This is a genomic window from Natronosalvus amylolyticus, assembly GCF_024298845.1.
GTDB classification, from domain to species: Archaea; Halobacteriota; Halobacteria; order Halobacteriales; family Natrialbaceae; genus Natronosalvus; species Natronosalvus amylolyticus.
This window is the reverse complement of sequence record NZ_CP101156.1, coordinates 1-57,026: the sequence shown is the minus strand read 5'-3', so window position 1 is coordinate 57,026 and position 57,026 is coordinate 1. Positions and strand designations below refer to the sequence as shown.

The window sequence follows — 57,026 nt, the reverse complement described above, 5'->3', positions numbered from 1 at the left end:
TGGCAGGGTTCTTCGTCGGTACCGATGAACGCCGACGATACTCCCTCTCAGGTTGAGGAAGCCACTAGACCACTATTCGACATCGCTCGTCGTACTCGAGGGCAGTAGCCGAGTCCACCGAATCGGAGCCACAAACCGGACAATCCGGGTCTACTTCGAGGGGCGTTCGAGTGAACGTAACGTCGGTCGCGTCGTATCGCAACAGTTCATCATCGAGAACCTCGTCGAGGTCCAGAACGTGTTTGAGCGCCTCCATCGCCTGGAGGCACCCGATCGTGAGCGGAACCGGTGGAAAGATACCCATCGGCTCGCCGGAAGGGATTGCCCCGGGGTCGGGCAGTTCCGGTAGCAAGCACCGATAGCAGGGGCCACCCGGCCGGAACGCCATCATCTGCCCTTCGAAGCCGTACACAGCCCCGTGAACGAACGGAATACCGGCGAGTCGTGCGACATCGTTCCCGACAAACCGTGCTCGGAAGTTATCCAGCGCGTCGATGACCACGTCGTAAGGTTCGACCAGCGCCGCTGCCCCCTCGAGTTGCAGGCGCTCAAGATGCGTTTCTACCGTGACCTCCGGGTTGAGCGCCTCGACGTATCGAGCGGCGCTCTCGACTTTCGGCTTCCCGATATCGTCGACGGTGTGAATGACCTGTCGCTGGAGGTTCGAGCGTTTGACTTCGCCATCGTCAACGATACCGATAGTGCCGACGCCGGCCGCAGCCAGCGACTGGATCACTGCTGATCCGAGCCCGCCAGCCCCCGCGACGAGGACACGACTCGACAGCAGCGTTCGTTGTTCCGGTTCCCCAACGGAATCGATCAGTAGCTGTCGAGAGTATCGTTCCCGTTGGCGAGGGGAGAGCGAATCATCCATACGATGGGTCCACCACGCAAACGGATTAAGCTTCACCAGCACAGCCCAGAGAGATGACCGGACTAGATCGCTGTTTATCCGTCGTCGGGATGGGCGACCTCGAGTTCGAAATCGTCGTCGGGATAGGCAACACACGTCAGCACCCACCCGGCCTCGATTTCGTTTTCCTCGAGATACTCGTTCCCATCGTGAGTAACCACTGTACCGGCGTCACCATCGTACTTCGCGGTACACTGCCCACACCGCCCCACCTCACAAGAGTAGGGGATATCGACGCCAGCGTCCAGTGCAGCCGCCAGAATATCCTGGTCCGAATCGACCGATACGGTCTGGTCCTGGTCGAGGAACACGATCTCGTAGGTGTCGACGACTTCGTCTTCGTCATCGTTCATTCCGAGACACCCCGCGAGCACGACGGCCCCGGAACCGCCGAGCGCGACTAACAATCGGCGTCGCTCGGTGAGCAGTGTGTCTCGAGAAGGCCCGAGTGAATCGTCTGACGGGGCCGTCAGATCATTGCGTTCGTCGTTGGAGTAGTCAGCCATGGGGTTCCCCACATCGGTCCCCATGTTAAACGTTGCCAGCCATGAACCGGCGTCTTCTTCTCACTTGTGCCCCCGTCGGTTCGGATCCTTCGGCTACAGTAAGGGGCCGACCATATCGACCCGAACAGGTGTCGACGCGCGCGCGGGAGGAGACCGACGCGATTGCTCCGTTCACGGCTGGGCCACGACGGCGCGCAATCAGCCGGATAGCACTATAGCGTTTGGTATGGTAGGGCCCACGAGGTGTCGAACCCAATGGTAGATCACGTCCTCGACCCGATCGACGGTTCGGACGAGGCATTCACCGCACTGGCGTACAGTTTCGTGACCTTTCCGGACGCGACCCACATCACGCTGCACGTCATCAACCCGACAAAAAAGCGATACGAGGGGCCGGGCTACGACGAAGGCTGGTTGTCGAACGCCAAAGACGAAGCCGTCGAAATACACGACACGGCACGGGAGATGGCCGAGCGTCGGGGGATAACGCTCGAAGAGACGGCAACGAGACGCGGAAGACCGGCCGAGGAAATCCTCAAATTTGTCGGCGAGAACGATGTCGATCAGATTTCAGTCGGAAGCAAAGGTCGCTCGAGTCTCGACACCGTGTTCGTCGGGAGCGTCGCGAAAACCGTCACCCGTCGTTCACCGACGACCGTCACGGTAGTGCGGAGCGTCGATGATGACGACCCCACGCAGCCAGAGCAGGTGCTCGTGGCAGTCGACGGGTCCGAACGCGCCTACGAAGCCCTCGAGTTCGCCCTCCAAGAATTTTCGACTGCTACGATCACCGCATTGTACGTCATCGATCCGTCCGAGGTTTTCGGGACGACTGCTGACGCCGATTCTACCCTCGAAACCGTGCGACAGCGCGCGGATACCCTCGGTTCGACGATCCAAACCGAATCCGAACGCGGCGATCCGGCCCGAACGATCGCCGAATACGCCGTCGACGGGGGGTTCAATCACCTCGTCGTCGGTCGGTCCGGCCGCTCCGGATGGCCGCGACTCCTCCTTGGCAGCGTGGCCGAGTCCCTCGTCCTTCGAGCGCCGGTACCGGTCACCGTCGTCAGCTAACCACTGGCGCTCGCCGGCGGGACAGCTGTGGTTCCCGTCGATCGCCCCGACCGGGATCGGGAGCGCTGTGAAGGCAACGTCGCCCCTACGTCAGGTTCTGAGCGAACCAGTCGGCCGCCACGTCGGCGACTTCCTCGAGTTCACCCTCGCCCTCGAAGAGGTGTCCGGCCCCCTCGACGACGTGCAGGTCCCGCTCGCAGGTGAGTTGGTCGAGGGCTTCGCGATTGAGCTCGAGTACCTGGGTGTCGTTCCCACCGACGACGAACAGGGTAGGCGCCCGGACCTCGTCGAGCACTTCAGTGGCCATGTCCACGCGGCCGCCGCGTGAGACGACGGCGTCGACGTCGTCCTTCAGGTGCGACGCGGCCCGGAGCGCCGACGCGGCGCCGGTGCTGGAGCCGAAGTACCCGGTGTTCACGTCGGGGACGTCCTCGCGCGCCCACAGCCACTCGGTGACCGCGGCGAGTCGATCGGTTAACAGCGGGATGTCGAATCTGTTCTCACGGTACTGATCCTCCTCCTCGGTGAGCAAGTCGAACAGAAGGGTCCCGAGGCCCCGATCCCGAATGGTTTCCGCGACGAAGTTATTGCGCGGGCTCTTCCGACTGGATCCGCTCCCGTGGGCGAAGACGACCACACCGGGTGCCTCGGCCGGGAGTTCGAGCATGCCCTCGAGTTCGACGTCGTCGACCGGAATGGACACGAGCGACTCCGAGTGGTGTGCCATGTTCGCTCCGACACCGCCGACGCTCTTTATTCGGTGGGGGTGATTCGGACCATCGAGCCCGACGGCACCACCATGCGTATCACGTATCCCGTCACGTTCGTTGCCCAGAAAACAATGGGGACAGTTTATCGATTCACCGGCAGGGGAATGACCTGAGAGCCACTCGCGGAGGCACTCTCAGAACGGGAGATCGGCGCTCCTGGCAATCCGGAGTGTGCTATCGGCGCCCTCGAGCGCGTCGCGGGCCGCGTCGGGACTCACGGCGTACGATTCGAGTCGATCGGGCGCGATCTCCGCGACCGGGATGACCATCTCGTTCGGGTCGGCTACTCGTCCAATTCCTCGTCCCCGACGACGGTGACGGGGACCGGCACTCGTCGAACGACGGTCTCCGCGATGCTACCGAGGAGGAGTCGATCGAGTCCGTTACGGCCGCGACTGCCCATCACGACCTGATCGACGTCGTGATCGGTGACGTACCGCACGATCACGTGTTGCGGGCGGCCGTACTCCCAGTCAGTCTCGACGGATCGATCGTACTCGGCGGCGACGGCCGCCGCCTCTTCGAAGGCCGTTTCCGCGTACTCGCGGGCGGTATCCTGCCACCGGCGGACGTTCTCGACGCCGGCGTCGGTGTGTTCGGCGAACGGTTCGACGACGTGAAAGACCACGATTGTCGCGTCGGGGTGCGTCTCGAACGCAAATCGAAGTGCGGCTTCGGCGTGATCGCTTCCGTCGTAGGGGACCAGGACGCGTTCACTCATACGTCGTAGGACGAGCGACAGCCGGATATAAAACTTGTCTGACTACGGCCCGTGAACCGATTCCAGTCGCGGGAGCGTCGCCGAAACGGTTCTCTGCCACAGACGCGAGTTATAGTAGCCATTGAAAATCATTGCACACCCTATCGCAAAACGCCGTCGTGATAGGTGTGTAAATCGTTCCAAAGGCTACTATACGACGTTCATCGGCGGTCGAGGCGGATACCCCGAGGCTTGACCTCGGGGAGGAAGCCGACACTTGGGAATACAACCACGCTTCACAGCACGACTAACGCCCTACGTTGCCATCATTAATATTAAATAGTATTAGTCGTTTAATGAAGTATGGCAGAGGTAGTCAGGAATATCCGAGTCAAACTCAACATCCCCGAGTCAGGACACTCGGCTGTTGACCAGACCTTCGAAGAGTTCCGTCAAGCCGCCCAACACGTCGCAGACTACGGGTGGAGCGACGACCCTGACCACCTCGTCAAAGCCAAAAACAAACTCCACGACGCCACGTACACCGAAGTCCGCGAACAAACCACCCTCCAATCCAGCCTCGTTCAATCAGCGAGAAACCTCGCTGCGACCGCTCTCGGCAATTGTAAGGACTTGCTCGATGACGACAAACAGACGAGCAAGCCAGAGTTCCGAGGAAGCGTTATCGTGTACAACGGACGCACCATCACGTACAACGACGACCACGTGACGCTCGCCACCACTGGTGAGCGCGTGACCGCCGAGTACGTCCTTCCACACGACAATGAAGGAACGCCGTTTGAAGAGTACTGGAACGAGGATGTATGGGAGAAACGAGAAGCTACGCTCCACAAGCGTAACGGTGAGTACTACCTCCACGTTGCCGTTGAGAAAGACGTTGAATCTATTACTGATGAGCAGACCGAGAACGGGGTGGTTCTCGGCGTAGACCTCAACGTGGACGGCTACCTCGCCGTCACCAGCACTGGAGCGTTCCTCGGCAACGCGGAAGAATTGAATCACAAGCGCGACGAGTACGAACGTCGTCGTGGACACTTGCAACAGACGGGGACGCGCTCGGCGCACCTCACTATCCAGTCAATCGGTGATAGGTTTGCCGAGTGGAGCTGCCACCGCTTGCACGCCGTGTCGAACGGTATCGTCCGAGAAGCCCTTGAGAACGACTGTACGCATATCGCGTTCGAGCGGTTGACGTGGATTTGGACTCGCATCTCGAACGCGTCTAAGTTCCAGCAGTGGGCGTTCAGGGAAATCAAACGGCAAGTCGAGTACAAGGCCGAAGCACACGGTATCGAGGTCGATACCGTCGCTCCACAGTACACGTCTCAGCGGTGCAGTCACGGTGAGTGTGGGTTTACTCACGAGGATAATCGTGATGGTGATGAGTTCGAGTGTCTGAAGTGTGGGAAGGAACTGCACGCGGATTACAACGCTGCGCGGAACGTGGCGTGGCGTCTTGTCCAGAACTGGCTCAAGTCTGGGTCTGGACGGGCTACCAGTCAACTGGCCCTGAAGTCAGGAACGGTGAATGCGAACGGCGATTTCAACGCCTCCGCTGTCTAGCGGCAGAGCGGGAGTTCACTGACAAGCCCCGACCCTTGCGGTCGGGGTTGTTGACATCGTTCGGTGCTATGCACCGCCCGATTGAAGCGCGGGCGGGAGCCCCTGGTGTTTGATCCCGGTTCGGTCGTCGATCCGAAACTCGTAGATCTTGACCGACCCGGAGAGGGAGGCCTCCTCGAACAGGCTCGGTCGCAAGGCACGGTTCTGAGAGGCCTCGAGGTCGCCCCACTCCGATCGGGGATGGCGTCGATCGTGCCCGAGAGAAGGACACTCTCCCAGTTGTACACCGTATCGACTTTGTACACGAGGAAGCTGGCGGCGTCGGCGTCCTCGCTCAGCGTTTCTTTCCGGCTCGGGGTAATCGGGTCGGCGGTGCTCCACGGGGAGTTTCCGGCGTTCCGTCCGAGCGACCTCCTGATCCCGTCGAGGTCCGGGAGGTCGGACGTCCGACCACGTCCTCGACGATCGTGACCGATTGCTCGGTCCCGGGGAGCCCCTCGCTCGGCAGACCGAGGACGTGGCCGCTGTACGCTCTTCGCACCGGGGCAGGTCACCTTTCCCCTCGAGCGTTTCATCGTGGGCCGCACCTCGCCGTCGCGTTCGACCCTTGTACCCCTGACGGTGTCGAAGGTGGCGATCAGGAGGACGTCTTCGTCTGCGGCCGGACGATCCGGACCTCCTCGATCCGCGTGTCGGCGACGGATTCGACGACGATAGCGACGTCGCCGACGGCGATGCGCTCGCCTTCCTCGGGGAGTCGACCCACCCGATGGAGTACGAGGCCGGCCACGGTGTCGGATCTCGGTGGCGTCGGGAGGTCGATTTCCATCGCCTCGTTGGCTGCCGTCACGGCCACGTCGCCGCGGACGATCGCGGCTCGGTCGTCGACGATCCGAATCGGGACCGACTCGCGGGGCTGGAGAATCTCCCCGACGATCACCTCGGTCGGGTCCTCCGTGGTGACGATCCCTTCGGTCGTGCCGTACTCGTCGATGACGACGCCGAGGTGGACCTGGGCACGCTGCAGTTCCGCGATCACGTCGTCAGCTGGCATGCTCTCGGGGACGTGTACCGTCGGCCGCATGACGTCCCACAGGTCGACCTCGTCAGATCCGCGCTCGCCGTAATCGCGCTCCCGGAGCAGGTCGCAGACGTGAACGGTTCCGATCACGGTGTCGAGACTTCCCTCGTACACCGGGAGGTGGGTAAATTCGCTGTAGACGCTGATCTGGAGCGCGTCCTCGAGCGACGCCGACGCTGGGACAGCCACAATGTCTGGCCGCGGTACCATGATCTCGCTTGCCGGGGTCTCGTCGAACCGGAACGTTCGGCGCAATCGATCGCGCTCGTCGGTTTCGATCGCGCCGGCGCGCTCGCCCGCTACGATGAGTTCCTGCAGTTCGCTCCGCGTGATATAGGCGGATTCGATCGCCGTCTCGGCACCGACGAGGCCGTTGACTGCCCGGGTCAGTTTGTCGAAGACGACGACGAATGGATACAGCAGATACTCCGAGAAGCGTATCGGACGGGCGACCCGGAGCGCCCACGACTCCGTGTTCTCGATGGCGTAAGACTTTGGCGCGCTCTCGCTGAATAGTAAGACGAGCGACGTGATTCCAATCGTCGTCAGCAGGACTGCCTGTATCCCTGAAACGTAGAACCCGAGAAGGGCGGTCGCGACGCTCGACATGGCGACGTTCGCGACGTTGTTCCCCACCAAGATAGTGACGAGGAGTCGGTGTGGATCGCCACGGAGTTCCTCGACAACGGTCGCGTTCGTCGCCTCGCTCTCGACGAGGGCGTCCAGACGGTGTTTTGGCAGCGCGAACATTGCGATCTCTGACGATGAAAAGAACCCTGAGATCGCCATCAGGAGCGCAATCGCCAGCACGCCACCGGCCGTGAGTAACCACAGCGGTAGTTCCGGCACGGGGATCGACGGCCAGACAGTGGCCACGGTTGCGGTCCACCCGACCGGGACCGCCCCGACGACCGACACAGTGTACTCGATGGGGCCTGCGGGTTCCAGGAGCATTGAAATCACTACGGCGAGGAGGTTCAAAAACCGCCGTGAGCGGGTGCGTACTCTCGTGGTTCGGGATGGTCGACCTCGTCAGGGGAACAGTCGCCGCAGACGCGACGGTACAGGATCGTGGCGCTTCGCCAGGATTACCGTCCCGGCGGCGTGTCTACCGACGCTTTCCGAGATCGTCCCGAGTAGTGCTCGCCGGAGCAGCCCGCCGCGCGAGACACCCAGCACCGTGACCTCGTGTTCGGTCGTCCAGTCGGTGATTGTGCCCCCCACGTCGTCGTCCTCGATCACGGCGCGATCGACGGATCGGACTTCCTCGAAGCTGTCGGCCCTTTCGTCGAGCAGCGCCGCCGCCTCGCCCCGCGACAGTTCCGGCTCCGCCGATTCGAGCACGTGGAGCAGGGTGACCGAAGCGTCGTTATTCCGCGCGATCGAGGCGGCCGTCTCCGCGGCGAACGCGTCGTGTGGGCCGCCGGCTACCGGGACCAAGACCGAGTCGACGTTCTCGGGTCGTGGCGTCTTGATTCGCTGAACGAGCACGTCGCAGGAGGCGTCACTGAGAATCTTGTCGACGTGACTTCCGAGGATAACGTCCTGACGTGGCGGCCGACCACGCCATCCTAGCAGAATCGTGTCGACATCGTGCTTGTCGATGGCCCCGACGATCCCTGTTGCGACGCCACGAGCCATTCGAATCCGCTGGTCGGCGGGGATTCCGCGAGATTCCACACGCTCTACGGCGTCGGCGAGGAGTTCCTCCTGTTCGTCCTCGAGCAGGTACCGCCGGCCGTCGACGAGCGACAGTTGTGGCGGAACTTCGAGGACGAAGATGACGAGAATTCGGCATGACCGATCGGCCGCGATGTCGATCGCGGTATCGAGCTGTCGATCTGCCGTCTCGGGATTCGCGATCGGGACCAGTAGCGTGTCGTCTGCATCCGCGGTGTTCTTGCTCATCTCGACGGTTGGTTGTACGTTCTGGAGCGTTATTACGTTCAGTTCCGGTCCGCTGTGACGGTTTGTAGCTGGCTGCTGAAGGGGATACAGTCGGTGGTAAGCGTGTGCAGGGTACACAGGTCGAAGACGAGGGCAAGAACGAACGCGAGGAAAGCGAACGGGCCATCGAATCGACACTGGAAGAACTAACCGACGAAGTCACAACCGAAACCGAACTCGTCCCCGGTGAGCCGGCACGAACGATCCTCCAGTATGCAGACGACACGTGGTCGACGTTTGGGAGGGTACTAGTGAGTATAGGAGAGTGGCGGAAAGGGGGCCCGCGCAGTCCCGGCCGATGGGAGCCATCCCCGTCCTACTTTTTGCTGCGTGGAGAAGGGCCTAGTGGCGGATCGTATCGATCGTCCGCCTGGAGATTCCAATGAAATACAAGGAGTTCGTCGGACAGGTACAGCACAGACTCGAGTTCGCGGAAATGGGGCCCGCGGTTCGGGCGACCAGGGCGGTTCTGACGACGCTCGGCGAGCGACTCCACGAAGGTGAAGCGACTGATCTCGCCAGCCCGCTTTCGATGGAGATCGATCGGTACCTGACCGAGGCCGAGCACGGCCAGCGGTTCGATTACCAGGAGTTTCTCGACCGAGTCAGCGAACGGGAGGGCGAAAGTGTCGACCGTTCAGACGCGAACTACCACGCCCAGCAGGTCCTAGCCGTCGTCGCAGATGTCGTCCCGCCCGGAAACGTCACGAAGGTCCGCGACGGCCTCCCCGAGGACTACGAGAAGCTCTTCGCGCAGGTTGACGCGGTTCACCAGTGAGCGAGTCGAGTGACTCCTCTGCGGCCGACAATGGTGCGGACCACCGGTCGGCGGCCGGAGGTGATTGGGGATCCGAGACGGGCGTCGGCGACGAGTCGTCGATATCGGTTGCGGCACCGGAACCGCACTCGTTGCACTCAGCCGAGCGGTCGGGACGGACGGCCTCGCCGTCGGCATCGATCTCTCGAGAGGGATGTGTCGACGAATCTCGCGACCGCCGATCTGGACGCTGGCATCGTCGTCGAGAGTGACGCGTCGATCGCGCCGTTCCCGGACGGGACCTTCGATGCGTGCTTCGCGAGTTTCGTCCTCGACCTGTTCGACACACCGGAGATTCCGGCCGTCCTCAACGAGTGGCGACGCGTGCTTTTCCCTGAGGGGCGCCTCTGTGTCGTCTCACTGTCCCGCCGAGAAGCGGGCGTGATGACCCGATTGTACGAATCGATTCACGAGTTGTATCCGACGTACGTCGACTGCCGGCCACTCTATCCGCGACACACTCCTCGACGCGGGATTCGAGATCGACGCCGAACGGGTCGTCAGCGCCTGGGGGCTGCCGGTAGAAGTCGCAGTTGCTCAGAAGAGGTAGCAGCGGCGTCCCCGACCGATCTTCCACCGGTTCACGAGTCCGCTTCGAGGTGGTTCCGCGCCCGCCGAGCAGAGTCGCCTAACAGCTCGAGATCGTCGGTGAACACCTCGACGGCCACGGTTCCGCTGAATCCTCCGAGGTGGTCCGCGACGACACCGTAATCGATCTCGCCGGCACCGATCGGCAGGTGGGTATCGCCCCTCGAGCGAACGTCGTGGACGTGCAGATGCGAGACGAGATCGCCCCAGCCGGAGAGAAAACGGTCGACGCCATCGTTACCATCCTCCATGTAAGCGTGCCCGACGTCGAAACAGACTGCGGTTTCCGTCTGGCGAGCGAGGTCGCCGAGGACCGACAGTGGGAGGCCACGCGCCTGGTGCCCGACGTTTTCGACGACGAGTTCGACGCCCGCGTTGTCGCTGGCCGTGGCAATCGCCGAGAGCTGGTCGGCGAAGACGGGGCGCAGATCAGTGTCGTGGGGATCCCGGAGCGTGCCGTGGAGGACTGCTTTGTCGGCACCGAGGCCACCCGCCCAATCGAGCAGTCGAGTCATGTAGTCGACGATACCCTCGTTGATCTCAGGACTGGGCGTCGCTACGACCTGCTTGTACGGGAGGTGTACACAGAGGTCGGTATCGCTGGTCGACAGTATCGATCCGAGACGATTCTCGTCCAGATCTACAGCAGACGTTCCGTCGCCGATCGAGAGTTCGGCAAAGTCGAAGCCGTCGACGGTCGCCGCCAACCGGTCGAGCGAGTCACCAACCGTGAGTCCGACATCGGCGTCCATACCGGGTGCTCGGCCGCGACCCGTAATAGAATTTGTTGTCGTCGCCAGTGTCGGACAGCGTCGCCCACGGGTACGGTTTACGGTCACCGCTTCCCGGTGATCGCCGAACCGGTATGGAAATCACTGGTAAAAGTTACAGGAGCCGTATGAACGGAAATCAGTGGCAACGATCTGCATACAGCGTTCACTGGACGCCGGTCAGTCCGGCCGGGATTGCTAGTCGGTTGGCAACCGTCGGCGGGAAGCGTGCCCATACGCTGGTGCTCATAGTGTTTATCGTCGGCTCATCGGTACCGAGGAAGAATCGAGGCACAGCGCCGACAGCCGTCCTTCGGAACCGCCGGCTGCCTACGATAATTTCTATCAATCACCGGACAACCGTGACCGGACAGGGTGACCGACGGACGACCGTTTCGGCGACGCTCCCGAGCAGAATGCGTGAAACGCCTCCACGTCCGTGGCTACCGATGACAACGTGGTCGATATCGTGATCGGTTGCGTACGCCACGATAGTTCGGGCCGCTTTGCCGGTCTTTACGGCGGTATCGAGTTCGATCCGCTCGAGCGCGCCGTCCTCCCGGAGCCGTTCGCGAGCCTGCTCACAGAGGGTCTCGCCGCGTTCCCTGGCCCGATCGAACGCCTCGGCGTCGTAGTAGCCGCCAGCCGCTCCAGTGTAAACGCCCTCCGCCGGGTCGACGACGTGGAGGACGGTGATTCGGTCTCCGTCCGCCTTCGCCGCCGCGTGGTCGAGGGCCGCCCAGCTCGGTTTCGATCCATCGAGGGGAACCAGCACGTGTCGGTCCATGACGGAGTCGACGGAGCCGTGGTACAAAACCGTACTGCAGGGGCGGCGTTCGCGTCGACTCGAGACCGGTGAGCGTCCGCCCGACCCGCGACTAGCTTCGTTCCCGTTCGGTAGAGAGCGCGAGTTCGAGCACGAAACTCGACGACGAGACGATGTCGCCGATGCCGACAGTTCCCACAGGATCGTCGACGACGCGGTTCGGACAGGCAGCGACGGTCGGGGTGGCGATGACGCCGTCCTCGGCCGTCTCATCTATGTGATCCGCCAGCAGTTCGATCGCCTCACGCCCCATCTCTGACCGTTCGTACTCCAGCCCTGTCTCGAGAGCATCGGGCGATCTGATATCCCCCAGTGCCGCCTTCGTCGCGGCGTTGACGGCGGCGAACTCGAGGCCCCGACGAAGGGCCTCAGGCGAGTGGTACGACTCCATCACAGCGAGATGGTACTCCATGGCGTGTAACTGAATGCAATCGACGCCGAGTTCCTCGCGTAACGCGGTGAGCATCCGGTAGTGATCGAGTATCTCGTCCGGTTCGAACGGCGTCGCTTCCGACGGAGCCTCGTCCACGGCATCGAGCCCCGCGTCTTCGTGAAGCATGGTCAGTTCGTGAGTATCCGTGCCGATGACGTTCGCCTCCGGGAGGATCCACTCGTACATGCTCTCCCTGAGGTCATCGTCGTGGGTGACGGCGTACTCGACGTGCACGGCGACGTCACCTCCCGATCGGAGTCGGCGGATTACCTCGCGTGCGTGACGATGAACTTCCTCGTACCCCTCCTCGACGTGTTCAGGTGTGAGATTGTGATATCCCGCTAGAAGAGCACCCGCAACAACCTCGCCAACCTGATCGATCGCATCGTCGAGTTGCCCGGCCGTCAGGTCGAACTCCGGGGGCCTCGAGGCGGCGATAAACCGGGTATCTCCGACGGCACGAACGCCGAACAGTTCGTCGCCCTCCCTAAACTCGAACACCCAGTTTATTTTCGTGCGGTCGGTGTTGACGGCCTTGGACAGGGGAACGTAACGCACCTGGTCACCTTCAGTCGTCGGATACTGGACTTCCTCCGGGCGGTCGAACATCGACAGTTGTCGCTCCGATACCAGATACGTGTACGTGATCGGTGCTGCGCGCAGGGAGGTGAGCAGGTTGGTCATGATTCCAGCCTGGCCACCCATCTGCTGGCTGTCGGGGGGCAACGCCGACTCGAGCGTGCGCGCGAACTCGTCGGTCATCGCGATCTCGTCGCCTCGGCCGGCCGCCATCGTGTGTGCGATCGCCGCCGCGAGTTCTCGTTTCGATTCGAGCGGACTCGGCGGCACTTCCGAACCAGGCTCCTTCGGCCGCTCGAGGAACGATTCCAGCTCTTGATCGACTCGAACGATCGCATCGACGTTCGCGTTGTAGGCGATAAACACCGGCAAATCCTCGACCGCCGCGATGTCAGCCTCCAGTTGGGCGTGCTCGTCCTGCATGACACGACACCCTCCCAGACGGAGCGGGTTAATCCTGTGCCGTCGGGCACCCCCTGCCAACTTATTATCGTCCACGTGGTCCGATTGACAGACCAATGTCACGAGAGCCGTTTGTTCGATGGCTGGAGGAATTGAGTGGTGACGATACGGACGTCGTCGGTGGAAAAAGCGCAAATCTCGGGGAACTCGCTGACATCGACGTCCCCGTGCTACCAGGATTCACGACGACCGCGTCGGCCTACGACTATTACGTCGAAGAGACCGGTATCCAGGCCGAGATCGAGTCGCAACTCGAGGGACTTGACATCGACGACGTTGCAGATCTCCAGCGGCGTGGAGAGCGTATCAGGCGCACGATATCGGAGGCGTCAATGCCGCCTGCACTCGAGTCGGCGTGCCTCGAGCGATACGCCGACCTGGGCGACGAACTCGGGATAGACGATCCGGAGGTTGCCGTCAGAAGTTCCGCAACCGCGGAGGACCTCCCCGAGGCGTCGTTCGCCGGCCAGCAGGAGACGTTCCTGAACGTCGCCGGGGAAAGAGAGCTGCTCGAGTCGATCAAACACTGCTTCGCGTCGCTGTTTACCGATCGCGCTATCGTCTACCGCGAGAACAACGACTTCGATCACTTCGACGTCAAACTGGCCTGTGCCGTCCAGAAAATGGGCCGTGCAGACCTGGCCTCCTCGGGCGTGTTGTTTACGCTCGACCCGGACACGGGATTCGACGGGGTCGTCACGATCGAGGCAGCCTACGGCTTCGGGGAACCGATCGTGCAGGGCGTCGTCGACCCTGACCGGTACACCGTGTTCAAGCCGACGACGGGGATCGTCGAGAAGGAACTCGGCGGGAAGACCCAGCGCATGGTTCGCCGCAACGGCGGCACCAAACTCGAGTCAGTTCCGGCGGACCAGCGAGAGCAGTTTGCGCTCTCGGACGATCGAATTCGGGAACTGACACGGTACGCGACACGGATCGAGGACCACTTCGAAACGCCACAGGATATCGAGTGGCTCGTCGACGGGGACCTCGACGAACTGTTCGTCGTCCAGACCAGACCCGAGACGGTCCACGGAGCAGCCGACGAGAACGTCCTTCGTACGTACACTCTCGAGGAAACGGACGAACAACTGCTCGAGGGCGTCGCGATCGGGAACGCGATCGCGAGCGGCACCGTCCGCGTTCTCTCCGATCACCGAGAGATGGACCAGGTCGAGGAGGGAGACGTCCTCGCCACTGAGATGACCGATCCCGACTGGATGCCGGTCATGAAACGCGCGAGCGCCATCGTCACCGACAGGGGCGGGAAGACCTCCCACGCCGCGATCGTCTCTCGCGAACTCGGAATTCCAGCGATCGTCCGCGCCGGGACGGCAACGGAAGTCCTTGCTGATGGCGACGCCGTGACGATCGATTGCTCGACTGACACCGGTCGAGTGTACGACGGCGATCTCGAGTTCGACGTCACCGAGGAAACGGTGGACGAACTCCCCGAGACCGACACGGAGGTCAAACTCATCCTCGGTGACCCCGATCGAGCGTTCGCACTCGCGAACCTGCCGGTCGACGGCGTCGGGCTGGCCCGCGAAGAGTTCATCGTCACCTCCCACGTCGGCTACCACCCACTCGAGTTGCTCGACCGCGGCGATGAAGAACAGTTCATCGACGCACTTCGAACGGGAATCGCGAAGATCGGTGCGGCGTTCCACCCGAACGACGTCATCTTCCGACTCAGCGACTTCAAAACCGACGAGTACCGCAACCTCGAGGGCGGCTGGAAGTACGAACCCGAGGAGAACAACCCGATGCTCGGTTGGCGCGGGGCCTCCCGGTACTACGACGAGACGTTCCGCGAAGCGTTTCGCCTCGAGTGCGAAGCACTCAGGCGCGTCCGCGAAGACGTCGGACTCGATAACGTCACCGTAATGGTCCCGTTCTGTCGGACAGTATCGGAAGGAGAACGCGTCCTCGAGTTGCTGGAGGAGTTCGGGCTTTCAGTGGACGAGATGGACGTCTGGGTGATGGCGGAACTTCCCGCGAACGTGGTCCTCGCGGACCGGTTCGCCGAACTGTTCGACGGATTCTCGATCGGCTCGAACGACCTCACGCAGCTGACTCTGGGCGTCGATCGGAACTCGGAGGTGCTCGCTCCGTTGTTCGACGAGACCGACGAGGCGATCAAACGCTCGATCACCGCCGTAATCGAAGAAGCCCACCGGCACGACCGACCGGTCGGCATCTGCGGTGACGCGCCCTCGACGATCCCGGAGTACACGGAGTTCCTCATCGGAGAGGATATCGACTCGATCTCCGTCTCGCCGGACGTCGCGGTCGAAACGATCCTGACGGTGGCCGAACTGGAGCAGTAAACCGTTCCCTGTTGGGGGGCCGCGGTACAACGCTGCGTAGCAACACCACCGTTGCGGTAATTCAGGAGCACGCTTTTTCGTACAGGTCACGCGCTACGCTGTCGGGATTCAAAACTCCGAGTTAGTAGTCCCGGGCGGATTCGAACCGCCGTCAATGGCTGTCTTCCGTGTCAGCAAGTACTGTACACGTCCAAAGGCCATTATGATTGGCCACTACACCACGGGACTGCATTCGAGCCATCGGCCAGTTTCCTCCCTCGCTCGATGGGCATGCCAACGTAGCGGATGGGAAAGTAATAGTGTTACTCTTTTAATCGAGACCCATTGAAATCTGATCCTCCTCTGCCAATCGATGGCACCGACGACACAATGCGATGACGTTGGCCAATGTATGGGCGTCCTCGGTGTCATCGAAGGACCGAACCGGCACTAAATGATGGACGTCCGGTTTTCGTCCAATGTCATCACGGCTCCGCCCACACCGTTGACAACGATAGTCGTCTCGCTCGAGCGCCTGTCGTCGAATAGTCCACCACTTTCGACCGTACGTAATCGGTCCACCGGCCCACTGGTGATGGTTCTCGCCAACGATCGTCCTCGAGAGCCACCGTCCGTAACACGCCATATCACAAAAGACGCCACGCTCGTTTCGTTCGACTCGAGACGGATACACCGACAGTTCGCTTCCACATCCGTTACAGTCAACGGTGATACGCTTGCCTGGTGAGGAAGGATTTTCTGGCAACAGCCCATCCGCGTTTGAAACACAATCCGAACAGTACATCCCGGATTTGTCGGATGGATAGCATTCGAACTTCCCACCGCACGTCTTACAGGTCGTTTCGGCTTTCGCGTCCGGACCAGTTACCGTTGTGCTCGCCGGCGTTCGGATTACACCCGTCACAGAACCTTCGTTGAGACTTGGGATCGTAAAACTCGAGGCCACACCCCGTGCACGTCCGGTTTGGGAGCGGATCGCCGTGGACTTTGGTGTGGTGTTGGCGCACTCCCCCTTCGGTAGCGAGGTGCTTGCCACAGGTCGGACACTGCACACGGAGTCTGGCCGCTTCTTTGCAGATAAACGTGTGTCTCGACGTCCCGTCTCCCAGAGCCTCCGGCGACGCGATAGAAAATTGGAACCGTGTACCGCCCATCGCCGGCCCCCTGCGGGTGGTGAGGTACGTGACGAAAACGATCCCTGGCAGTTCACTCGGCCGGCGAACAGGCCTCGAGGTACTCACAACAGTCAGTTTCGGGATTAAAACAGTCCGGACACTCCTCGCGCCGGTCGATAATCGTGTCCAGTCGGTCGGCGACGACGTCGTCGATGACGCTCTCGAGTGCTCGTGCCTCTTCACGGTAGGCTTCTACCTCGAGGACGTTCGCGAGGAAGCGCTCGATGATACAGTAAGTCTGGAGGGCGTTGTGCGCTCGTTCCAGGCCGTCGTCGGTGAGGCGTGCGCCTTTGTACTTTTCGTGCTCGACGAGGTCGCGTTGTTCGAGTTTGCCGATCATCTCGTTGACGCTGGCGGGGCTGACTTCCAGGAGATCGGCGAGCGTACCCGTCGATGCCGGTCCGTCCTCGAGGCGTTGTGCGAGATAGATCGCTTTCAGATACTGGTCTGCCGTATTCATCTTCGTGTTCCTCCGGTGCGTTGGTCGTCGTCTCGTGGGTTGGTCGCCCGATTCGTCTCCTCGGCCGCCATATTCGTTGGCGCCCTCCTCATGCTCGACGCTCCATGATTTTCGTGACGTCTTCGACACCCTCTTTTTCCTCTTCGCGTATCTCATACAGCGTCTCGAGAACGCGTTCGCGGTCGATGCTGAAATTGGTCTCTGAGGCCTCGATGGCAGCGATCAGGTCGTCGTAAAACTTGTAGGCTGTCTCTTCGTTACAGAGTTGGTCGTAGAGGACGCCGTCGGTGTCTTCGGGCGGGCCGTATCGGGCGTCGACCAGTGCGTTGATCTCCTCGTAGGAGACCGTCTCTGCCTCGAGTTCGTCGACAAGCGCCTCGAGTCGCTCGCGGTGCTCAGCCGATTCGGTAGTCGCTTCCTCGAGAAGGGCACGAACTTCGGCGTCGACCTGTTGTCGTTCCGCCTCCGGAAGCGATTCGATGTGGTGGGCGGCACGTGACTCGACGACCTCCTCCAGCACGATTCCGATCTGCAGCAATCGCGCGAGTTGGTGATCGCTCGAGACCCGCTGTCCCAGACTCATAGCACCTCGTTTGCGCCCGACCTACCTTAGTGTCCCGCTTCTGGCTGAAAGAGCGAGCGCGTGAAAAACGGGGCAATGTACTTCAGATTTCGAGGGCCAGGCCGCTGACCTCGAGGGCCTCGTCCGCCGACAGATCCTCGTGGACGACGCCAGCGACGGCGCGGGCGATAGCTTCTGGCTCTTCGTGCTGGAAGATCGACCGACCCATCGAAACGCCAGCGCCGCCGCCGTCCATCGCGCCGCGGACCATCTCGAGCGTTTCTCGGTCCGTTCCACGGGAACCGCCCGCGATGACGACCGGCAGGCGAGTCGATTCGGTGACGTGTTCGAAGCTGTCGGCATCGCCGCTGTAGCCGGTTTTAACGATGTCAGCGCCGACTTCTTCGGCGAGGCGGACGGCGTGTCCGAGGGCTTCGGGGTCGTCGCCTTCGACCTCAGGGCCGCGAGCATAGGCCATCGCGAGGACGGGAATGCCAAACCGACCGGCATCGGCGGTAAGCTGTGAAAGGTCCTCGAGTTGTTTGGGTTCGTACTTCGAGCCGACATTGATGTGCAAAGAGACGGCGTCCGCTCCGGCACGGATGGCTTCTTCCACGGTGGCAGTCATGCGCTTGTCGTTGGCATCGGGACCGATGACGGTCGAGGCGTTAACGTGAACGATGTACCCAGCCCCGTTCTTGTTCTGATGGACGCGAGGGGCGATTCCTTTCTGGGTCAGGACGGCGTCCGCGCCGCCGCGAGTGACAGCGTCGATGGTCGATTCGATGTCTTTGAGGCCGGTGACGGCCCCGAGTGTAATGCCGTGGTCCATCGGAACGATGACGTACCGTCCGTCTGTCCCGATTCGGTCGAGTCGTGTGTCGAGTCCAGGTGAAGTCATATTGTGAGTGTGTAGCAAACTTGTGGTTATGGCTGTTCTGGTTCCGGTACAGTTTCGGACGAACCCGCGAGCGCCCCCGATTTGAGTTCGCGTGCCTTCGCCTCGAGTGTGGCGGCCGTGTCGGCAGTCGCCTCCTCGTTTTCCTCGCCAGCGGCGACGATGTCGACGAGCGCGCTGCCGACGATGATCCCGTCGGCCCCTGCAGCGACGATGCGCTCGGCGTGCTCGCCGGTCTTGATGCCGAAGCCCACGGCCTTGGGGACGTCACAGTCGGCCAGCCGCCCGAGGCTGGTGTCGGTCTGGTCGGAGACGTCGTCTCGCGCGCCAGTTGTGCCGAGTCGGGCCTGCACGTAGACGTAGCCCGAAACGTGTTCGAGCATTCGCTCGAGGCGGTCGCCCCGGGTCGTCGGCGCGACGATGAAGATCAAGTCGAGGTCGAACTCGTCACAGGCGTCGCGAAGCGGGTCGGCCTCTTCGGCGGGTAAGTCGGGAACGACGAACCCCTCGAGACCGACTTCGTTGGCTCGCTCGACGAACGGCCGTGGTCCCTCGCTATCCCCATACTGATAGATGAGATTGTAGTAGGTCATACAGACCAGGGGGGCGTCGACGTCCAGTTCTTCGACGAACTCGAAGAAGCGTTCGGGCGTCATGCCGCTCTCGAGGGCGCGGATAACGGCCTCCTGAATCGTCGGCCCCTCGGCGATAGGTTCCGAGAACGGTAAGCCGAGTTCGATAATATCCGCGCCGCCGCGGTCGAGCGCCTCGACGTACTCGAGTGAGGCCTCGTAGTTCGGGTCGCCCGCGGCGAGATACGGGATGAACGCCGGTCCCTCGGCGAACGCGGCCTCGATTCCGTCGCTCATCGAAGCCCCCCATCGAACACGGACATGTCGGGTGCGGCTTCGAGTCCCATCTCCGCAGTCTGTTCGATAACCGTCTCGAGGTCCTTGTCGCCGCGTCCGGAGACGTTGACGATGACAGTCTCCCCGAGTTGATCCTCGGCGTCCGCCTCGTTCGTCCCGCCATCGTGGTTCGCCTCGCCTGACGCGACCTCGTGAAGATACGCGAACGCGTGGGCCGTCTCGAGCGCTGGAATAATACCCTCCTCCGTCGAGAGTCGGTGGAACGCCTCGAGGGCGACACGGTCGTCGACGTTCACGGGAGTAACCCGGCCGATGTCGACGAGGTGTGCAAGTTCGGGGCCGACCCCCGCGTAATCCAGTCCGGCCGAGACGCTGTGTGATTCCATGATCTGTCCGTGGGAATCCTGCAAGAGCGTCGTTCGTGCGCCGTGAAGGACGCCTTCCTCGCCCGTCGACAGCGTGGCGGAGTTCGGTGCGACGCCGGCCGCTTCGTCGACCTCGAGCGAGGAGCCCCCGGCTTCGACCGCGACGAGCGAAACCGACTCGTCGGAGACGAACTCGGTGAACGCGCCCATGGTGTTCGAACCACCGCCCGCACACGCGACGACCGAGTCGGGCAGGCCCCCGGTTCGCTCGAGGACCTGTTCGCGCGCTTCTTCGGAGATGACGGCCTGGAAGTCTCGGACCATCGCCGGGAACGGGTGCGGACCGACGACGGACCCGATCACGTAGTGGGTGTGCTCGACGGTCTGGGACCAGTCTCGCATCGTCTCGGAGATGGCTTCTTTGAGGGTTCCACGGCCGGCGTCGACAGGGTTCACCTCGGCTCCGTTGATCCGCATGCGGAACACGTTGGGCCGCTGGCGGTTGACGTCCGTTCGGCCCATGTAAATCTCACAGGGCATGTCGAGGTGGGCTGCGGCCATCGCCGTCGCCGTCCCGTGCTGGCCCGCACCGGTTTCGGCGATGATGCGCTCTTTACCCATGTACTTCGCGAGCAACACCTGTCCCAGTGCGTTGTTGAGTTTGTGCGCACCACCGTGGACCAGGTCCTCGCGCTTGAGGTAAATCTCACGGTCGTAGCGCTCGCTGAGTCGGTCGGCCCGCTGCAAGGGCGTCGGTCTGCCCCCGAAATCTCGCAACCGGCGACGAAAGTCGTCCATAAATCCGTCCTCGTTCTCGAGGACGTATCGCCGGTAGGCGTCCTCGAGTTCCTCGAGGGCGGGCATCAGCGCTTCGGGGACGTACTGGCCGCCGAAGCGACCGAAGTTCCCGTCTTCGGCCGTCCGTTCGTCTCGGTTTCGCTCCGTCGATCGCGTGTCGGTGTCTGTCGGTGTCATGTCCGTTCCTCCGTAGTCGTCAGTCGTCGCGTGTTCTCGCTGACGTCGCCATCGGTCTCGCCTGAGTGATCCATGATAGCGCTTCCAACGAGCAAGGCGTCAGCGCCGGCCGCTCGCATCCGCCGAACGTCGTCAGGCGTCGAAATCCCGCTTTCGGCGATCAGGGTCACGTCGTCCGGAACGTGGGGCGCGACCCCCTCGAAGGTTTCGAGGTCGACCACGAGTTTCGCCAGGTCGCGATTGTTCACGCCGACGATCGATGCGCCGGCCTCGAGCGCCGTCTCGAGTTCGGCCCGGTCGTGGACCTCGACCAGTACCTGAAAGCCCCGGTCGCGAGCGGCCGCGAGCAGACCCTCGAGGTCGTCGACGAACCGGACGATCAGCAAAATCAGGTCGGCTTCGACGACGTCGAGTTGGGATTCTCGGACGATGAAATCCTTGCGCAGTACCGGGACGTCCACCGCCTCTCGAACCCGTGAAAGCGCCTCGGGCGAGCCGCCGAAGTGCGTCGGCTCGGTGAGCACGGAAATCGCCGCTGCGCCACCGGCGACCATCGCGCTGGCCAGCGCTACAGGGTCATCCTCGCGATGCCCGTCACTCGTCGGACTCGTCGGCTTGACCTCGGCGATCATCGGCACGCGGCCAGCGTTCTCGGCGTCCTCGAGCGCCGCCGAAAACGATCGCGGAGAGACGGAAATCGGGCCGTCCGTACCACCTTCGCGGTTCTCGGCCGCCTCGAGGATCGACCGAACGGCCGGCGCAACCTCGTCAGCAGTTTCCATTATCGTACATCAATGTACTGATTTATACATAAGGCTTGCGGGACGTACCCGGTTCGGTGCAAATGTTCCGCACACCGGTACGGTATTACGTTCGCCCACCCAGGAACCGACCATGCACGTAACCATCTCCCCGTCGCGCGTTTCGGGCACCGCTCGAGCGCCGCCCTCGAAAAGCTACACGCACCGGGCCATTCTCGCATCGGGGTATGCCGAGACGGCCACCGTCCACGATGCGCTCTGGTCGGCCGACACCCGCGCCACCGCACGCGCAGTAGAACTGTTCGGCGGCGATGTCGAACAGACCGCCGGAAGCACACTCGAGGTGACCGGCTTCGACGGTGTACCAGCAGTCCCGGCGGACGTTATCGACTGTGACAACAGCGGGACGACGATGCGGTTGGTGACCGCCACCGCGGCCCTCGCCGACAGGACGAGCGTCCTCACCGGCGATAGCTCGTTGCGCTCGCGACCGCAGGGACCGCTGCTCGAGGCCATTGCTGAACTCGGAGGCGAAGCGTTCAGCACTCGTGGGAACGGCCAGGCACCCCTCGTCGTCACGGGCCCAATCACCGGCGAGCGCGTCTCGATTCCAGGGGACGTCTCCTCCCAGTATATTTCGGCGCTGTTGATGGCGGGTGCGGTGACCGACGACGGGTTGTGTATCGACCTCGAGGCCGAACTCAAATCTGCACCGTACGTCGACGTCACCATCGAAGTGCTGGCGGATTTCGGCGTCGACGCTCGAGCGACAGACGACGGCTTCGTCGTCGACGGCGGCCAGTCGTACGCCCCCGAATCCGGCACCTACCACGTCCCCGGCGACTTCTCCTCGATCTCGTATCTGGCCTCCCTTGGTGCGCTTGCCGGCGACGAAAGCGTAACCGTTCGGGGTGCGCAGCCGAGTGCACAGGGTGACACCGCAATCCTCGACATTCTCGAGGCGATGGGCGCAGCCGTCGATTGGGACCGCTCGGCAGGTACAGTCACCGTCGCCCGGGGCGACCTCGAGGGCATCGAAGTATCCGTCGAGGACACTCCCGACCTGTTGCCAACGATTGCCGTGCTCGGTGCCGCCGCCGAGGGCGATACACACATTACGAACGCCGAACACGTCCGGTTCAAAGAAACCGACCGCGTGAGTGCGATGGCCGAAGAACTTGGCAAGATGGGCGTGAAGACGACGGAAGAACGCGACTCACTGACCGTCCACGGGAGCGATTCGACGCTCGAGGGCGCGACTGTCGAGGGCCGTGGTGATCACCGCATCGTCATGTCCCTGGCCGTGGCCGCGCTGCTCGCCGACGGTTCGACGACGATTCACGGAGCCGAACACGTCGACGTCTCGTTCCCCGGCTTTTTCGACGTGCTCGAGGGCCTGGGTGTTGCCCTCGAGCGGAACGAATCGGAAAACTAGTCAGCTTCTACGTTTCTTTCAAGAGAGGTGCGCGGTGACGTCCGTCGACGAAATCATGCCGACGTAGTCGCCGTCGACCACCGGCAGGTGTTTGATTCCGTACGTCGTCATCATCGCCGCGACTTCCTCCATATAGAGATCCGGCGTAGCCGTTTCGACGTCTTCGGTCATCACGTCTGTCACCGACAACGAGGTAATATCACGCCCGTCAGCGACGGCATCGAGCACGTCCGTACTGCTGATGATCGCTCTCGGGGTGGTTAGTACGACCAGCGCATTGATATCCTTCTCGCGCATCCGCTGGGCGGCCTCCATCACTGTCGCGTCTTTCGAAATCGTCTCGAGTGGCGTGGACATCACGTCTTCGACGGTGACTCTATTGCTAGAACTCATATTGGATACACGCACAGATGACGTATGATGTTTTCTATCAATTTACGATGATCATTAGTGGGAGTCTGTGGGCAATAGGTATGTGAAGATCACTGCACCATGGTATTTTAATTGTAGTTGCTACGAATCCAATATCCATTTGGAAGTCGCGGCTGGCTGCCCCCGACTGACACCGACCAAGTTGTTCTCTCACCGCCACAGACGTGGAATCGCAAGAGATCTGGTATCGGTGTCTCACTCGTTCCGCACCGTTTTCGCTCGCACTCGAGCACCCAAACGACTGTTCTTGCACAATCAGGGAGGCATAAGTGTACCCATCACCGAGAGGTGAGCAATGAACGGCAACCGCTTCGGTCGTCTCTTTCAGGTGACCACGTACGGTGAGAGCCACGGGGAGGCGATGGGCTGTACCATTTCCGGCTGTCCCGCCGGCCTCGAGCTCACAGAAGACGATATTCAGGAGGACCTCGACCGACGAAAACCGGGCCAGTCGATGATTACGACCAGCCGTGGCGAACCCGACGCCGTCTCGATCAAATCCGGAATTCAAGACGGGTACACGACCGGGACCCCCATCGGCCTCGTCATCGAGAACAAGGACGCTCGCTCGGGCAAGTACGAGCCGTTCATCACGGCACCGCGTCCCTCCCACGGCGATTTCACGTACTCGGCGAAGTTCGGGACGCGAAACTGGGGCGGTGGCGGCCGCTCGTCGGCTCGAGAGACCGTCAACTGGGTCGCAGCCGGCGCAGTCGCGAAAAAATTGCTCGCGCGTGAAGGTATCGAACTCAAGGCCCACGTCAACCAGATCGACGACATCGAAGCCCCCGAAGTGAGCTTCGAGGATCTACTCGAGCACAGCGAGGAAAACGACGTGCGCTGTGCCCATCCCGGAACGGCCGAGCGGATGCAAGCGCGAATCGAGGAATACCAGGAGGAAGGAGACTCTATCGGCGGCAGCATCTACTTCGAGGTACGTGGCGTCCCGGTTGGCCTGGGCGCGCCTCGATTCGATTCGCTGTCAGCCCGACTGGGCCAGGCCATGATGGCCATCCCGGCAACCACGGCGTTCGAGTTTGGCCTCGGTCGCGAGGCCCGCGCGTACTCCGGCAAGGAGCGAAACGACGACTGGGAATTCGATGACGATGGCACGCCGACGCCAGTCGAGAACGACCACGGCGGTATCCAAGGCGGCATCTCGAGCGGCGAACCCATCTACGGCGAAGTCACGCTCCACGCCCCCACGTCGATTCCGAAAGCACAGCAGACCGTCGACTGGGAAACCGGAGACGTCGTCGACGACGCACAGGTTATCGGTCGACACGACCCCGTTTTGCCACCGCGTGGGGTGCCCGTCGTCGAGTCGATGCTCGCGCTGACGCTCGTCGACTTCATGCTGCTGTCCGGTCGCCTCAACCCCGACCGCGTGGACGGACAACCTGGAAAATACGATACCGACTATCACCCGAGCAATCCGCGTAACGAGTAGCCAGCGTCGGTAGCACGGGAGTGGGGTTTCGCTTTGTAAATTGACTCGAGGCCGGATACTTCGCGACGCGGCACGGTTCGTCGACCCGAATTCGTCTTTTCCACCAGCTTCGGTGAACACTGAGCTTTCGACGGTCGTCTCACCGCCGCTCGAGCCGTGAGGAGCCGATGGTCACGATGACTGTACACACTGTTTAAACTAAAAACTTATTTACAGATCATTAATGGATTATTTGTGTAAATTTGCAGATTCAGGCATTCTTCATGAAAAATCCTTGGTAATCGATAGCAAAGGCTTTAGGTTCGGTAGGGCAAAATTTCGCATACTGCTGGCCAACGAGGCCGCTTATCCACCATGAGCGATCATGAACTTATCTGGCGAATCGCAGGCGGTTCCGGAGACGGGATCGACTCGACGAGTCAGAACTTCGCGAAGGCCCTTATGCGATCGGGGCTCGACGTGTTCACCCACCGACATTATCCGTCACGTATCCGCGGTGGCCACACATACGTCGAGATTCGAGCCGCAGGGCACGATGTACAGTCTCGAGGGGATGGCTATAACTTCCTGCTTTCACTGGGGGACTCGTTCGCCCGGAACCCACAGGAAGAAGCCTACTACGGCAACGAAGAGATCAAACCTCTCGCAGAAAACTTAGACGACCTCCGCGAAGGCGGAATCATCGTCTACGACTCCGGACTCGTCTCCGAAGAGGACGTCGAGGAACTGAACCTCGAGGAACGTGCCGAAGAAAACGACTGGCACGTCTTCCCCATCGACCTGCGCTCACTGGCCAAAGAGCACGGTCGTGAGGTCATGCGCAACACCGCCGGGGTTGGCGTCACCGCCGCACTGCTCGAGATGGACCTCGAGCACATCGAGGACCTGATGGAAGACGCAATGCCCGAGAAGATCCTTGAGCCAAACCTGACCATCCTGCACGACGCCTACGAGATGGTCCAGGAGGATTACGAGTTCGAACACGACCTGCGCATTCCGGAAGGCGAACACCACGAAGAGCAGGCGCTGCTCTCGGGGTCGAACGCCATCGCCTACGGCTCCATCGACGCCGGCTGTCGGTTCATCGCCGGCTACCCGATGACGCCGTGGACCGACGTGTTCACTATCATGTCCCAGCACCTGCCCGACATGGGCGGGATTTCCGAGCAGGTCGAAGACGAAATCGCGGCTGCCGCACTCGCCGTCGGGGCGAGCCACGCCGGTGTGAAAGCAATGTCCGGATCCTCCGGCGGTGGCTTCGCACTGATGAGCGAGCCGCTCGGTCTCGCCGAAATGACCGAGACGCCAATCGTCCTCCTCGAGTCGATGCGCGCCGGTCCGTCCACGGGGATGCCGACCAAACCCGAACAGGGCGACCTCGAGTTCACCCTCTACACGAGTCAGGGTGACTCCGCACGCGTCGTCTTCGCACCGGGGACGATCGCCGAAGCCTACGAGCAGACGCGACTGGCGTTCCACATCGCCTACGAGTACCAGATCCCGACGATCATCATCTACGACCAGAAGCTCAGTGGCGAGAACACGAACGTTCCCGTTAGCTTCTTCGACCGCGACCCCGAGCCGTCTCTCGGTTCGGTTGCTACCGAAGACGAGATCGCCGAGATGCCCCACGACACTTCCGGGAAGTTCCACCGCTTCCAGCACGACGTCGACGACGGCGTCAGTCCACGCTCCCTGCCCGGTCAGAAGGGCGGGCGCTACCTGGCGACCGGCAACGAGCACACGCCAGAAGGTCACATCTCCGAAGACGCGGACAACCGCGTCGCCCAGATGGACCGCCGAATGGCGAAACTCGAGGCCATCCGCGAGGAACTCGAGACCGAACACGAGTCCAACCAGACCTACTTCGGCGACGAGACGGCCGACTTCGGCATCATTACCTGGGGCTCCTCCCAGGGTGCCGTCGAGGAGGCCGTTGCTCGTCTGAACGACCAGGGTCACGCCGTCAAGGCCGTCGGGGTGTCTGACATGATGCCGTTCCCCGAGAACGAGATCACCGAGTTCATCGAGAGCGTCGACCAGGCGATGGTCGTCGAAATGAACGCCACGGCACAGTTCCGCGGCCTCATCCAGAAAGAACTCGGCCGCTACGGCGACAAACTGACCAGCCTGCTCAAGTACAACGGTAATCCGTTCGAACCCGCCGAGATCGTCGAGGGCTACGAGGTCAACGTCGACGGCGGGGACGCGGAGCCGAGCGCACAGGTTCGCATCGAACCAGCCGCAGGTGACTAGACTATGAGTGCATTCAACGCAATCGGAGAAGACCGCGAGATCGACCGGAACGAGTTTACCCCTGGAATCGAGCCGCAGGCGACCTGGTGTCCAGGCTGTGGTGACTTCGGCGTCCTCAAGGCGCTGAAACAGGCACTTCCGGAAGTCGGTCTCACCCCCGAGGAAGTCCTGACCGTTACCGGTATCGGCTGCTCGGGTAAGCTGAACAGCTATCTCGACACCTACGGGTTCCACACGATCCACGGCCGCTCGCTGCCCGTCGCTCGAGCCGCGAAGCTCGCCAACGACGGCCTCGAGGTCATCGCCGCAGGCGGTGACGGTGACGGCTACGGCATCGGTGGCAACCACTTCATGCACACCGCTCGAGAGAACCACGACATGACCTACATCGTGTTCAACAACGAGGTCTTCGGCCTGACGAAAGGCCAGACCTCGCCGACGAGCCCGAAAGGTCACACCTCGAAGACGACGCCGCACGGTAACGCGAAGTCGCCGATCCGGCCACTCTCGCTGGCGCTGACCTCGGGGGCGACCTACATCGCCCGCACGGCGGCGGTCAACCCGAACCAGGCCAAAGAGATCATCAAAGAGGCCATCGAACACGACGGGTTCGCCCACATCGACTTCCTGACCCAGTGTCCGACCTGGAACAAGGACGCTCGACAGTATGTCCCGTACGTCGACGTGCAGGAATCCGACGATTACGATTTCGACGTCACGGACCGACAGGAAGCCCAGGAGATGATGTTCGAGACCGAAAACGAACTGTATGAGGGCACCGTCCTCACCGGCCGCTACTTCGTCGACGAGCGACCGTCCTACCAGGACCAGAAGAAAGAACTCGGTGAGATGCCCGAAGAGCCACTCGCCGAACGCTACTTCGACGACGACGCCGAGTGGGAGCGCAGCTACGACCTGCTCGACCGCCACAAATAACGGCGACTCGTTCCGTTTTCGTATCGTTCTCGAGTACCCTTTCTTCGAGCGTGTCGGTAACCTGTTTTTTACATGGCGACTGACCTGGTGTGGTCGTTACCCTCGAGAGCCATAGCTGGGTGTAGTCCACGGTCGTACACCACGAGCCAGGGGCCGCTACAAGACTATTGCAGGCCACCACAGTGCCGATCGTGGCGTTCGGAGACTGATTCTCGATAATGGAAATCAGCGTTATTGATACAATAGCGTGTGCCTACTGAAACGTCTCCCCTACCTGGGCCACGTATGGAATCCAAGCGATACAGTCGACGATGGTTGCTTGCGGCAACAGGGAGTATGAGTGCGGTTGCAATCGCAGGCTGTGCAGATGAAGGACCCGGCGATGACGAAGTAGCTGACGATGTCGACGACGATCTCGATGACGACGAGATGGAGGATGACACGGATGACGTCGACGAGGACGAGATGGAGGATGACACGGACGACACAGATGACACGGAAGACGATGACGACGAAGAATACGACATCGACGACCAACCCGATGATGCGGCCGCGATGTTCGTCACTCCACAGGACGGTGATACGGTCGAATCACCGGTCCAGATCGAAGCGGAAGTCGAGGGCGTCGAACTCGTCGAAGTGGCGGAACCGGCTGCCGGCGAGGCCCACCTGCACGTGCTCGTCGACCGCGAGTGTTTCGACGACGGCGAAGTCGCACCCGGCCCGAGTGAAGAAGCCGAGGAAGACGGCATCTACCACTGGGGCGATGGCAGTTCCGAAGGAGAGATCGAGATGGAGCCAGGCGAACGCGAACTGTGTCTCCAACTCGCTGACGGCGCACACCGAGTGTTCGGAGAAACTGACGAGATAACCATCACCGTCGAGGAATAGGGCCCTCGAGCGCAAGCTGCTACTTATAGGAGGATCGGACCCGGAACGCGCCCGGTCACGCCCCGTTCCAGTTCGTCGGCGACGCGAACGGCCACTCGAGTCGGCCAATGGCTGCCGGGACGAGAATAATCCCAGCAACCTGAAGCCCATAGAGTGTACCCATCAGGGTGAGAGTGGCAAACTCGAGGAATCCGCCGCCAGCCTCGAGAACTCCACCACCAGCCGCCGGTATCGCATCGATTGCAACCTCCGTGATAAGCACGAACGTACAGCCGACGACGAAGAGGACGGCCCCCTCGATCCGGTTTCGAAGCGCGGGTAGACGGTCGACGTACCTGGCCGCAAACATTCCCCCGGCCCCACCGCCAATACCGAGGAGCGTGTAGGACGTGACACCGGTGACCAGAAGTGCGGGAACCGAACAGATAACTGCGATAGCGAAGCCTCGACGGGGTTCACCCCGAACCAGTCGTCCGAAAATCACGAGTGCGAGAACGCCGAACAATGCGCCAGCGACGACGTCCCCGAGATAGTGGAGACCGAGGACGACTCGAGAGAGCGCCACGAGGGTGATAATTCCCGAGACCCCGACGACCGCTGGCAGAGACCGCGTTCGGTCGAACGCCCTGAGCAAGCCGCCATACACCACGACGGCGGCAAAGGTGTGGCCGCTCGGAAATCCGTACTCGTCGCCATCGAGTTCGATCAGAAAGAGCGACTCCGGCGGTCGTGGCATCCCGAGAACGGCTTTGACGGTGATCAATACCGTCAGACCAGCGAGTGCGTAGCTGACCACGAGCAAGGTTCGGCGTCGGTCGACGAGCCAGTACAGCGTCGCCAGGAGAAACAACAGTACTGTCGGACTACCGAGTTCGGTAACCGCGACGACGGCGTCGACGTGCTCCTCCGAGACCGCTTCTCGAATCGTCGCACTTGGCCCCTCGAGCCGCATGGGGTTCACCACTCAGGAGTGTAATAAAAACGTTACCGATCGGCCCACTCGAGCATCCGAGAATACGTGGGATCCGATTCGAGGGCGTTTCGGTCCCCGACCAGTACCAGCCCTCGTTTCGGGCGAGTCAGTGCGACGTTAATCCGACGATAATCCTCGAATATCGGGCCCTCGAGGGTCCCGGTTGCGGTAAAGGAGATGATGATGACCTCCTTGCTGGAGCCCTGGAACCGGTCGACGGTGTCGACGGTCACGTCGCTCGGTAGGCGGTTCGAAATCGTCGACACCTGGGCGCGAAACGGCGCGATAACGCCGATCTGGTCGCGCTCGAGGCCGGCACGCTCGTAGGCGGCGATGAGGTCGGCGATTCGGTCGGCTTCGTCGTCGTCGGTGTACCGTTCGTCGTCGCCTTCGACGTGGACGAACGAAACGGAATCGACCAGTTCGTCTGGGAGAGCACTTCGAGACACGCCCTCGAGGTCGTCCAACGTCCGGCCTGCGACCTCGCCAGTGGCGGGGCGAAGCTGGCCGTCGTAAAACTCGCGGGAGGAAAACGCCTGAATCCGCTGGTTCATCCGGTACTGGCGGTCGAGCATGACCCCGGCGTCGGGGTGTAACTCGACCAGCCGCTCGAACAGCGAGGTCGAGAGGTCGGTGTCAGCCCGAACGACCGGCGGCAACTGCTCGTGGTCGCCGACCAGGACGAACCGATCGGCGAGTTCGGTGGCCGCGTACGTTCCCGGCTCCGTGAGCTGGGCGGCCTCGTCGACCAGTGCCACGTCGAACGACTGTTCGCTCATCACTCGCGAGCCACACGAGGCCGTCGTGGCCGCGACGACCTGTGCCCCCTGGAGTTCGGCGAGACGGGTTTCCGGGTCCCCAGCCCACTCGAGACGATACTCCTGCATGTCCTCTCTGACCCCGCTTTCGCTACCCACGCGAACGATAGTGTCCGGGTCGACGCCGTGTTCGATGACCGCCTCGAGGGCGTTGTCGACGGCCCGGTTGGTAAACGCCGAGAGCAGGACTCGCTCGCCGCGGTCGACCATCGCGCCGATGGACTGTGCGATGGTGTAGGTCTTTCCGGCCCCCGGCGGCCCGTGAATTAGCGCACAGTCCCTGGCACCCACGGCTTTCGTGACGGCCTCGTTCTGGGCCGCGTTGTTGTCGATGAACGTCTCCTCGAGCGGCTCGAACTCGGGTGTAGCCCGCCCGAAGAGGATGTCTTTGCGGCGACCATCGCCTTTCAACAGCGCGTCGTGCAGCGCCGTGAGCAGGCGGTCAGTCGTCAGTTCCGACGGGTAGACGTCGAGGCGGGTGACCTCGACGGGTTCGTCCGCTGTGAGCACGATTTCGTCCTCGAGTCGCTCGATACGGGCCAGTTCGGCCTCGCCACGAACCGGGTGCCCGTCGCTCGCCAGTACCAGGTCACCTTCCCGGAGTTTCGAGGTACCGGGTCGGCGCTGGCGCGCGCGGAGTTCCCAGCGACCGCCCTCGAGCGCGCGCTTGTCGATGAACTCGAGGTCGATCAGTGCGCGGTCGTCGTCGGCTCGCTCCTCGGCGTCCTGTTCCCAGAGCTTGGCGTACTCGCGGTGGACCGCCCGTCGTTCGTCTTCGATGGCCCGATACAGGCGGTCGAAGTGCTCGAGTTCTTCGTCGGGCAACGGCTCACCGATCTGGCCGGCTTTTGACTCCTGGTTCAGTCGCCCCGAGACGACCATACAGGTGTCTCGCTCGAAACAGTACTCGCACTTGGCGTCGGCTTCCTTGCCCGTCGGAATCGAACCCGACATCTCCATGGCCGCGATTTCGTTTCGGAGGCGGACCACGTATTTGAGCAGGCCAGCCCCCATCGAGAAATCCTTGGCCGGCGTCAGGTCACCCGTTTCCTCGTTGCGCTCGAGCGCGGAGTTTTTCGTATAGAGCAAGGTGCCCGTATCGACACGTTCGCCGTGTTCTTCGAGCAACAGTGCATAACAGGCCGCCTGTACCTTGTCCTTGAATCGTGGCTCCTTGCGGAGGTTCTTCCCCGTTTTGAGTTCGACCGGTGCGCCCCGGCGAATCGCGTCTGCGCGACCGCGAATACCGAACGTTTCGCTGATCAACAGCTGTTCTGAGCGCCACTCGTCGTCCTCAGTGAGCCGGCCCTGTTCGAGCCATCCTTCGATGGCGGCGGCGTTTTTCCGGACGTCTTCTTCGACCGAAGACGGCTCCTCTCCGAGCAGGCCCAGTTCCAGGCCGCGGTCGCCGACTCGCTCGTCGATTGCGGCCTCGAGGTCGCGCCCCCGGAGCAGGTCCCCGAACACTTCGTGGACGATGGTCCCTTTGACAACCGGATAGTTGAGTGGGACGCCCGAGAGTTTGTTCAGATAGTACAGGCGAGGACACTCAACCCAGTTTCTGATCGCCGTCACGTTGACCAGAAAACTCGGTTCGACGACCACGTAGGATGCACCTGTCGTCGAGTATCCCAACTCACCGTTGAACTCCTCTTCTTCGACGTCGGTAACCAGCAGTTCCATGCCCGGCTCGAGCAGTGACGTGGATTCGGTCCACTTTCCCCAGCAGGTAACGCGCACGACGCTCTCGTCGCCCTGACGGAGTGGTACTTCGGCGAGTTGGCTCTCGCCGTGACCCGTCGACACCGTTCGAGCCGTCACGTCGTCCGTGACGGTGCCGCGTACGTTCACGGCTATGCCAGGGGACGGCCGGACAAAAACGCTACTGGTCCTGCCTCGAGTCCGTTCCGGTCCGCACGGTTCGATTGGTTTCCAACGCTTCGCCGAGAAACGGCGGATTACTGTCGCTCGAGCCGTGAAATCGACCGCAACAGTACGCTCGCCTTTTGCCGAGGGTTACCTCACACCGTTCGTGGGATATCGAGTCGCATCAGGTACTCGAGTCGAGCGCACGCGCACCACTACCACCGGTCTCGTCGTCCTCGGGGCCATCCTCGTAGTCGGTTCGCTGGGGCTCGCCGCCTGGCCCACCATCGAGGGTGCTCAATCGAGTGTCACGGTCAACGTGGTGATCGGCCTCCTCGTGACGGGTGGCGCAGGGTACAACGCCTATCGCGTTCGAAATCACGTTCCAGCGAGTACCACGGTCGCCTCGATACTCGTCGCACTCGGGTTCTGGCTGGTTGTCCGATCACTGCTCGCCGACGGGGTCGGCCTATTCGGCTGGGGAACGCTTGCAATCGGCGTCGCAACCACGATCCTGGCAGGGTATGACGCGTACGACGCTCGCAACCCGCGAAAGATTTCCCGCGAACAGCTTCGTGGTCATTAACCGGGCGTACACCAATGGTCCGATATGCATCCAACGACTGAGGGGACGTTCCGCGTCTATCCCGGCCGAAGTTCCGACGAGTGGTTGTTGCTCGAGGTAAACGCGGCCGATCCAACGTACGTCGCTAGCGAAGACGTCGAAGGCACACTCGAGGTGGGAAACCGACTCGAGGGAACCATCGAGTGGGTCGACGAGGTTCCCCGACTGCAGGCGTTCGATACCGTCGAACCGACCCGATTTCACTTTCTCCGAACCGACGCGCCGACGTTCCAGGCTGCACAGACCTGTTTCGACGAGGCCCGACGGGCCGGCGACGCCATGAACGCGAGCGTCACTCGAGATACTGACGGACGACCAAACGGCGTCCTCTACACCTTCGCCGAACAGGCCGGCCAGCGCGACCTCTTCGCCGAGTTTCGCGACGGCGAGAAACCGCTCGAGCCACTGGTCGCCCGAGCGGCCGAGACCGCCTCACCACCGTTTTCGGTCTGGGTACTCGACGTCAGCGAACCGTTCGTCCTGGTTACGATCGTCCTGAATCCGGATGGACTGTTCGAAGAGACCATGCGCGAAACGTATCTCGAAACTGAAACGAAATCATAGGGCCCCGAGTCGACTAGCCCGATTCAAGTGCCTCCAGGTCCCCTCTGTCGGTATGAACGAGACACGACGCGCCGTCCTCGAGGCACTGGCCGACGGGCCGGTTTCGGGACCTGAGATAGCTGAATCCCTCGATATCTCCCGTGCTGCGGTCTGGAAACACGTTGAGGGCTTACGCGAGGGAGGGTTCGTCATCGCGAGCGACGGCTCCGGATACGTCCTCGAGCAGGTCGATCGGTATTCCGGCCCCACCGTCGAGTACGAACTCGAGGCCCCGTTCGAGATCGAGTACCACGATTCCATCGGGAGTACGAACGACCGCGCCCGCGAACTGGCCGGGGGCGGTGCAACCGACGTGGTCGTCCTCGCAGACGAACAAACCGGCAGCCGGGGTCGCCTCGAGCGAGCCTGGCGCGCGCCATCTGGCGGCGTCTGGCTCAGTGCCATCTGTCGACCGACGATTCCGCTCGCACGAGCATCCCAGTACACGCTCGCGGCGGCGGTCGCGACCGCAACTGCCGCTCGAGAGGTCGGTGTCGACGCCGGAATCAAGTGGCCGAACGACGTCGTCGTTTCGGTCGGCGACGACGGTTCGTACCGAAAGCTCGCGGGCATCCTCACGGAGATGGAAGGCGAAACAGACCGCATCGAGTGGCTGGTCGTCGGTATCGGCGTCAACGCAAACATCGACGCCGCCGAACTCCCTGAAAGGGCCACGAGTATCGCCGAAGAAGTCGGCGAGGTCGACAGGCGACGGTTCGTCCAGCGCGTCCTCGAAGTATTCGACACCTATCGAAACGACCTCGAGCGCGTCATCCCGGCCTGGCGGGACCTCGCGCTCACGCTCGGACAGCGCGTCCGGGTCGAACGCGATGGCGAAACGCTCGTCGGCGTCGCTCGAGACGTCACCGATACGGGCGCATTACGCGTCGAACTCGAAGGCGGCGAGACGGTGACGATCACTGCAGGCGATTGTGAACATCTGCGACCGGTGTGACGCCGTTTTCACAGGCCAAGAGAGCGGTTTGTGACAGGCAGTCACTACACACCAATATGAGAGTAAAAGTAGTGATTTTGTAGTAATTTGATTGGTTTGCCATATCGAGTGGTATCAAACCCATAGTAGTACGGACTCGGTGCCTTCGGCAATACGGAACCACCCCACTGCAAACTCGAGTTATTCGACGGCGGCCTCCGCATTTTGGGCGGCCTCCGCCTCCCGTTCCTCGAGTTCGTCGACGCGGACGGTCAACACGGGCACGGGGGACCGGCGAACGACGCGCTCAGCCACGCTCCCCAGCAGTAGTCGGTCGATACCACCCCGGCCGTGGGTTCCCATCACGACCAGGTCGCACTTCTCCGGCTGGGCCTGTGCGACGATGACGCGGCTGGGCGAGCCCTCGAGCACCTGCGTTTCGACAGTCACGTCGTCTGGAGCCAGTTCGACGACCCGATCCACGGCCGACTGACCTTCCTCCCTGAGAGCGTCGCTGATGCCATCCCACGCTGTTTCCATCGGCAACCCCCCGTAGTTGGCTGCGTTCACCACGTAAATGGCCCGCACCGTTGCACCGTGCGCTCTGGCCAGATCGAACGCGTATTCGACAGCACGCTCGCCCTCCGAGGAACCATCCGTCGGGACGAGGATACAATCGTACATACGTTATCATCCATCATACTACCCCCAGGCATAATAACGTTGTCGCGCTGGCGACGAAAGTGACGGCTCGAGCGATGGGCCTTCGTCGGCCATCTCGGCGTCGGTGGATTGATTGCCCCGCCGTCCATCGCCGCGGGTATGGAGACGAGACGCATACTGCAGGTCGACGCGTTTACCGACGAGCCGTTGACTGGCAATCCGGCCGGTGTCCTCCCAGACGCGAACGGGTTATCCGAGGGACAGATGCAGGCCATCGCTCGAGAGATGGCCGTCAGCGAAACGGCGTTTCTCACGGGGAGTCCGCAAGCCGAGAGACGGATTCGATACTTCACGCCCACCCAGGAGGTGGACCTCTGTGGACACGCGACCATCGCGTCGTTCGCCACCCTGTACGAGGAGGGAGAACTCGAGGTGGGCACGTCGAAACTCGAGACCAACGTCGGCGTCCTCGAGATCGAGGTCGAGTCCGACGGCACGGTCTGGATGACCCAGGAGTCACCCACGATCAGAGAGGTCGACGTCGGGTACGGCGACGTCGCCGACGCACTTGGCGTCGACCGGGCCGCCCTCGAGGGCGCGTCGGCAGACCTCCCGCTGGCAGTCGCCTCGACCGGTCTGCCCTTCCTCGTCGTTCCGATCACGTACCTCGCCGACGTCGGCTCCGCAAAGCCGGATATGGCCGCCATCGAGGCCCTCAGCGAACGGGTGGACGCGGCCGGCATCTATCTGTTTAGCTTCGACAGCCTCGAGGCCGACTCGACGCTGCACGGACGGATGTTCGCCCCCGCTGCAGGCGTTCCCGAAGACCCCGTTACTGGCACCGCGAGCGGGGCAGTCAGTGGGTACCTCGACCGCTACGGAGCCTTCGATCCTACTCCCGAGGAACTTCGCCTCGAACAAGGCCACTACGTAGACCGACCCGGCCTGGTTCGCGTGCGCGTCCACGACGGCAACGGCATTCGCGTCGGCGGTCGAGCGGTGACGGCACTCGAGGGAACTATCGTCGTTCCCGAAGGTGACGAGGACGATATTCTCGAGGCCTCATAGCGGTTCGTAGAATCGCTATCGAGACACCGGGTCGTAGAATCGCTACCGGGACACCGGGTCGTTTTCGTCCCGCCCAGTTTCGGCGTCTGCGTGGCCGCTTTGTTGCTGCGATGACCCCCTCGTTGTCTGGCCCCCGCTCGAGGCCGAATGCTCGTCGCTCGAGCGATCGATATCGTCGAGTGGCCGGCGGCCGGCCGCGCCGCCGGTCGACGACGCGGATTCCAGGGCTGGTGGCACCTCGCCCTCGAGGGCCTCGCGTTCGTCGAAACTCGCTGCGTGTTGCTCTCGTTTGATCTCCTGAACGGCACGCCGAGTTTCGGCGACGTCTTCCTCGAGGTCCGAAAGGCGGCCGTCGAGTCCCTGCAGGATGTCGCTTTTGAGTGCCTGTCGGTCGAACTGTTTGGCCGCCTGTCGCCCTGCGGCGCGCGGAAGCGTATAAAAGAGAGCGACCGTCTTGCCGAACTGCCAGACAGCGACACCGACGATGCTCAAGGCGACGGTAATCATCGGGTTCGCGGCGTCGATCGCCGAACTGGGGTTCAACGGGTCGCTAATGAGCAGGTTGAGGCTGCCCCAGAATCCCGAAACGAAGCCAAACGCGACCAGCGCCACCCCGGCGAGGAGCGAACCCGTCGCGACGGCCCGATACACCAGTGACCACTTGATGGCGTTCGGTACGTCCATAGTCGGAACTCTCACTCGAGGCGTATAGTCACTACGGGCGATCACTCGAGGCGATCACCGACGAGAAATCGGTGGCAATACTGACAGTAGCCCGGTAAAATTCATTCGTCCCCGAGTTGGTAATTGTAAGCATCGTTCGCAACCTTCTTTATTCACACCGGTGTCCACGCAGATACAGATGGCAGTACTCTGGCTGGACGAGATTAGCGCCGACGACCTCGAGACCGTCGGCGGCAAAGGAGCCTCCCTGGGGGAACTGACGGGTGCTGGACTTCCGGTTCCGCCCGGATACGTGGTCACGGCCGGGACCTACAGACGGTTCATCGAGAACGCCGGCATCGACGAGGAGCTGTTCGAACTCGTCGAAATCGACGTCGAGGACTCGAGTGCGCTGGCCGCGGCGGCCGACGGTGCCCAGCAACTCATCCTCGAGACAACCTTCCCGGAGGAACTTCGTGAAGAGATTCTCGAGGCGTATCGCTCGATCGGGACCGGCGAGGCGTTCGTTGCCGTTCGGTCCTCCGCAACGGCCGAGGACTTGCCTGACGCCTCGTTTGCGGGCCAACAGGAGACGTTCCTCAACGTCACCGAAGCGGACCTGCTCGACCGCGTTCGCGAATGCTGGGCCTCGCTTTTCACCCAGCGGGCGATTTACTACCGCCAGGAACAGGGATTCGATCACTCAATCGTCAACATCGCCGTCGTCGTCCAGCAGATGGTCGACGCCGAGCGCTCGGGCGTGATGTTCACCAGTCACCCGTCTACGGGCGATCCGACGATGATCATCGAAGCGGCCTGGGGACTCGGGGAAGCCGTCGTCTCCGGTGCCGTTTCACCGGACAACTACGTGGTCTCGCGAAGCGACCGGTCCGTCGAGACCACCATTGCAGACAAGAAGGTGATGCACTGCCGGGACGAAGAAACCGGCGAAACCGTCGAGCGACCGGTTTCCGAGGACAAACGAACCGAGCGCGTCCTCTCGTCGGAAGCCCTCGGCCGACTGGTCGACCTGGGCGAGCAAGTGGAAGACCACTACGGCGGGCCACAGGACGTCGAGTGGGCGATGGTCGGCGACGAGGTCTACATGCTCCAGTCTCGGCCGATTACGACAATCGATAAGGGGTTCGACCCGGAAGCCAGCTCCCTCGACGAGATGACCGCCAGTGAAGCGAGCGTTACCGACGGCAGCGGCGCAGCTACAGCCAGTGAAACGAAACAGGGGTCGGTGCTCGTCTCCGGACTCGGCTCGAGCCCCGGTCTCGCCAGCGGCGCAGCCAGAATTATCCGAAAGCTCGACGAACTCGACAAGGTCGGCACCGGCGACATCATCGTGACCGAGATGACGACGCCAGACATGGTCCCGGCGATGAAACGAGCCGCCGGAATCGTCACCGACGAGGGCGGAATGACCAGCCACGCCGCCATCGTCTCCCGCGAACTAGGTGTCCCAGCCGTCGTCGGCACCCAGAACGCCTCGACCGCCCTCGAGGACGGACAGCTGATAACGCTCGACGGCGACAAGGGAACGGTTCTCGAGGGGAAGACCGAAACCGACGACGAACGCGAGCCGGTCGAGGAGGTTCGACCCCAGTCCCCAGTGAAACCGATGACCGCAACGGAGGTCAAAGTCAACGTTTCGATTCCGGAGGCGGCGAACCGTGCCGCCGCAACCGGTGCTGACGGGGTCGGGTTGCTCCGCATCGAACACATGATCCTCTCGCTGGGGAAGACGCCGGCGCGCTTCATCGAAGAAAACGGGGAAGACGCCTACATCTCCGAGCTCATCGACGGCGTTCGAACCGTCGCCGACGAGTTCTACCCGCGACCAGTCCGCGTTCGCACGCTCGATGCCCCGACCGACGAGTTCCGCGAACTCGAGGGCGGTGCCAACGAACCGCTCGAGCACAACCCAATGCTTGGCTACCGTGGCATCCGCCGGAGCCTGGACCGACCCGACGTGTTCGCCTACGAACTCGAGGCGTTCGCCCGACTGTTCGACATGGGCTACGATAACCTCGAGATCATGTTCCCGCTCGTCAACGACGCCGAAGACGTCTATCGGGCGAAACGCGAACTCGAGAAGGCGGGTATCGACCCCAACAAACGCAAATGGGGTGTGATGATCGAGACGCCGGCTTCCGCGCTCTGTGTCGAGGAGATGGCAGAGGCAGGTATCGACTTCGCCTCGTTCGGAACGAACGACCTCACGCAGTACACCCTCGCCGTCGACCGGAACAACGAGAATGTCGCCGATCGCTTCGACGAACTCCATCCCGCCGTCTTGCGACTGATCGGTGACGTAATCGAAACCTGTCGCGAACACGATGTCGCGACGAGCATCTGCGGCCAGGCTGGCTCGAAACCCGAGATGGCCCAGTTCCTGGTCAACGAAGGTGTGAGTTCGATTTCGGCGAACATCGACGCCGTCCGTGACGTCCAACACGAGGTCAAACGCGTCGAACAGAAACTGCTGCTCGAGTCGGTTCGCTAATTCGGCTCCGCCGGTCAGGCTCTCGAAGCTGCCAGTCTCTCCAGCCTGGAGCGCTTAGGACGGGTTCGGTTATTTTTTCTCGAGGCCACAACGGGACTTACCGTTTCTCGAGACCACAACAGGTACTTACTGTTTCTCGAGACCACAACGGGACTTACTGTTTCTCGAGACCACAACGGGACTTACCGTTTCTCGAGACCACAACGGGTACTTACTGTTTCTCGAACACGCGAAACGTGTCGATATCGCCCTCGCTCGAGTGAACTTGCCGCCAGCCCAGATCACCGAAAATACGTTCCCAGTTCCGAAAGTAAAGCGGGAAGTCGTCAACGTTCGTCACCGCGAGCAGTTCGTCACCGTCGGGTTCGTTCTCCATCGTCAGCAGACGGTCGTCAGTGACTCGAGCGATGTCTTCGAACACCCAGGCGTTGTCCGGATGGATGTGCTGGAGCGTTTCGACCGAAAAGACGACGTCGAACGCGTCGGTTTCGAACGTCGGGACCACGTCCTCAATCGCGTCGAAATAAAAGGTCCCGTCGGCCTCGAGGTGTGGGTAGTTGCGTTCGATAACCTCGCCGGCGTCTTCGTTGATGTCGATTCCGTGTAAATTCTCGTAGCCGTGATCGTGAAGGGCCGCGAGATGTCGGCCGCCGCCACAGCCCAGTTCCAGGATCGAGTCGTCGGTGTCGACGGATCCCTCGAGTGCCTCGAGGATGGCTTCGGTGCCCGTATCGGGGCCGTACTCGGCGTAGAATTCGGGCGAGTAATGTCCCGAGCGGCCGGCCCACTCGTTTTGCACCTCTGTCGGGCTCATTCGAAGCGAGTCGAGTGTCAATAGCGCGATGCCAAGAGAGCCGAGTGCCGCGCGTGGCCTCGAGCGAAGATAGGTAATGACCCCGTCCGTTCTCAGGGCGGCTACCTGGGCTTTCGCCGTTGCCACGGCTCGTTTTCCGACCGCCGAAAGAACGTTCATATACGGTGGTGTTGCCGGAGACGGGTAACGCCACCGGTCCCGTCGTCGCGGCGGTTTGGGTCAGAGGACCGAATGCGGAACCCCGGCCGCCACGAGCCACCCGAATATGTGACCGAAAAGGAACAGTACCATCGCTGTGACGGTCGGAGATGGCGATTCCTGCTCGGTGAAGACCCCCCATCCCCACACGAGTACTGGAGCCGCGGGAAGGCTCACAACGACGACGACCGTCGGTATCAACTCGAGCGGATACCAGAGAACGATGAAGATACCAACCGCCGCCAGGCAACTCAGGACGTAGAGGCGCCGGAGCGAAGATGGTGGGAGGCGAACCGCGAGCGTTCGCTTTCCGACGGCCGAGTCTGCCAACCTATCGGGCCACTGAGTGGCGAGCAGGTTTATGAACACGACGAGTGCGAACGGCACGCAGGCGATGACTGGGTACGCCGAGAGTTCCCCGGTCACGGTGGCGTAGCCCTACAGTGGGGTAAGGAGCGAGTTATCGATCTCCCCGAGTCCACGCCAGGCCAGAGCAATCCGTTCGAGGGAGCACCCCCAGCTTGTCGAGCCAGTCCCGGCCCGCTGGTGGACATTGGCTCGTACCTGTGAGCTGATCTACCGCTCTTTGATATTCGAGGCCACTGTAGAAAGGCGTATGAAAAACGTCGAGTACGTCTACACGTTCGGAATGGATCGGGAAACACTCGAGCGACGGCTCGAACAAACCGGCCTCGGCGTCCTCTCGCTGGCGAAAGAATCGGACGCATACGCCGTTCCGATTGCCTACCACTACGACGGCGACTCGGTGTTCCTCCGATTTGCGTTCGAAGGAGACAGCACGAAACGCGAGTACCTCGAGGCGACGAGTGAAGCCTGCCTCTGTCTGTATGGAATCGAATCGGATGACGAGAACTGGAGCGTCCTGGTGCAGGGAACACTGCGCCAACTCACAGGAACCGAACGAGACCGTTTCGATGCGCTGACCGTCAACGAGACCTTCGAGCGGTTACACGTGTTCGACCAGGACATCGAGGCAATCGATATCGAAGTCTACGAACTCCTGGCCGATTCGATTACCGGGAGAACGACTGAAAGCTGATTCATACAGTAGCCACACGGCTGTCGTCGATACCACCGTCTGCAGCAACCAAATGGGGTTCGCTCGAGGCAGCAACCGGTGGGCGACGGATCATCGCATCACACACGAACACGATTGCCACGAGCGATCCGACGAAGATCCCAGCGTGAATTGTGAGCGCCGAGACCGCACTCACCAATACGCCAGCAACGAGACTGCCGATGATCGCAACCAGGATCACGTCGTAGTAGTCGAGCATGGTTTCACCCCGGTTGGGAGGAGGACGTCCCGGAGGAAAAGTCCGTTCATGGTTCCCAAACGTTGGGACATTTACACATCCCTGTACGTACGATCGGGTGGAAACTTCGACGCTCGAGAACGGGCACTCTCCTGACACACTGTGTCATGCACCCCACGGTACTCTCACAGATACCCACGACTGAAGTCCTGTGATTGACGGTCCAATATGGGCAACCACCGTGAATCGCCTCGGGGTCGAGCCCCAAGGCTTCCTGATTCAGTAAAACAGGTACAACAGAGCATAGCAGTCTCCGCAATAGTAGCCAGTGAACGTCACTGCACACCCAATCGCAAGCGGGTGTCGCGGTAGGTGTGTCAATCGTTTCACTGGCTACTATAGCTACCTTTCACTCTCGACTCGAGAACACAACGAATAAAGTGTCTACCGTTCTGGTTTGTGATATGCCAGCCGAGCCGCAATCGTTCGACCGGGTGCTTTCGTCGATGTGTACCGACCCGCACCCGGCAGCGCGCGAGGCAGCCGTCGACTTTCTGGCGACAAATCCCGGCGACCCCGGTACCTACCCCACGATATCGGCCCTCGAGGACGACGCCGTCGACGCACTGGGGGAGATTGCAGGGCTGACCGACCCGACAGGCTATATTGCCAGCGGCGGCACCGAAGCGAACATCCAGGCGGTCCGTATCGCCCGCGAGCGAGCGGAGACGGCCCGACCGAACGTCGTCATGCCCGATTCGGGCCACTTCAGTTTTCGAAAAGCGGCCGACATTCTCGAGGTCGACCTCCGAATCGTCCCCACGGACGACGACTATCGGGCCGACCTCGAGGCAGCCCGCGCGAGCGTCGACGAGGAAACGGCGCTGGTCATCGGGGTCGCCGGTACGACGGAGTACGGTCGCGTCGACCCGATCCCCGAACTCGGGACCCTCGCTCACGAAGTCGACGCGCTCTTTCACGTCGACGCTGCCTGGGGTGGGTACGTCTTGCCGTTCACCGACATCCCCTGGAACTTCGAGCACGCGCCCGTCGATACGATGACCATCGATCCGCACAAGATGGGACAGGCCGCAATTCCTGCCGGTGGGTTACTCGTTCGGGACGAAACCCTGCTCGACGAGCTCGCCGTCGACACCCCATATCTCGAGACAACCGCACAGGCGACGCTGACGGGAACGCGTTCGGGTGCCGGCGTCGCGAGTGCGCTTGCCGCTTTCGAGGCGCTGTGGCCCGATGGCTACGCGGCCCAGTACGAACGATCACAGGCGAACGCCGAGTGGCTAGCGGGCGAGCTCGAGAACTTGGGCTACGACGTCATCGAACCCACGCTTCCACTGGTCGCTGCAGACGTTCCGACACAAACATTCGACGCGCTCCGGGCCGACGGCTGGCGCGTGTCCCGGACGGGGAACGACGAAATGCGTGTCGTCTGTATGCCCCACGTCACGCGCGAAATGCTCGCGGCGTTCCTCGAGGACCTCGATGGGTGCCGGGCGGTGACGACTGCGCCAGTAGCAAGTGACGATTAACGCAGGAGCGCAAAGACCGAATTTTCTGTTGTTTACTCTCCATAACTGCTATGTCACCGCCTCGTGAATTGGGTAGCTGTGCGGGGGGAAATTCGGGTATTGCACGTCGACGACGAGCCGTCACTGGTAGAACTCTCGAAAACCTTTCTCGAACGTGTGAACGACCGGCTACGCGTCGAAACCGCCACGGGCGTCCTCGAGGGGAAAGAACTACTCGATAATGGAATCGACTGCGTCGTCAGCGATTTCGATATGCCCGGAGCGAACGGTCTCGAGTTTCTGTCGACCGTTCGGGCCTCTTACCCCTCGTTGCCGTTTATCCTCTTTACCGGGAAAGGAAGCGAGGAAATCGCGAGCAAGGCCATCTCTGCCGGCGTCACGGATTATCTCCAGAAAGAACACGGGACGGACCAGTATACCGTCCTGGCCAACCGAATCGAAAACGCCGTCGAGCAACATCGGTCAAAACTCGCTCTCGAACGAAGCCAACAGCGACTCGATCTGTTTTTCGAGCATTCCCCCCTCGGAGTCATCGAGTGGGATAGCGAGATTCGTATTCGGCGCGTGAACGAGGCCGCAACCGACATAGTTGGTTACAGCGAGCGTGAACTCGTAGGTGACTCGTGGCAATCTATCGTTTCGGCCGACGAACGAACACGGTTCGAATCGAACATGACAGCGCTCCTCGAGGGTCGCAGTAGTGGTCGCGAGTTGTTCAAAATCCGCCGAAAGGATGGAACGATACGCAACTGTGAGTGGAACGACCACCTCGTGATGGGCGACGGCGGTGAACTGAGCCGAGTCTTTTCGCAGATTCAGGACGTCACCGAACGCTACGAAAACAGACGGCGACTCGAGGCACTGATCGATAATTTACCAGGAATGGTGTATCAACATCGGGACGATGACGAGTGGACGCTCGAGTTGATTCGCGGCTCTTGCGAAGCGCTGACCGGCTACACCGCCGAGGAGTTGCTCGAAAACGTCGAAATCGCCGAGAGACTCATTCACCCGGATGATCGCGATTGGGTACGCCGGCAAACGGACGCCAGCAAGGCCGAAGGCGAGGATTTCGACCTCATCTATCGAATTATCGACAAAGACGGCACCGTCCGTCGAGTCTGGGAGCGCGGCGGGATGATAGTTACACCGGACGGTGACTCCCTGCACGAGGGCCTCTTGATCGACATCACCGACCTGGACGTGGGAACACTCGAGGAATAGCGACGTCCCAAACCTGAACTGGTAGAGTCCCGCACTCGTTGTCTTTCGATTCACCCTACCAGTCGACGTTCGGGAGGGTACGAGTGATCTCGAGGATTTCGAGCACGGCAATCGATACACGTTTTGGCCCCCCGTGTGAAACTCGAGTATGGGTTTCGACCGGTTCGATCTGACGGCACTGGTTGGTTTTCTCGGGCTCATCGGCCTCTCGTTTGTGGTCGAAACGCCAGCGCTCGGAGCCGGGTTTGGTGGGTTTCTGCTGTCACTCGCCGTGTGGCGACTGTACGACGGCAAACCCTGGGAGGCTCTCGCCTGGTTGGCCTGGGTTGGGGCGGCGGTTGCGCTAGCGATTCCGGCCGGGTCGGTGAGTACCGTACTCTTTATCAGCTCTTTGATTGTCGGACTGGCGCTTCTCTTTGCCAGTCGGCGGGAGTTACTGCCAGCGATATGGTTTGCCGACAGCGGTGGGACCGACGATTGATACGGTCTGCTGTACCTTTGTACCGACGATTGCCGACCCGGTATAGGCAATCAGCGGGACGAGACGACAGCAAACCGCATGAGAGGGTACGCAGTGACTCGAGAGAGCACTGATCGTGTTCCCTGAGTCGACTACGATTGGTGTCGAAGGGTCCGAGGACTGGTTCGACTGAGACCGCCCAACTCGTCCCCTCTCACCCTTCGAGCCACGGGATGAAATCGTCCTGCAGGAACTCGACGTAGCCGAGGATACCGAGCGCCAGAGAGATGACGAGGACGATGACGACGGGAACTCTGATGAGCCAGACCCAGAGCGTCCCCCACGAATCGATCGGACCGATCCCTTTTTTGAGTTCGCCGACGGCCAGGTCGGGAATCTTCCAGCCGACGAAAAGCGCGAGCAAGAGGCCACCGAGCACTAATAGAATCTGGTCGGCGAAACCGTCGAACAGATCGAGCAAGACGAGGTCCCACGCCGATGGAAGACCGAGGACGAACAGGCCGCCGCCGATAGCCAGCGTCGCGGTCACGCGGTCGATATCGTGTTCGTCGATCAGATAGGAAACGACGACCTCGAGCAGCGAGATGGCACTCGAGAGCGCGGCGATAGCGACGGTGGCGAAGAACACGGCTCCGATCAACCAGCCGAGTGTCAGGTCACCGAATGCAGCTGCAAGACTGACGAAAATCGCCCCCGGACCGGGATCAGCAGGATCGACGCCGGCAGTAAACAAGATTGGGAAGACGATCAATCCGGTAACGAACGCGATCGCGGTGTCGAAACCAACGATGATCGCCCCGTCCTCGGCGAGGTTTCGGTCCTCCTCGAGATAGGAGGCGTAGGTGATCATCGCACCCATGCCCAGTGAGAGCGTGAAAAACGCCTGTCCAGCGGCCGCGGGCAGAATGCTCGTCCAGTTGCTGGCGATGACGCCGAAATCGGGTGACAGATAGTAGCTGTAGGCATCACTCGCACCCGCGAGCGTGAACGCGTACAGGGCCATCCCGAGGGAGATCACGATAATCGCCGGAACGAGGAGTTTGACCGCAAGTTCGATACCGCGTTTGATTCCGAGTGCGACGATAGCGATGACTACCGCCATGAAAACGGCGTGGAAGAAAATCGCGTCCAGACCACTGGCAACGTCGAGAAACTGTGATTCAGCTGCCGCGCCATCCGCCAGATAGCCGTCCTGGAGCCCGATGATGGTGTAGCGAATCGTCCAGCCAGCGACGACGCTGTAATACGAGAGGATGATGAATCCGGTCGCGATGAAAACCCAGCCGACGTATCCCCAGAGACCCCGACCCAGTTGTGCGAGCGCACCCACGGGATTGCGGTTCGTATACCGACCGATAACGAACTCGACGAGCATCGCCGGGAAGCCGATTGCGGCGACGAAAAGCAGGTAGATCAACAGGAAGGCAGCGCCGCCTTCCTGGCCGACCTGAAACGGAAACCGCCAGATGTTGCCTAACCCGACCGCGCTCCCGACAGCAGCGAGGATGAATCCAGCCCGCGTCGCCCACGCGTCTCTCGAGACCGTATCGACGCTATTGTTCATAAGTTCGCTTCATCAGAAACCAATACAACTCTTTCTTTTCATATACGCCATCTCGTCGGCTGTATTATCTCTTCCCCGATGTTTCGGTCGGAAAACGGCGATAGTATATAGAAGATGATAGATAATATCGACGAACTCGAGCCACCACCGTGCGAACGACGTACATCGTTGGGAAACCCCTAAGTCGTCCAACCGACAATCCCCACTCGAGATGCCGATATCTGGTGGTGGAGTCGACCGTTCGATGCGCCCGTAGTCGCGTCTAATAGCGGGTGGACCCTCGTTCTCGAGACCGGTCATGCGGTCAGGCTGAACGACGGCGAAACCGAGCTGTCTTCTGTGCCGTACTATACGGCGAGTATCGTCGAGTGAGTAGCGGCCGAAACCGGCGGGTTTTACGCCTGCCATCGAGAGAGTACACATATGAGCCACGAGAACTTTCCGACGGACCGTCCGGCGGTGGTGACCTGTGGGTTACCGTACGCGAACGGTGACCTGCACATCGGGCACCTCCGCGGGTACATCGGTGCAGACACGTTCAATCGAGCACTCCGGACACTGGGTCAGCAGTCAGTCTACGTCTGTGGGTCGGACATGCACGGAACGCCCGTCGCCGTCAACGCGGATAAAGAAGGAGTCGACCCCGAAGAATTCGCGCTGCGCTGGCACGAGCAGTACACCGAAACGTTCCCAAAGTTTAGCGTCGACTTCGACAACTACGGACACACCCACGAGGAGACGAACGTCGAACTCACCCAGTCCATCGTTCGCGCCCTCGAGGATGGGGGCTACGTCTACGAAGACGAGGTACTCGTCGCCTACGACCCACAGGCAGACGACCACCTTCCCGACCGTTACGTCGTCGGTACCTGTCCATACTGCGGGGAGAAAGCGCGCGGCGACGAGTGTGACGAAGGCTGTCAGCGGCACCTCGAACCCGGTGAAATCGAGAATCCGACCAGCGTCCGGACCGGGAATCCGGCGGAGTACCGCGAGCGAACCCACAAGTTCTTCCACGTCTCGGAGTTCGCGGACTACCTCACCGACTTCCTCGACGGCCTCGAGGGAACCTCGAACGCACGAAACCAGCCACGTCAGTGGATCGAAGAGGGACTACAGGACTGGTGTCTCACTCGCGACATGGACTGGGGAATCGACTATCCCGGTGCTGAGGACGAGGACATCGTCCTCTACGTCTGGGTCGACGCGCCTATCGAGTACATCGCCTCGACGAAACAGTACAGCGAACGCGTCGGGAACGAGGAGTACGACTGGGAAGAGGTCTGGCGAGATGACGGCGAAATCGTCCACGTGATCGGCCGGGACATCATCCAGCACCACACCATCTTCTGGCCGGCGATGCTCGAGGGAGCAGGCTACAACACTCCACGAGGAATCGCCGCGACCGGCTTCATCACCATCGACGGCAAGGGGCTCTCGACCAGTCGAAACCGTGCCATCTGGGCCAGAGAGTACCTCGAGGAAGGGTTCCACCCCGACCTCCTTCGGTACTATCTCACGACGACCGGCGGACTCCAGCAGGACGTCGACTTCACCTGGACGGCCTTCCAGGAGAAGGTCAACGGCGAACTCGTCGGCACGATCGGCAACTTCTGGTACCGGTCGCTGCTGTTTGCCTACCGCAACTACGAGGGCACGCCCGACGCCGAAGTCTCGGACGAAGTCCGAACGCGAATCGAGGACGCTCTCGAGGAGACGCGAACCGCGGTGAACGACTACTCGATCAGGGACGTCGGTCTGAGCGCAACCCGACTCGCCCAGTTCGGCAACGAGTACATCCAGCGTAACGAGCCCTGGAAACTCACCGACGACGAGCCGGAACGCGCCGCACAGGTTATTCGTGACTGTGTGCAGATCGCCAAAGCCGTCGGCGTCTTGCTCCAGCCGGTCGCGCCGGGCAAAGCACAGGCCCTCTGGGACCAACTCGGCGAGGACGGCTCAGTTGCAGACACCGTCCTCGAGACCGCCCTCGAGGCACCGCCCCGGGCGTTCGAAGAACCCGGCGAACTGTTCGAAAAGATCGAAGACGACCGCGTCGAGGAGCTCGAGGCCAAACTCGAGGCGAAAATCGAGGCGGCAGCCGACCGTGCGGAAGCTGAAAGTGACAGCGAACCCATGACCGAAACCACTGACGACACGACCGAAGACGCATCGACCGAAACCGAGACGAGCGATCTCGAACCCCTGCTCGAGGACCGAATCGGCTTCGAAGAGTTTCAGGAACTCGATATCCGGGTCGGCCAGATCGAAGTGGCTGAAGGCATCGAGGGGGCCGACGACCTGGCTCGCCTCGAGGTCGATATCGGCTTCGAAACCCGACAGGTCGTCGCCGGCATCAAACGCCTCCACGACCTCGAGAGCCTGCCGGGAACGAAGTGTATCCTACTCGCGAACATGGAGCCCGCAGAACTGTTTGGTGTCGAGTCCAACGGCATGGTGCTTGCAGCCGGCGAGGAAGCCGATCTGCTGACGACTCACGGCGACGCCGAGCTGGGCGAGAAAATCCGGTAACCTGACCCGTTGTCCGGCGTGATTTTGACGGACTTCAATCGGCTCGAGGTGACCGAAAGCAACGAACGGTGGATGTGATCGCCGATCGGGCTATCGCTGCCCCCGATGTCGAGATCCGATATACCCAGCGAGCTCGCTACCTTGAAGACGGGAAGAACCGTTCGAGGATACTGTATGTAGTTCTCCGCATCGGGAACGCCGAATATAGCGAACGAGAGTCCGCTAGTCCCAACTCGAGAGACCTCCGTTTGATCTCCGCAACGAACCATCAAAGAATGTGTACTATTCAATAAGATTGGCAGTGATGTGGGGGTTGATATTGATAAACGTCTTCGAATATGGTGAATGGTCGCCATTACACTCGAAAACGTCAGTAAGTACTTCGGGGAGACGGTGGCGAACTACCAGGTGAACCTCCAGGTTGCAGATGGGGAATTTCTCGTAATTCTCGGACCGTCAGGGTGTGGAAAGACGACTGCACTACGCTTAATCGCGGGCCTCGAGCAACCGTCGGAAGGGGCCATCTATTTCGACGACGATCGCGTCGACGGTAGGTCACCGAGTGCGCGCAACGTCGCGATGGTGTTCCAGAACTACGCGCTGTACCCGCACATGACGGTCGCAGAGAACATCGGATATCCGTTGAAAGTACGGGGGTTTTCTCCGGACGAACGTGACGAAAAGATCGAAGGGGTAACCTCGCTGCTCCACATCGAAGATCAGGTCGAGAAAAAACCGGGTGCGCTGAGCGGTGGACAACGCCAGCGCGTAGCGCTCGCGCGCGCTATCGTCAGGGAACCCACGGTCTTCCTCCTCGACGAACCGCTGTCGAATCTCGACGCCAAACTCCGCCAGGAGATGCGAAGCGAGTTGAAACGACTCCAGAACGAACTGGAGATCACGACGGTGTACGTGACTCACAATCAGGAGGAGGCGATGAGCATGTCCGACAGGGTCGCCGTCATGAATCAGGGGACGGTACAACAGGTCGCCCCGCCTCAGGAACTCTACGACCGCCCGAGGACGGCGTGGGTTGCCCAGTTTATTGGATCGCCACCGATGAACCTGTTTCAGGGGACTCGCCAGAACGGGTCGATCGACCTCGGTGAGGCCGGGGCCGTCGACCTGAGTGGCGTACTCGAGGCCAAAGAGACCGTGGTGGAGACCAGTGAACGAGACGACGTTCAAGCAACCGCCTTGCTGGCATCAGATTCCCAAGGTACCGTCTCACTCGGCATTCGACCGGAGAATCTGAGCCTCGTTTCGTCGCCACCATCGTCAGGCAACGTCATCGAAGGGAGAGTGGATACGGTCGAACCGATGGGAGAGTACATTCTGGTCAACGTGTCGGTAAACGATCAAATTGTCAACGCGAAGGTGTCCGATCGAACCGTCTCTCGCGGCGATCGAGTATACCTCACGTTCGACACAAACGACGCCTACGTGTACGACACGAACGGTGACCTCGTCGCATGATCGACACCGCCTCGAGACGCCCACGCACATGAGCTTACAAGATCACATCGACGGGATTACGGTGGATAGCGATGAGGAAGGGCTGCTGGATATCGACCGGGAAAAGGCGGTCGCACTGGCGGTGTTTCTGGTTCCCGGCCTGACTCTCTTCGGTATCTTCTCGGTCGCCCCAATCGTCTACTCGGCGTTCGGGAGCTTCTTCTCCTGGGAAACGTTCACTCTGGATAGTTTTGTCGGCCTCGACAACTGGACCCGTTCGCTTACCGATCAGCTCATTATCCACTGGCCGAACATGCAGGAGTTGCGTTATCCCATGGGAGCACTGACCCACAACCTCCTCTGGGTCGTTATTCACGTACCCGCGAGTACGTTCCTCGGCCTCGGACTGGCGTTGCTGTTCGCCGATTTAAAAGGACGACGGTTCCTCCGATCCATGATCTTCGTGGGATTCACTGTCCCGCCCATCGTCATCGGGCTGGTTCTCATGTTCATTTACGATCCCCGGGCAGGGGTGTTCAACGAAGTTCTTCGTGTCCTCGGTCAAGGGCAGTGGGTTCGAAACTGGACGCAATCGCCCCAGGTGGCGATTTACGCCCTCATTGCGGGCGGAATTTGGGTCCACACCGGATTCAGTATGTTGCTCTACAGTTCCGCGCTTTCGGCCATCGATCCATCCCTGCTCGAATCCGCCAAGGTCGACGGAGCCGGTGCCTGGCGACGGTTCCGTGACATCATCTGGCCGCTGGTCAGGCCCGTGACGGCCGTAGTTGTCATTATGGGCATCATCTGGGTGATGCGAATGTTCGACATCGTATACGCTGCCGGTGGCGCTGCAGGTGGACCGAACCACGCGTACTCAGTGTTGGGTATCGAAGTATACCGGGCGGCATTCCGCCCGCCCATAGACTACGGGATGGCGATGGTGGTAGCGTTGGTTCAGCTGTTTATCGTCGCCCCGCTCGCGCTGTACATCGCTCGTATGAACTGATTAGACATGGTTGAAGACGACCCCCTCGAACCGACTGGCATCGACGCCGGCTCCGAACGGGCCACCGATCACGATCAGTACCTGTCGGTCGACGACGTTCCGGACATCGCCCCCACCGCGGAACGAAGCTGGCGAACGAGACTCCGCGAGTCGATTCCCACGAAACGTCGAGCCCTCAAGTACGTCGTCGCGATCACCATTGCCGTCCTCTGGATCGTTCCGTTCATCGGCCTGTTCATGGCCTCGATCCGACCGCTCTCGGAGATCATCGGTGGCTGGTGGCATATAGAGGGAATGACGATCACGTTCGAGAACTACTATCGGGCGTGGAATTACAGCACTGCACCGATGGGGCAGGCCCTCCTCAACACGTTCATCGTCACCATCCCCGCCGTACTCGTCGTGATGCTCCTCGGCGTGATGGCGGCGTACCCGTTCGCTAGGTTCGAGTTCCCGCTGAAGACGACACTGTTTTTCCTGATACTGCTGGTTATGGCCGCGCCACCGGAACTCATCGCGATGGGGAACTTCAACGCGCTCCGCGAATTCGGGTTGTTCGACACGTACATGGGGCTGATACTGATCCACATCGGATGGGGGCTCGGGTGGGTCGTACTGTTCCTGCGAAATTACCTGCTCGGTATTCCGGAGGAACTCGAGGAAGCCGCACGTATCGACGGTGCCTCGCGATACCAGATCTTCCGGACGATCATCCTGCCTTTGTCGACGCCGGCACTCGTCTCGGTTGCCGTCATCCAGTTCACGTGGGTGTGGAACGCGTTTTTCTTCCCGCTGGTGTTCATGCGCTCACCGGAACTCTACCTCGCACCCCAGGTACTTCCGTTAATGCGAGGGCGGGTCCAGGTGGAGTGGGGACTTATCGCCGCCGGCTCGATCATGACGATGGCCGTCCCGGTACTCCTGTTCTTGTTCCTCGAGCGATACTACAAACGAGGGATGGTCGCGGCGGTGACAGATTGACGTCCGATGGTTGGCTCGAGGGTTCGTTCCCGAAGACTGGTCAAGTAATCCGTATTTTACCGGGAGAGAAAAAGCCGATCACAGCGGCATCATTCCCGCTCGCGTCACCGCAATCGACACGGCGATGACGACGATGTTCGTGAACAAAAAGAGCCGGGAGGACATCCAGGCAAACGAAAGCAACACGACGAGGGGGAATGCGGCTATCAGTGCCGGCCAAAAGCCCCGTATCGCCAGTGTGGCGAAAAACGCCGTCGTGAAGAGGTACAAAACGTCGACGGCAACGGCGTTTACGTTGCTTCGCCGAAGCTCCTGCCCGGCGATGACGACCGTCTCGAAGACGCCGCGACCTCCAGTCACGCCGTCACCCCCGTCAACCACGCCTATACCCCGTCTTCTGTCCCAACGCTCTCCTGTAAGGCGTCGTCGAGCGTCTCCAGGATCGGCTCAATCTCTTGATCAGGTTCCGCCCAGAAGCCGAGCAGTTGCGACCAGAACTCCGCCTGGAACGGGTCGCCGAGCGCGTCGTCCAGATCGGGAACGAGTTCGACTTCGTCGGCCTCCTGGGTAAGATCGCGCATGACTTCGAGTTCGTAGGCTTCCTCCGGAACGTCGACAGCAGTGGGGACGAAGCCACCGCGCTCGGTCCAGACCTCCTGGCCCTCCGCCGAAATGATCGCCTCGGCAGCGTCTTTCGCCGCATCGACATCGTCGACGTACGCGGGAATAGTGAACCAGTTAATGCTCGTCACCATCGCCTCCGCGCCGGGGAGCATGAAGTAGTTCAGATCCTCTGGATCTTCGATTGCGCCGAACGCTGGCGTCCACGACCCCATGAAGTACAGCGGCGTTTCGTTCGCCCAGAAGAACTCGTACTGGATGCCGAAGTCACGCACCTCGCTGAAGTAGCCCTCCTGATGGAGTTCCTGGAGTTCTTCGAACGCCGTCGCAACTCGGTCGTCGGTGAACTGGGCCTCGCCTTCGATGAGGTCAACCTGCAACTCGTGGCCGTCTTCCTGTCGAAGGATGAACGCCTCCGTGATATCACTGAGGGGCCAGCCATCACCGTTCCCTGAAGCCAGCGGCGCTTCGACTCCCTCGATGCCGTCTATCGCTGCGAGTAAATCGAGGAACTGGTCGTAGTCTTCTGGTTCCTCGAGATCGTGTTCGTCGAAGAACGACTCACGGTACCAGAACCCGGGCTTGAGATCACCGCCGAACGGCGCGGCGTACACGTCGTCGTCCACCGACACCGTCGCGTGATCGGTCGTGTAGTCCTCCTCGTCCCAGAGGTCACCGACCGGCTCGAGGTGGCCTGCCTCCGCGTCTCTCCGAACCCGACCCTCCATCGGTATCACGACGATGTCCGCGGTCGCGATACCTGCCTCGTAATCCATGAGGGTCGACGTCAGAAGCGTCTCGGTGTCTCGTGGCGCATACGAGATGTCGAGGCCAGTCTCCCCCTCCGCGTAGTCTACCACGGCGAGGAAGTCCTCCTCTTCGTCGTCGGTCCAGACGGCGGTGATGGTTATTTCGCCCTCTTGTACGGTCGAACGGGCCTGTACGTTCGTGGCCCCCGCAAGACCGACAGCGCCGATACCGATCCCTTCCAGTACGGTACGTCGATCGATCTGCCAATTGGACTCGCCCATAGGTGTCGGGTCGATGTCACGGACTATAACGAGGTGGCACCTTTGCCACCGAAACGCTATATTTCTGCAGAAAAGCACCCACACAACGTGATGAGATTCGATTGTCAGGTGAGACAGTCGGCCATTACGGGTAGCGTCGTTGGATGCAGCCTGACCACGTGAAGATGCAGCGCCGACCACAATGTGAAGACGACTCACAGGTCTTAGCCCGCGACGGGTACAACAGTATTACTCACAGAACGACCGACAAAAAGCGCCGTAAATCCACGTTCTCGAGGGGGTCGTGACCCATGTATAACGATATAAACCGAAGGTGATGCAGCGACGCCAGTGGTATTCACTCGAATTGCGTCGGATCAGCGAGTGAACTGGCTCGGTTGTTACCTCGAGGGAGATTCGACGATTGCGAGGAAGTTTTCGAAGACTTCGTCGCCTTCTGCCGTGTGGGCCACCTCGGGGTGCCACTGTACGCCGTAGAGGTTTCGCTCGGTGTCGCTCATCGCTTCGACGCCACAGACGTCACTCGAGGCGGTCAGCGTAAAGCCCGTTGGCAGGGTTTTGACCTCGTCTGCGTGACTCGCCCAGACGCGCGTCTCGGGTGCGAGCGAGCCGATCAACGGGTCGTCTTCCTCGAGAATGTCGACGGTGACGTCCGCGTAGCCACCGTAGTCGCCGCCACCGACACTGCCATCGAGCGCGTCGGCCATGATCTGCATCCCGAGACAAATACCAAGGACGGGACGCCCGTCTTCGAGGTACTCCGCACTGCGGCCGATTCGGTCCATGTCCGGGCCACCCGAGAGCACGATGCCATCGGCCTCGAGGTCCGCTGGCGGGGTGTCGTTATCGACTAACTCACAGTCGACGCCGAGATCGCGCAACGCACGTTGTTCCAGATGGGTGAACTGTCCGTGATTGTCCACCACAGCGATTTTCGTCATTGGACTTCGATAGCCACTCGAGCGATAAAAACGGTCCGAACCCGTCTGGTCTCGAATACGGCAGTCAGTGGCCCGTTCCGGTCCCGGTACGTTTATGCTGCCATCGCCAGACCTTTTGATATGGCACTGGATCTCTCCGCGTACGATCACCCATCCTGGTTCACGGCCGTTGGAACGGGGGCTGGCTACCTGTTGATTCTCGCGATTATGACGATCGTCCTGTTCGGACTGCCGTGGCTGGCGTTCGCCACGCTGTGATCGGTACGGTCATCAGTTTCTGAATCGGAGACTCGAACGCGAAGGTGCATACTCGAGTGCTCCGATCCGTTGTCAGTGCATCAGTTGTTTGTATACGCGGTTGACGAACGGGCGACTCTCGGTCGTGCAAAACGGAAAAGATACGATTTCGCTTAGTACTCCGTCACGCGTCGACTGATGCGTGAAACCGGAACACAGCCATCGGTTTCACGCATCCGTGCAGGTTTGGGAAACCACTTAGGCGAACGTCTTCGAGACGGACGGGTCTTCCTCGGATTCGGCCTGAACCTTCTCCCAGGCGCTGCGGAAGTCTTCCATTCTGATCTCGGTTCGCTCGTCGCGAATCGCGAACATGCCGGCTTCGGTACAGACGGCTTTGATGTCAGCACCGGAGGCCTCGGGCGTTGTCTCCGCGAGTTCCGCGAAGTCGACGTCGTCGGCGACGTTCATGTTGCGGGTGTGGATCTGGAAGATGAGTTCCCGTCCCTCTTCGGTCGGTTTCGGCACTTCGATGAGCCGGTCGAATCGGCCCGGCCGCAAGATTGCCCGGTCCAACATATCGAAGCGGTTCGTCGCCGCGATAATACGAATCTCGCCGCGGTCTTCGAAGCCGTCCATCTCCGAAAGCAACTGCATCATCGTCCGCTGGACTTCGGCGTCGCCGGAGGTTTTCGACTCCGTACGTTTGGCCGCGATAGCGTCGATTTCGTCGATAAAGAGCACCGCTGGCTCGTGTTCGCGGGCCACTTCGAAGAGGTCGCGGACCAGTTTTGCACCCTCGCCGATGAACTTGTGAACCAACTCGGAGCCAGCCATCTTGATGAAGGTGGCGTCGGTCTGATTCGCAACGGCCTTCGCGAGCATCGTCTTTCCGGTCCCCGGCGGGCCGTACAGCAAGACGCCGCTCGGTGGGTCGATGCCGACCTCGGTGAACATCTCCGGGCTCTTGAGTGGCATCTCGACGGTTTCTCGCACCTCCTGCATCTGCTCCTCGAGACCTCCGATATCCTCATACGAGACGTCCGGGCTCTCGGTGACTTCCATCACACGCGCTCGCACATCCGTCTCGCTCGAGAGCGATTTCACGATCGACAGCGAGTTGTTGACCGCGACTCGAGCGTCCGGCTCGAGCTCCGTTCGCATCTCGTCGGTTACTTCGGTCAGCGCTTCCTGATTGTTGCCGTGTTGTTTGATGATGACGCCATCGTCCATGATCTCCTGGACGGTGGCGACGAACAACGGCGACTGTTTGAGTTTCTTGTTCTCGTGGGTCAGGCGCTCGAGTTTCTGCTGGTACTTGTTGTTCTCGGCGTTCGCGTCGAGGAGTTTGTCCCGCATCTCCTCGTTCTGGGACTCGAGCACCTCGAGGCGCTCCTCGAGTGCTCGTATTTTCTCCTGTTGAGACGCCTCGTCCTCGTCGTACGGGACATCGACGTCTTCCACAGTGTCGCTCATTACTCGCAGGTAGGGCTGTAGGTCATAAGAGGCTTCGGGTCGATACACTCTCCATGGAATTA

Annotated in this window: 53 protein-coding genes, 1 tRNA gene and 3 pseudogenes; 26 read left to right on the top strand and 31 right to left on the bottom strand. The window is 61.2% G+C overall.

All coding sequences use genetic code 11. The features are described 5' to 3' along the window. Positions 1-64: 64 nt before the first annotated feature. Both NLK60_RS00280 and NLK60_RS00275 read right to left on the bottom strand, forming a co-directional pair. Entirely contained in the window at positions 65-874 is an 810-nt protein-coding gene (locus tag NLK60_RS00280; protein WP_254808907.1) for a HesA/MoeB/ThiF family protein, read from the bottom strand. Positions 875-948: 74 nt separating this feature from the next. Continuing rightward, on the bottom strand, positions 949-1,419 hold the full coding sequence (locus tag NLK60_RS00275; protein WP_254808906.1) for a 2Fe-2S iron-sulfur cluster-binding protein: 471 nt from the start codon (positions 1,417-1,419) through the stop codon (positions 949-951). Positions 1,420-1,674: 255 nt separating this feature from the next. On the opposite strand from NLK60_RS00275, the gene NLK60_RS00270 reads away from it, so the two are divergent. Then, positions 1,675-2,496 (top strand): universal stress protein, encoded by an 822-nt coding sequence (locus tag NLK60_RS00270; RefSeq protein WP_254808905.1) that lies wholly within the window; start codon positions 1,675-1,677, stop codon positions 2,494-2,496. Positions 2,497-2,581: 85 nt separating this feature from the next. On the opposite strand, the gene NLK60_RS00265 is transcribed toward NLK60_RS00270, so the two are convergent. The 3 genes from NLK60_RS00265 to NLK60_RS00260 form a co-directional block, all read right to left on the bottom strand. Then, positions 2,582-3,223 (bottom strand): dienelactone hydrolase family protein, encoded by a 642-nt coding sequence (locus tag NLK60_RS00265; RefSeq protein WP_254808904.1) that lies wholly within the window; start codon positions 3,221-3,223, stop codon positions 2,582-2,584. Positions 3,224-3,400: 177 nt separating this feature from the next. Continuing rightward, on the bottom strand, positions 3,401-3,535 hold the full coding sequence (locus NLK60_RS19460; RefSeq protein WP_256530382.1) for a hypothetical protein: 135 nt from the start codon (positions 3,533-3,535) through the stop codon (positions 3,401-3,403). A gap of 14 nt (positions 3,536-3,549) precedes the next feature. Then, entirely contained in the window at positions 3,550-3,987 is a 438-nt protein-coding gene (locus tag NLK60_RS00260; protein WP_254808903.1) for a universal stress protein, read from the bottom strand. Positions 3,988-4,329: 342 nt separating this feature from the next. Here NLK60_RS00260 and NLK60_RS00255 point away from each other — a divergent pair, with 342 nt between their 5' ends. Then, entirely contained in the window at positions 4,330-5,550 is a 1,221-nt protein-coding gene (locus NLK60_RS00255; protein WP_254808902.1) for an RNA-guided endonuclease InsQ/TnpB family protein, read from the top strand. A 637-nt stretch (positions 5,551-6,187) separates the two neighbouring features. Here the strand turns inward: NLK60_RS00255 and NLK60_RS00250 are convergent. Continuing rightward, complete coding sequence (locus NLK60_RS00250) at positions 6,188-7,585, bottom strand: hemolysin family protein (protein ID WP_254808901.1); 1,398 nt, start codon at positions 7,583-7,585, stop codon at positions 6,188-6,190. A gap of 78 nt (positions 7,586-7,663) precedes the next feature. Beyond that, the gene (locus tag NLK60_RS00245) at positions 7,664-8,539 is read right to left on the bottom strand and encodes a universal stress protein (RefSeq protein WP_254808900.1); all 876 of its coding nucleotides are present in this window, start codon (positions 8,537-8,539) and stop codon (positions 7,664-7,666) included. Between the two features lie 104 nt (positions 8,540-8,643). Here NLK60_RS00245 and NLK60_RS00240 point away from each other — a divergent pair, with 104 nt between their 5' ends. From NLK60_RS00240 to NLK60_RS00225, 4 genes and pseudogenes are all read left to right on the top strand, one after another. Further along, complete coding sequence (locus tag NLK60_RS00240) at positions 8,644-8,964, top strand: hypothetical protein (protein WP_254808899.1); 321 nt, start codon at positions 8,644-8,646, stop codon at positions 8,962-8,964. Next, on the top strand, positions 8,961-9,356 hold the full coding sequence (locus NLK60_RS00235) for a DUF2267 domain-containing protein (RefSeq protein WP_254808898.1): 396 nt from the start codon (positions 8,961-8,963) through the stop codon (positions 9,354-9,356). Before NLK60_RS00240 ends, NLK60_RS00235 begins: the two co-directional genes overlap by 4 nt. A 64-nt stretch (positions 9,357-9,420) precedes the next feature. Beyond that, a pseudogene (locus NLK60_RS00230) lies at positions 9,421-9,513 on the top strand (hypothetical protein); the annotation flags it as partial. Between the two features lie 38 nt (positions 9,514-9,551). After that, a pseudogene (locus tag NLK60_RS00225) lies at positions 9,552-9,740 on the top strand (class I SAM-dependent methyltransferase); the annotation flags it as partial. Between the two features lie 236 nt (positions 9,741-9,976). Here NLK60_RS00225 and NLK60_RS00220 read toward each other — a convergent pair. The 3 genes from NLK60_RS00220 to NLK60_RS00210 form a co-directional block, all read right to left on the bottom strand. Continuing rightward, positions 9,977-10,735 carry a sugar phosphate isomerase/epimerase family protein gene (locus NLK60_RS00220; RefSeq protein ID WP_254808897.1) on the bottom strand — a complete coding sequence of 253 codons (759 nt, stop codon included), beginning with the start codon at positions 10,733-10,735 and terminating at the stop codon, positions 9,977-9,979. Between the two features lie 367 nt (positions 10,736-11,102). Then, entirely contained in the window at positions 11,103-11,540 is a 438-nt protein-coding gene (locus tag NLK60_RS00215) for a universal stress protein (protein WP_254808896.1), read from the bottom strand. Positions 11,541-11,631: 91 nt separating this feature from the next. Further along, positions 11,632-13,014, bottom strand: coding sequence for an ADP-dependent glucokinase/phosphofructokinase (locus NLK60_RS00210; protein WP_254808895.1), 1,383 nt, complete (start codon positions 13,012-13,014; stop codon positions 11,632-11,634). 95 nt (positions 13,015-13,109) lie between these two features. Here NLK60_RS00210 and ppsA (NLK60_RS00205) point away from each other — a divergent pair, with 95 nt between their 5' ends. Then, positions 13,110-15,383, top strand: a complete 2,274-nt coding sequence (gene ppsA, locus NLK60_RS00205; protein ID WP_254808894.1) for a pyruvate, water dikinase — start codon at positions 13,110-13,112, stop codon at positions 15,381-15,383. A gap of 125 nt (positions 15,384-15,508) precedes the next feature. Here ppsA (NLK60_RS00205) and NLK60_RS00200 read toward each other — a convergent pair. The 8 genes and pseudogenes from NLK60_RS00200 to trpC form a co-directional block, all read right to left on the bottom strand. Next, positions 15,509-15,611: transfer RNA gene (locus tag NLK60_RS00200), tRNA-Gln, on the bottom strand. Between the two features lie 82 nt (positions 15,612-15,693). Further along, positions 15,694-16,435, bottom strand: a pseudogene (locus NLK60_RS00195) (HNH endonuclease). A 154-nt stretch (positions 16,436-16,589) separates the two neighbouring features. Then, entirely contained in the window at positions 16,590-17,018 is a 429-nt protein-coding gene (locus NLK60_RS00190; RefSeq protein ID WP_254808893.1) for a metal-dependent transcriptional regulator, read from the bottom strand. An 88-nt stretch (positions 17,019-17,106) separates the two neighbouring features. After that, positions 17,107-17,601: a M41 family metallopeptidase gene (locus tag NLK60_RS00185; RefSeq protein WP_254808892.1), complete on the bottom strand. Its 495-nt coding sequence runs from the start codon at positions 17,599-17,601 to the stop codon at positions 17,107-17,109. 82 nt (positions 17,602-17,683) lie between these two features. Then, on the bottom strand, positions 17,684-18,481 hold the full coding sequence (locus NLK60_RS00180; protein ID WP_254808891.1) for a 2-amino-3,7-dideoxy-D-threo-hept-6-ulosonate synthase: 798 nt from the start codon (positions 18,479-18,481) through the stop codon (positions 17,684-17,686). Between the two features lie 26 nt (positions 18,482-18,507). After that, a complete protein-coding gene (trpA, locus tag NLK60_RS00175) occupies positions 18,508-19,347 on the bottom strand; it encodes a tryptophan synthase subunit alpha (protein ID WP_254808890.1) in 840 nt (279 codons plus the stop codon). After that, positions 19,344-20,687, bottom strand: coding sequence for a tryptophan synthase subunit beta (gene trpB, locus NLK60_RS00170; RefSeq protein ID WP_254808889.1), 1,344 nt, complete (start codon positions 20,685-20,687; stop codon positions 19,344-19,346). The genes trpA and trpB overlap by 4 nt, the downstream gene beginning before the upstream one ends. Further along, positions 20,684-21,469: an indole-3-glycerol phosphate synthase gene (gene trpC / locus NLK60_RS00165; protein ID WP_305880182.1), complete on the bottom strand. Its 786-nt coding sequence runs from the start codon at positions 21,467-21,469 to the stop codon at positions 20,684-20,686. Before trpC ends, trpB begins: the two co-directional genes overlap by 4 nt. A 112-nt stretch (positions 21,470-21,581) precedes the next feature. On the opposite strand from trpC, the gene aroA reads away from it, so the two are divergent. Then, positions 21,582-22,883 carry a 3-phosphoshikimate 1-carboxyvinyltransferase gene (gene aroA / locus NLK60_RS00160; protein ID WP_254808888.1) on the top strand — a complete coding sequence of 434 codons (1,302 nt, stop codon included), beginning with the start codon at positions 21,582-21,584 and terminating at the stop codon, positions 22,881-22,883. A gap of 18 nt (positions 22,884-22,901) precedes the next feature. Here the strand turns inward: aroA and NLK60_RS00155 are convergent, their stop codons facing one another. After that, the gene (locus NLK60_RS00155) at positions 22,902-23,276 is read right to left on the bottom strand and encodes a CBS domain-containing protein (RefSeq protein ID WP_254808887.1); all 375 of its coding nucleotides are present in this window, start codon (positions 23,274-23,276) and stop codon (positions 22,902-22,904) included. A gap of 334 nt (positions 23,277-23,610) precedes the next feature. Here NLK60_RS00155 and aroC point away from each other — a divergent pair, with 334 nt between their 5' ends. The 4 genes from aroC (at position 23,611) to NLK60_RS00135 (ending at position 28,848) form a co-directional block, all read left to right on the top strand. Continuing rightward, complete coding sequence (aroC, locus tag NLK60_RS00150) at positions 23,611-24,765, top strand: chorismate synthase (RefSeq protein WP_254808886.1); 1,155 nt, start codon at positions 23,611-23,613, stop codon at positions 24,763-24,765. A 354-nt stretch (positions 24,766-25,119) separates the two neighbouring features. Continuing rightward, positions 25,120-27,021, top strand: coding sequence for a 2-oxoacid:acceptor oxidoreductase subunit alpha (locus NLK60_RS00145; RefSeq protein WP_254808885.1), 1,902 nt, complete (start codon positions 25,120-25,122; stop codon positions 27,019-27,021). Positions 27,022-27,024: 3 nt separating this feature from the next. Next, the gene (locus NLK60_RS00140; RefSeq protein WP_254808884.1) at positions 27,025-27,957 is read left to right on the top strand and encodes a thiamine pyrophosphate-dependent enzyme; all 933 of its coding nucleotides are present in this window, start codon (positions 27,025-27,027) and stop codon (positions 27,955-27,957) included. Positions 27,958-28,242: 285 nt separating this feature from the next. Further along, positions 28,243-28,848 carry a DUF4399 domain-containing protein gene (locus tag NLK60_RS00135; protein ID WP_254808883.1) on the top strand — a complete coding sequence of 202 codons (606 nt, stop codon included), beginning with the start codon at positions 28,243-28,245 and terminating at the stop codon, positions 28,846-28,848. Between the two features lie 55 nt (positions 28,849-28,903). Here NLK60_RS00135 and NLK60_RS00130 read toward each other — a convergent pair whose 3' ends face one another. Together NLK60_RS00130 and NLK60_RS00125 are read right to left on the bottom strand one after the other, a co-directional pair. Continuing rightward, the gene (locus NLK60_RS00130) at positions 28,904-29,800 is read right to left on the bottom strand and encodes a phosphatase PAP2 family protein (protein WP_254808882.1); all 897 of its coding nucleotides are present in this window, start codon (positions 29,798-29,800) and stop codon (positions 28,904-28,906) included. A 32-nt stretch (positions 29,801-29,832) separates the two neighbouring features. After that, complete coding sequence (locus tag NLK60_RS00125) at positions 29,833-32,490, bottom strand: AAA domain-containing protein (RefSeq protein ID WP_254808881.1); 2,658 nt, start codon at positions 32,488-32,490, stop codon at positions 29,833-29,835. Between the two features lie 181 nt (positions 32,491-32,671). Between NLK60_RS00125 and NLK60_RS00120 the strand changes: the two genes are divergently transcribed. From NLK60_RS00120 to NLK60_RS00110, 3 genes are read left to right on the top strand one after another with little or no spacing between them, the layout of a single operon-like run. Continuing rightward, the gene (locus tag NLK60_RS00120; protein ID WP_254808880.1) at positions 32,672-33,091 is read left to right on the top strand and encodes a hypothetical protein; all 420 of its coding nucleotides are present in this window, start codon (positions 32,672-32,674) and stop codon (positions 33,089-33,091) included. A gap of 24 nt (positions 33,092-33,115) precedes the next feature. Then, the gene (locus NLK60_RS00115) at positions 33,116-33,694 is read left to right on the top strand and encodes a DUF6663 family protein (RefSeq protein WP_254808879.1); all 579 of its coding nucleotides are present in this window, start codon (positions 33,116-33,118) and stop codon (positions 33,692-33,694) included. A gap of 52 nt (positions 33,695-33,746) precedes the next feature. After that, positions 33,747-34,688, top strand: a complete 942-nt coding sequence (locus NLK60_RS00110) for a biotin--[acetyl-CoA-carboxylase] ligase (RefSeq protein WP_254808878.1) — start codon at positions 33,747-33,749, stop codon at positions 34,686-34,688. A gap of 180 nt (positions 34,689-34,868) precedes the next feature. On the opposite strand, the gene NLK60_RS00105 is transcribed toward NLK60_RS00110, so the two are convergent. Continuing rightward, complete coding sequence (locus NLK60_RS00105; RefSeq protein WP_254808877.1) at positions 34,869-35,351, bottom strand: universal stress protein; 483 nt, start codon at positions 35,349-35,351, stop codon at positions 34,869-34,871. 138 nt (positions 35,352-35,489) lie between these two features. On the opposite strand from NLK60_RS00105, the gene NLK60_RS00100 reads away from it, so the two are divergent. Continuing rightward, positions 35,490-36,398: a PhzF family phenazine biosynthesis protein gene (locus tag NLK60_RS00100; protein WP_254808876.1), complete on the top strand. Its 909-nt coding sequence runs from the start codon at positions 35,490-35,492 to the stop codon at positions 36,396-36,398. Between the two features lie 42 nt (positions 36,399-36,440). Here NLK60_RS00100 and NLK60_RS00095 read toward each other — a convergent pair whose 3' ends face one another. Further along, entirely contained in the window at positions 36,441-37,082 is a 642-nt protein-coding gene (locus NLK60_RS00095; RefSeq protein ID WP_254808875.1) for a hypothetical protein, read from the bottom strand. A 178-nt stretch (positions 37,083-37,260) separates the two neighbouring features. Here NLK60_RS00095 and ppsA (NLK60_RS00090) point away from each other — a divergent pair, with 178 nt between their 5' ends. Further along, positions 37,261-39,573, top strand: coding sequence for a phosphoenolpyruvate synthase (gene ppsA, locus NLK60_RS00090; protein WP_254808874.1), 2,313 nt, complete (start codon positions 37,261-37,263; stop codon positions 39,571-39,573). Positions 39,574-39,784: 211 nt separating this feature from the next. Here the strand turns inward: ppsA (NLK60_RS00090) and NLK60_RS00085 are convergent, their stop codons facing one another. Next, positions 39,785-40,546 (bottom strand): class I SAM-dependent methyltransferase, encoded by a 762-nt coding sequence (locus NLK60_RS00085; protein ID WP_254808873.1) that lies wholly within the window; start codon positions 40,544-40,546, stop codon positions 39,785-39,787. A 60-nt stretch (positions 40,547-40,606) separates the two neighbouring features. Next, a complete protein-coding gene (locus NLK60_RS00080; RefSeq protein ID WP_254808872.1) occupies positions 40,607-41,011 on the bottom strand; it encodes a UbiA family prenyltransferase in 405 nt (134 codons plus the stop codon). A gap of 190 nt (positions 41,012-41,201) precedes the next feature. On the opposite strand from NLK60_RS00080, the gene NLK60_RS00075 reads away from it, so the two are divergent. Beyond that, complete coding sequence (locus tag NLK60_RS00075) at positions 41,202-41,645, top strand: pyridoxamine 5'-phosphate oxidase family protein (protein WP_254808871.1); 444 nt, start codon at positions 41,202-41,204, stop codon at positions 41,643-41,645. 1 nt (position 41,646) lies between these two features. On the opposite strand, the gene NLK60_RS00070 is transcribed toward NLK60_RS00075, so the two are convergent. Next, positions 41,647-41,883, bottom strand: a complete 237-nt coding sequence (locus tag NLK60_RS00070; protein WP_254808870.1) for a DUF8015 family protein — start codon at positions 41,881-41,883, stop codon at positions 41,647-41,649. Positions 41,884-42,326: 443 nt separating this feature from the next. Between NLK60_RS00070 and mfnA the strand changes: the two genes are divergently transcribed. From mfnA to NLK60_RS00055, 3 genes are all read left to right on the top strand, one after another. After that, positions 42,327-43,412 carry a tyrosine decarboxylase MfnA gene (mfnA, locus tag NLK60_RS00065; RefSeq protein ID WP_254808869.1) on the top strand — a complete coding sequence of 362 codons (1,086 nt, stop codon included), beginning with the start codon at positions 42,327-42,329 and terminating at the stop codon, positions 43,410-43,412. A 78-nt stretch (positions 43,413-43,490) separates the two neighbouring features. After that, entirely contained in the window at positions 43,491-44,636 is a 1,146-nt protein-coding gene (locus NLK60_RS00060) for a PAS domain-containing response regulator (protein ID WP_254808868.1), read from the top strand. A 148-nt stretch (positions 44,637-44,784) separates the two neighbouring features. Beyond that, positions 44,785-45,117, top strand: a complete 333-nt coding sequence (locus tag NLK60_RS00055) for a hypothetical protein (protein ID WP_254808867.1) — start codon at positions 44,785-44,787, stop codon at positions 45,115-45,117. Positions 45,118-45,310: 193 nt separating this feature from the next. Here the strand turns inward: NLK60_RS00055 and NLK60_RS00050 are convergent, their stop codons facing one another. After that, entirely contained in the window at positions 45,311-46,681 is a 1,371-nt protein-coding gene (locus NLK60_RS00050) for a sodium-dependent transporter (protein WP_254808866.1), read from the bottom strand. A 423-nt stretch (positions 46,682-47,104) separates the two neighbouring features. Between NLK60_RS00050 and metG the strand changes: the two genes are divergently transcribed. From metG to NLK60_RS00030, 4 genes are all read left to right on the top strand, one after another. Beyond that, the gene (gene metG / locus NLK60_RS00045) at positions 47,105-49,213 is read left to right on the top strand and encodes a methionine--tRNA ligase (RefSeq protein ID WP_254808865.1); all 2,109 of its coding nucleotides are present in this window, start codon (positions 47,105-47,107) and stop codon (positions 49,211-49,213) included. A gap of 345 nt (positions 49,214-49,558) precedes the next feature. Next, on the top strand, positions 49,559-50,689 hold the full coding sequence (locus NLK60_RS00040; RefSeq protein WP_254808864.1) for an ABC transporter ATP-binding protein: 1,131 nt from the start codon (positions 49,559-49,561) through the stop codon (positions 50,687-50,689). A gap of 28 nt (positions 50,690-50,717) precedes the next feature. Continuing rightward, on the top strand, positions 50,718-51,677 hold the full coding sequence (locus NLK60_RS00035) for a carbohydrate ABC transporter permease (protein ID WP_254808863.1): 960 nt from the start codon (positions 50,718-50,720) through the stop codon (positions 51,675-51,677). Between the two features lie 6 nt (positions 51,678-51,683). Further along, the gene (locus tag NLK60_RS00030; RefSeq protein WP_254808862.1) at positions 51,684-52,658 is read left to right on the top strand and encodes a carbohydrate ABC transporter permease; all 975 of its coding nucleotides are present in this window, start codon (positions 51,684-51,686) and stop codon (positions 52,656-52,658) included. Positions 52,659-52,736: 78 nt separating this feature from the next. On the opposite strand, the gene NLK60_RS00025 is transcribed toward NLK60_RS00030, so the two are convergent. From NLK60_RS00025 to NLK60_RS00015, 3 genes are all read right to left on the bottom strand, one after another. Further along, on the bottom strand, positions 52,737-53,039 hold the full coding sequence (locus NLK60_RS00025) for a hypothetical protein (RefSeq protein ID WP_254808861.1): 303 nt from the start codon (positions 53,037-53,039) through the stop codon (positions 52,737-52,739). Positions 53,040-53,041: 2 nt separating this feature from the next. Further along, entirely contained in the window at positions 53,042-54,310 is a 1,269-nt protein-coding gene (locus NLK60_RS00020; protein WP_254808860.1) for an ABC transporter substrate-binding protein, read from the bottom strand. A gap of 380 nt (positions 54,311-54,690) precedes the next feature. Then, positions 54,691-55,251 (bottom strand): GMP synthase subunit A, encoded by a 561-nt coding sequence (locus NLK60_RS00015; protein WP_254808859.1) that lies wholly within the window; start codon positions 55,249-55,251, stop codon positions 54,691-54,693. Between the two features lie 120 nt (positions 55,252-55,371). Here NLK60_RS00015 and NLK60_RS00010 point away from each other — a divergent pair, with 120 nt between their 5' ends. Then, complete coding sequence (locus tag NLK60_RS00010; protein ID WP_254808858.1) at positions 55,372-55,509, top strand: hypothetical protein; 138 nt, start codon at positions 55,372-55,374, stop codon at positions 55,507-55,509. Positions 55,510-55,746: 237 nt separating this feature from the next. Here NLK60_RS00010 and pan1 read toward each other — a convergent pair whose 3' ends face one another. Then, a complete protein-coding gene (gene pan1 / locus NLK60_RS00005) occupies positions 55,747-56,964 on the bottom strand; it encodes a proteasome-activating nucleotidase Pan1 (protein WP_254808857.1) in 1,218 nt (405 codons plus the stop codon). Positions 56,965-57,026 lie beyond the last annotated feature (62 nt).

Excerpts from the sequence above, each read along its gene's own strand:
- NLK60_RS00280 (WP_254808907.1), bottom strand. The coding sequence starts at position 874 with ATGGATGATTCGCTCTCCCCTCGCCAACGGGAACGATACTCTCGACAG.
- NLK60_RS00275 (WP_254808906.1), bottom strand. The coding sequence starts at position 1,419 with ATGGCTGACTACTCCAACGACGAACGCAATGATCTGACGGCCCCGTCA.
- NLK60_RS00270 (WP_254808905.1), top strand. The coding sequence starts at position 1,675 with ATGGTAGATCACGTCCTCGACCCGATCGACGGTTCGGACGAGGCATTC.
- NLK60_RS00265 (WP_254808904.1), bottom strand. The coding sequence starts at position 3,223 with ATGGCACACCACTCGGAGTCGCTCGTGTCCATTCCGGTCGACGACGTC.
- NLK60_RS19460 (WP_256530382.1), bottom strand. The coding sequence starts at position 3,535 with ATGGTCATCCCGGTCGCGGAGATCGCGCCCGATCGACTCGAATCGTAC.
- NLK60_RS00260 (WP_254808903.1), bottom strand. The coding sequence starts at position 3,987 with ATGAGTGAACGCGTCCTGGTCCCCTACGACGGAAGCGATCACGCCGAA.
- NLK60_RS00255 (WP_254808902.1), top strand. The coding sequence starts at position 4,330 with ATGGCAGAGGTAGTCAGGAATATCCGAGTCAAACTCAACATCCCCGAG.
- NLK60_RS00250 (WP_254808901.1), bottom strand. The coding sequence starts at position 7,585 with ATGCTCCTGGAACCCGCAGGCCCCATCGAGTACACTGTGTCGGTCGTC.
- NLK60_RS00245 (WP_254808900.1), bottom strand. The coding sequence starts at position 8,539 with ATGAGCAAGAACACCGCGGATGCAGACGACACGCTACTGGTCCCGATC.
- NLK60_RS00235 (WP_254808898.1), top strand. The coding sequence starts at position 8,961 with ATGAAATACAAGGAGTTCGTCGGACAGGTACAGCACAGACTCGAGTTC.
- NLK60_RS00220 (WP_254808897.1), bottom strand. The coding sequence starts at position 10,735 with ATGGACGCCGATGTCGGACTCACGGTTGGTGACTCGCTCGACCGGTTG.
- NLK60_RS00215 (WP_254808896.1), bottom strand. The coding sequence starts at position 11,540 with ATGGACCGACACGTGCTGGTTCCCCTCGATGGATCGAAACCGAGCTGG.
- NLK60_RS00210 (WP_254808895.1), bottom strand. The coding sequence starts at position 13,014 with ATGCAGGACGAGCACGCCCAACTGGAGGCTGACATCGCGGCGGTCGAG.
- ppsA (WP_254808894.1), top strand. The coding sequence starts at position 13,110 with ATGTCACGAGAGCCGTTTGTTCGATGGCTGGAGGAATTGAGTGGTGAC.
- NLK60_RS00190 (WP_254808893.1), bottom strand. The coding sequence starts at position 17,018 with ATGAATACGGCAGACCAGTATCTGAAAGCGATCTATCTCGCACAACGC.
- NLK60_RS00185 (WP_254808892.1), bottom strand. The coding sequence starts at position 17,601 with ATGAGTCTGGGACAGCGGGTCTCGAGCGATCACCAACTCGCGCGATTG.
- NLK60_RS00180 (WP_254808891.1), bottom strand. The coding sequence starts at position 18,481 with ATGACTTCACCTGGACTCGACACACGACTCGACCGAATCGGGACAGAC.
- trpA (WP_254808890.1), bottom strand. The coding sequence starts at position 19,347 with ATGAGCGACGGAATCGAGGCCGCGTTCGCCGAGGGACCGGCGTTCATC.
- trpB (WP_254808889.1), bottom strand. The coding sequence starts at position 20,687 with ATGACACCGACAGACACCGACACGCGATCGACGGAGCGAAACCGAGAC.
- trpC (WP_305880182.1), bottom strand. The coding sequence starts at position 21,469 with ATGGAAACTGCTGACGAGGTTGCGCCGGCCGTTCGGTCGATCCTCGAG.
- aroA (WP_254808888.1), top strand. The coding sequence starts at position 21,582 with ATGCACGTAACCATCTCCCCGTCGCGCGTTTCGGGCACCGCTCGAGCG.
- NLK60_RS00155 (WP_254808887.1), bottom strand. The coding sequence starts at position 23,276 with ATGAGTTCTAGCAATAGAGTCACCGTCGAAGACGTGATGTCCACGCCA.
- aroC (WP_254808886.1), top strand. The coding sequence starts at position 23,611 with ATGAACGGCAACCGCTTCGGTCGTCTCTTTCAGGTGACCACGTACGGT.
- NLK60_RS00145 (WP_254808885.1), top strand. The coding sequence starts at position 25,120 with ATGAGCGATCATGAACTTATCTGGCGAATCGCAGGCGGTTCCGGAGAC.
- NLK60_RS00140 (WP_254808884.1), top strand. The coding sequence starts at position 27,025 with ATGAGTGCATTCAACGCAATCGGAGAAGACCGCGAGATCGACCGGAAC.
- NLK60_RS00135 (WP_254808883.1), top strand. The coding sequence starts at position 28,243 with ATGGAATCCAAGCGATACAGTCGACGATGGTTGCTTGCGGCAACAGGG.
- NLK60_RS00130 (WP_254808882.1), bottom strand. The coding sequence starts at position 29,800 with ATGCGGCTCGAGGGGCCAAGTGCGACGATTCGAGAAGCGGTCTCGGAG.
- NLK60_RS00115 (WP_254808879.1), top strand. The coding sequence starts at position 33,116 with ATGCATCCAACGACTGAGGGGACGTTCCGCGTCTATCCCGGCCGAAGT.
- NLK60_RS00110 (WP_254808878.1), top strand. The coding sequence starts at position 33,747 with ATGAACGAGACACGACGCGCCGTCCTCGAGGCACTGGCCGACGGGCCG.
- NLK60_RS00105 (WP_254808877.1), bottom strand. The coding sequence starts at position 35,351 with ATGTACGATTGTATCCTCGTCCCGACGGATGGTTCCTCGGAGGGCGAG.
- NLK60_RS00100 (WP_254808876.1), top strand. The coding sequence starts at position 35,490 with ATGGAGACGAGACGCATACTGCAGGTCGACGCGTTTACCGACGAGCCG.
- NLK60_RS00095 (WP_254808875.1), bottom strand. The coding sequence starts at position 37,082 with ATGGACGTACCGAACGCCATCAAGTGGTCACTGGTGTATCGGGCCGTC.
- ppsA (WP_254808874.1), top strand. The coding sequence starts at position 37,261 with ATGGCAGTACTCTGGCTGGACGAGATTAGCGCCGACGACCTCGAGACC.
- NLK60_RS00085 (WP_254808873.1), bottom strand. The coding sequence starts at position 40,546 with ATGAACGTTCTTTCGGCGGTCGGAAAACGAGCCGTGGCAACGGCGAAA.
- NLK60_RS00075 (WP_254808871.1), top strand. The coding sequence starts at position 41,202 with ATGAAAAACGTCGAGTACGTCTACACGTTCGGAATGGATCGGGAAACA.
- NLK60_RS00070 (WP_254808870.1), bottom strand. The coding sequence starts at position 41,883 with ATGCTCGACTACTACGACGTGATCCTGGTTGCGATCATCGGCAGTCTC.
- mfnA (WP_254808869.1), top strand. The coding sequence starts at position 42,327 with ATGCCAGCCGAGCCGCAATCGTTCGACCGGGTGCTTTCGTCGATGTGT.
- NLK60_RS00055 (WP_254808867.1), top strand. The coding sequence starts at position 44,785 with ATGGGTTTCGACCGGTTCGATCTGACGGCACTGGTTGGTTTTCTCGGG.
- NLK60_RS00050 (WP_254808866.1), bottom strand. The coding sequence starts at position 46,681 with ATGAACAATAGCGTCGATACGGTCTCGAGAGACGCGTGGGCGACGCGG.
- metG (WP_254808865.1), top strand. The coding sequence starts at position 47,105 with ATGAGCCACGAGAACTTTCCGACGGACCGTCCGGCGGTGGTGACCTGT.
- NLK60_RS00040 (WP_254808864.1), top strand. The coding sequence starts at position 49,559 with ATGGTCGCCATTACACTCGAAAACGTCAGTAAGTACTTCGGGGAGACG.
- NLK60_RS00035 (WP_254808863.1), top strand. The coding sequence starts at position 50,718 with ATGAGCTTACAAGATCACATCGACGGGATTACGGTGGATAGCGATGAG.
- NLK60_RS00030 (WP_254808862.1), top strand. The coding sequence starts at position 51,684 with ATGGTTGAAGACGACCCCCTCGAACCGACTGGCATCGACGCCGGCTCC.
- NLK60_RS00020 (WP_254808860.1), bottom strand. The coding sequence starts at position 54,310 with ATGGGCGAGTCCAATTGGCAGATCGATCGACGTACCGTACTGGAAGGG.
- NLK60_RS00015 (WP_254808859.1), bottom strand. The coding sequence starts at position 55,251 with ATGACGAAAATCGCTGTGGTGGACAATCACGGACAGTTCACCCATCTG.
- NLK60_RS00010 (WP_254808858.1), top strand. The coding sequence starts at position 55,372 with ATGGCACTGGATCTCTCCGCGTACGATCACCCATCCTGGTTCACGGCC.
- pan1 (WP_254808857.1), bottom strand. The coding sequence starts at position 56,964 with ATGAGCGACACTGTGGAAGACGTCGATGTCCCGTACGACGAGGACGAG.